This window comes from Companilactobacillus bobalius, assembly GCF_002179915.1.
Taxonomy (GTDB): Bacteria; Bacillota; Bacilli; order Lactobacillales; family Lactobacillaceae; genus Companilactobacillus; species Companilactobacillus bobalius.
This window is the reverse complement of sequence record NZ_MYFM01000002.1, coordinates 1-57,671: the sequence shown is the minus strand read 5'-3', so window position 1 is coordinate 57,671 and position 57,671 is coordinate 1. Positions and strand designations below refer to the sequence as shown.

Below are 57,671 nucleotides of genomic sequence, written 5' to 3'. Positions count from 1 at the left end.
GTACTAGTATCGCTGGTATCATCTTAGGTTGGATCGGTGAAAGTACAATTGAATACCTATTAGTAGAAGTATTGGGTGTCGCCCATATTTCTGCCGGTGGTAGTAGCGGTTTACATGCTGTTAGTTCCATTGTTGGTGTGCTTTTACTAACATATCTTGAAGTTGTTTTGACAGAAATTGTTCCTAAGAACATTTCAATCGATATGCCAATGACGATGTTAATGCTTGTCGTTACACCGTTGAGATTCTTCCACATTGCCGTTTATCCATTCGTTTGGTTATTAAACGTGTCTGCTTCAGGTATCGTTCGCTTGATGGGAATGAAACCAGCTGATTCTGAAAATGAAGTTTTCTCTCAATCAGAAATTCTCAGACTTTCTAAGTCATCTATTAAGGGTGGCGATATGGAGCCTGACGATGTTATCTTCATGCAACGTGCTTTCGAGCTAAATGATAAAGTTGCTAAAGACATTATGGTTGATAGAACTAGTCTTTACGTTGTCGACATTACCGATAAAGTTAAAGACGTTATCAAGGATTACTTACAACAAGGTTTCTCAAGATTCCCTGTTGTTGCCGACAATGATAAGGATAAAGTTTTAGGTTATGTATATGCCTACGATATTGTCCGCCAAAATCAAGTCGACGGTAATGTTGGCATCAGTCGTATTCTAAGATCTGTTAATACCGTTCCTGAAACAATGCCTATCCAAGATATCTTATCTAAGATGATCAAGAAACAAACACCTATCGTTATCGTCGTTGATGAGTACGGTGGAACAAGTGGTATCGTTACTGATAAAGATATCTACGAAGAATTGTTTGGTACTGTTAAAGATGAAATCGATGATGTTTCCGATGAATATATCGTTAAGAATCCTGATGGTTCTTACAATGTTTCTGGTAAAACAACACTTTACGATTTCGAACGTTACTTCAAGTCCGATATTCCTGAATTCCAAGATTCTGATATCATCACTGTTGGTGGTTATATCATTGAAAAGTATCCTAACATTCAAAAGGATTTTGAGTTCGAGATGGATAACTTTAAGTTTAAGGTTGCTGAATTCGATCACGGATTCGTTAACTGGTTTAAAGTTTCAGTTGATAAAACAGCCGTTACTAAACAAGATAATTTAGCATCACTTACAGATGTTGATGATTTAAAAGATTGAAACTAGACAAATAGCCAGTAACTCGATTATGAGTTACTGGCTATTTTTTTGAATAAAATGAAATGTATTTTATTTTTTCACAGAATAGCTAGCCCAAAATGTCGGAATATTGAAATCATGAAGTTTACCTTCACTATTAGTATCTTCATATAAATCAACAATTTGAAAACCAGCCTTAATTTGACCACGCAACTGTTCATCCAATGTATGTGAAAATTGAACTCCATCTTCTTCTAAAGGAAATTCCTCTTTAATTTTATCATCCTGTAAAGGATTGTAGGGTAAGGCATGATAGAGCTTGGTTTCCGTTTTATCAAAGATATAGTTGATACCATTATCCATACCTACCAATAGGCGACCACCCTTTTTCAAAATACGATGACTTTCTTCCCAAACATGTTGAACATCTTCAATGTAACAATTAGCAACTGGTTGAATAATCAAATCAAAACTATCATTGGCAAATGGCAAAAGCTTAGTCATATCACCACGAATAATTTCTATATCATATCCTTCACGTTTAGCAACTGTTTCTTCAGCATCTAATTGTTTTTGCGAATAATCAAAGACTGTACAGTCGGCACCCAAAGCAGCTAATATTGGCATTTGTTGTCCACCGCCCGAAGCTAAACCTAAAACCTTTTTACCAATCAACGATTCTGGGAACCAATCACGGGGAATTTCTCGATTAGGTGTCAAAACCATTCTAAATTCACCCTTTTGAGCCTTAACATATTCTTCGTGTGAAATAGGTTTGCCCCATTCCCAACCTTCTTCGACCCATTGGTCAATAATTTTAGAATTAAACTTTGTATAATCCATTAGCTTCCCCCCATTTGTAAAATTTCTATAATTATAGAATTAATATTCTTCCATAACAACAAAAAAACCGGTCAACTGAACATTGACCGGTTATTCTCTATCTAAAAATGTTTATTATTAGCCATTCAAAGGAATTGTTACATTATTATTAATTTCTTTACCGTTTAGATTTTTCTTTTTAGTAATTACCAAGGGAAACTCTTGTTTTGAATTTTCTAATTTAGTCTCAATAAAATCATAATTATTACTATTTGTCACAATCATCATAACGGTAGAATCATATCCTTCTTTTTTGATACTTTCTAAATCAAATTTAATAAGGCTCTCACCAGTAACAACCTTTTGTCCTTGTTCCACTAGTGTCTTAAAGAATTTTCCCTGTAATTTAACTGTATCAATACCAATATGTAACAGTAACTCTGTACCTTCTTCACTCGTTATTCCAATTGCATGTCCTGTAGGAAATACTGCACTTATCTTTCCATTAACTGGAGATACCAAATTACCATTCGTTGGTTCAATTGCTATTCCTTTACCCATAGCTTCACTTGAGAATACGGGATCATGAACTTCACTAAGTGAAATCAGATTTCCTTGAACGGGTTGATCAACAATTATATCTTTATCCTTTTCTACATTCTCTTCTTTTTGAGAATCATCATTTTTAACTCCAAATATATAAGTTAGTACAACAGCTCCGAAGAATGAAATTAACAATCCTATAATCTCGGATACAAACCCTTTACCCAAATACGTTGGTATTGCTAATAAACTAGGGAAAGTAAACGTTGATGCATGGACCTGTGCTGCCCCTATAACTGCTCCACCAATACCAGATGCAATCATTGCACAATAAAACGGTCTTTTTAATTTCAACGTCACACCATAGATAGCTGGTTCTGTAATTCCAAAAAGTCCTGTAATGAAGGCCGATCCGGCTAATGTTTTCATCTTTGAATTCTTTGTTTTTAAAAACACTCCTAAAGCGGCTCCGGCCTGAGATAATACAGCCCCACATATGATTGGAAGCCACTGATCATAACCTTGATTAGCAACATTGTTAATCATCAATGTAATTAGTGCCCAATGAACACCAAATATTACAATTGTTTGATGTAATGCTCCTAAAATTGCACCCGCTATCATTGGAGAAAAGTTATACATTACTGAAAGTAAAGTTGCTAATATTTGACTAATGCTAGAACCAACCGGTCCAATAACTACCATTGATAATGGTAACATTACTATTAGTATAACTAATGGAGTTAAAACATTTCTCACTGATTCTGGAAAAATCCGATCCAATAAAGGCTCTAAATAAGATAATCCCCATACAATTAACAAAATGGGAAATACCGAAGCGGTATATGTTACCGGTATTACAGGCAATCCAAAGAATCCTAAGGTTACTCCTTTTGTTGCGGCCGTAGCTAAATTGGGATAAATCATTGCTCCGGCCAAACTTACTGCAACAAACTTGTTCACTTTTAATCTTTGGGCTGCTGTAAATGCCAGAAATAATGGTAAAAAGTAAAAGATAGAATCACTTGCTGCATACCATAATTTATATGCCCCACTATTAGCTGACAACCAATTCATTGTTGTTGCAAGTGTAAGAAGGCCCTTTAGAATACCTGCCCCAGCCAATGCACCTAGAAATGGTGTAAAAACAGCAGAAACAAAACTCATCAATGAATTTATCGGGTTAATCTTTTCTTTTTTTTCTTCAGTTTTTTTCTTACTTTTGGAATTCAAATTTAATTGATCACTCAGAGTATCGAATACATCTCCTACAGTGTTACCAATTACAATCTGATATTGTCCCGCACTTTTCACAACTGTGATTACTCCGTTTAATGATTCAATATGATTAGTATCAGCCTTAGATTCATCTGAAAGCTTGAACCTCAACCTTGTTGCACAATGCCAAACATCATTAATATTTTCTTTTCCACCAACATCTTTAATAATATTAGTAGCCAAATTTGTATAATCCATGTTTATTCCCTCTAATATTAAATATTCTCTTTCATTACTCTTTGAATATGTATAGTTAAAAAGGTTAACTCATTTGCTGATACTGTGACTTTTAACTGCTTTTGAATATATAACTGAACTTTCTTCGCTATTTCAAAAGCATCTGGATATGTTGAAGATATCGTAGTTAACAATTCAATATTGTCGTCACTATTACCCGCCGATTTATCCAAATCATAAATCCTTACTAATAAGAAATTTAAATGAGTTATTAATCTTCTATAACTAATTGATTCACTATTAATTGTTTTTCCAACTTTATATTGAATTATATCGACAATATCTTTTGTAATTTTTAAATTCTCGTTTACATTGGTCTGTCTATCCGAACCACCTTCGACAAATTTCAATCCAATAAATCCTGCCTCATCTCTAGGTAAAAGTACTTCTGTTTCCCTTTTAATGATTTCAATTGCTTTTATTCCAATTTCGAATTCATTAGGATATATTTTTTCAATTTCCCATAAAAGATTATTCTGGATTGTAATCCCTTTTTCCTGACGTTTAACGGCAAAATGAATATGGTCGATTAATGCAATAAGCACAGAAGAATCAAATTTAGTATTCATTTTCTTCTCAGCCACAAGCATTATTTCTGCAGAAATATTGAAATAGACTTCCGGAATTGCATTAACTAAATCCAAAAATCCATTAAAGTGTGAGAACTTAGATGCGGTAAAAATTTTTTCAACTTTGGCTTGGTCTACTTCATCCCCTAAATGTTTCTGAAAAGCAATACCACTACCCAAAACAATAAATTCTTGCCCTTTTGATGTTGCCAACAAAGCATTATTATTAAATGTTTTCTTTATCCGCATCTTTATGTCCCCTTTCTGATCGATAATACTTAGTTTATCATTGATCCATTAGAATCAATCACATCCCTATACCAATAGAAACTATCCTTTGGGATGAGCGCACCATTTCCATTACCCTCATCATCGTAATTGACATATATAAAACCATATCTCTTTTTCATTTCCGCTGTACCTGCGCTAACAATATCAAACGGTGCCCATGAACAATAAGCAAAAATATCTGCTCCATCTTTAATTGCTCTAATCATTGCTTCAATATGTTGTTTGTGATAATCAATTCTATAATCGTCATGTACTTTTTGATCTACTGTTAACTCATCATTAAATCCTAATCCATTCTCCGCAATCATCATTGGAACTCTGTATCTGTCCCAATAATTGGACATACATATGTACAAACCATTTGCATTAATAGACCAACCCCAGTCATTCTTTTTAAGACTAGGATTATCTACGATTACTGGTTTTCCATCACCACTATCTCCTTTAACTGTATGTGACCAGTAATACGAAACGGCTAGGAAATCAGCGGTGTTTTCCTTTAGTATTTCTTTATCCCCATCTGTAATATCGATTGAAATACCATTATCTTTGAAATAGTTTAATGCATACTGAGGATAATATCCTCGCAATAACACATCGCTAAAGAAATATTGCATTCGATTATACTCAAAACTTGCATTCACATCTTTAGGATCACATGAATAAGGTACTGTTAAATTGTCAGCAAGCATCACCCCAATTTTTAACTTTGGATTAATCCCTTTCGCTATTTTCTTCACTTTAGCTGAAGCAACAAATTGATTATGTAAAGCTATATATTGTTGTCTTTGATATTTACCATCCTTTTCATCAATAATCCCTAGCGATGCGAAGCCCTCTCTATCAAACAAGTTTATTTGATTCATAACTATCCAATATTTAACTAATTTTTGATATCTTCTTAATACTATTTCACTATATTTTGCAAAAAAAGTAATAGTCTTTCTTTCCGACCATCCATTATATTTTTCAACTAAATGTAAAGGCATTTCATAATGAGATATTGTTACTATTGGTTCAATCCCTTTCTCCTTCATATACTCAAATAGATGGTCATAATAAATTAGTCCTTTTTCATTAGGTTCTTCTTCATCTCCGTTTGGAAAAATTCTAGTCCAAGCTATAGACAATCTCAATGTCTCTATGTGCATCTCTGCCAATTTATCAATATATTCTTTGTATCTCTCAAAAAAATGAACTCCACTTCTTTTTGGATAATGATAATTACCATTTTTATATTCATTAAAATGTTCTCTATCCAAATCGTTAAAATGTAACTCAGTTGGACGTGCATTTGGTAAATATGGCTGAATATCTGCTGTACTTAATCCCTTATTATCGCTATTAAAGCTTCCTTCAGCTTGATTTGCGGCAATCGCACCACCCCAAAGAAAATTATTTTTTATTTTATTCATACTAAACCTCCAATGGAACGCAAAAAAGACCTCTAGGGATGACGGCACACTTTCTCCATTTAATGAAAAAGCGTACGGTCATGCCCTAAAGGTCTATTAGGTAACATTCCGTATTAATATCTAGTTCTAATAATATAATGCGCTTACATAATTGTCAAATATACATTTTTGATAACAAAAAATAACCAGCCCACAAAAAGTTGACTGGTTATTTGCCGAATATTATTTTTCTTTATTACTCTTCAAGCCTTCAATTTTACTGAAGTCGATTAAATTCAATTTATTAATAAACAGTACTGCGATAATAACTAGTAATGATAAGAATGAAGTACGACGAGCTACCTTTTGTGTCGTTGTCTCAAAGTAATCAACTACTACCTTACCTTTGCCGTGGACTGTTACTTGGGCCAAGTTGTTATTAGTTTTATCTACACGTAACTTGGATACTTTACCCTTTGATTGCGTGCTTTGGAAACCGTAATAACCGATAATTGGCAAATCAACTTTGGCATGTTTAGCGTTTTTGAAATTAAAGCTTAAACGTGTGCCATACTGTTTAAAATTGGTAATCTTAGCTTTTCCTTTAGTTACTTGAGGTTTGTGCTTACTTCTTTGTAGTTTGCTCAAATTAGTTCCTATAGGAAGATACTCTTGACCTGCTCCAATACTATAAGGTTCCGACTTACTATAGGCCTCATAAGTATTTCTTTGAAGCGGCGAATCATTTACCAAACGATATTCCGAAGAGATTGCTAACAACATAACGAGTACTATCAATAAAGTCTTCATCGTTCTCTTCTTAAATATTCCCAACGGATCAGCGGCGACAAAGACTGCCAACAATAATGAAGCAATCATATAAAAGCGCCATGGGAATTGAATCATCTTGATTGGTGTCTTATTCAAGAGCTCCCAAGGGAACAATTTAGTACTGCAGAGCAACATTACTGCGCCAATCAATGAGAAATCACGAACAGCTTTATTCTCAATTTTACTCAAGGAAATAAACACGATTATTGCCGCAAAAAACATCAAAATCCCAGGATTAGATTGATTATAAGCATTATTTAAACTTGAATGAGCCATATCGGAAAAATCAGCTGCAGCCGCAACTAGATTAGAATTCGATTGTGTCAAAATAAATTTAGTATGCTTTACTTGCTCCAACATTGGTAAGAAATAGGCTGCCGTTAACAACAAAGAACAAATCGTAGCCCAACAAAGAGAAAGTAAACGAGTTGGTGTTTTCTTCAATTCACCAATTTGGCAAAGCGCTACCGCAACAATTAAAATAGCCATCAATATTGGTGTAATTGCATGTGAATAAATAATTCCAGTCATACCAAAAGTTAGATACAACCAATTTTTATGTTCACCGTAAAAAATTTCATAAATACCTAATAATGCTATCGGTAAGAAAATGAATGCTCCCACTTCACCCAAATCATGACGATATAGAACATCATACATTCGATATGTCGATAATGTATACACGAAACTGAAAACCAGACTACTCCAATATTCTTTCTTGATCTTATAGAAACAAAGGAAAGATACGCCCATCGTCAAGAATGTTAATAGAATATTTAATCCGACAATTGCTTGAGCACTTGAATAACCCATTAAACGTAAGAATGCAGCTGGATAAAGTAGAAAGTCAGAATAAAAAATATTAACAATGTAGCCGAAACCATTCATGAACGACATATTGATAAATGGGAAGTACTGGTGGCGCAGCAATGAATGATATAATCCTTCAATTCTCATATTGTGGAATCGATCATCACTCGTTCCTAAAAATGACCAAATCTTGCCTTGAAAAATCTGTGCTTGATAAACGGCCAAAATGCTGACCAGTAGGAAAAGTGCAATTGTAAATACGATGATTGCAACTTTTTTCCAATTCTTTTTATTCAAAAATGTTAATTGCATAACGAAAATACCTTTCTTAGTAATAAACACAATACGTTTATTATACTAACTAGCCTCTTGTAAAAGATACTTATTTTTTCATTCTTTTTTTCTAAAATAAAAAGTAACAAATAAGATCAATAAACTAGATATCGAAACAATTCTACTACATTTTTGAATCCATGTTTGAACATATTCAACCCTAACAACCCCTTGACCATTTAGAGTCACTTGACCTAAGCCCGTCCTCAAATTCATTTTCAAGGCTGACACATTGCCAAGTGACTTTTTAGATGAATAACCGTAATAACCGATAATTGGCAAGCTAATCTTAGCCTCTTTAGCGTTGGTAAAATTAAATTTTAATTGTGATCCCTCCTGTGCGAACTCGGTAATTTTTACAGTACCATCCTTAATCACAGGAACGTGAGGTGTTAAACGCAATTCAGTTAAACTGGTTTCTTTAGGTAAATATTCTTCACCGCTACCGATACTGTAAGAATCTAAATGATTAAAAGAAGTATAAGTATCATATTCATTAGGATAACTTCTGATTAGATTTGCTTCCGAAACCAAAGTAAGTAAAACTACCAGTCCAACGAAAACGAATTGCCATTTTCTTTTTTCAAATAAATGTAACGGATCAGCAACTAAAAATGTACTGAATAGAATCGTAATCAACATATTTAACCGCCAAGGAAACTGAATTATCTTCAATGGAGTATTTTCCAAAATTTTCCAAGGAAAGAAATTTGTCGTCATCACTAAAAATATTTCACCAATGATTGCAAAGTCACGTACTGCTGAATTCTTTTCTTTCCAAATGACAAATGGAATAGTTAAAGCAACGACGATACAGACTAGCCCGATTCCCTCTTGATAAAGATTATTCGTAAAACTCCAAGTCAAAATATCTTTAAACGAATTACTCCTCTGAGCAACGTCGACTAGTGGTGAAGTCAATTTAAATTTTGTCTGATGCAACTGTTCAAACATCGGTAAGAAATAGGCCAGACTCAATACTGCAGCAGTTAACCCCGCATAAATCAATTTCACAATCCGTTGAGGTTCTTTAATCAAAGTTTTGATTCTAAATAAAATCACGAAAAATATGAAGATTCCAATCAATATTGGTGATAGTGCATGGGCATAAATGACCATTGTCATTCCCAAAGCCAAGAACTTCCACTTATCAGCATCAGCATAAAAAAGCTCATAGACTCCCAGAATTACAATTGGCAGAAAAGTTAATGTCAGTGTCTCACCTACATCAAATCTACGTACCATATCAAAAATCCGATAAGCACTCAAAGTGTAGATAAAGCTAAATAATAAGCTTTTAGTATCGTTATGACTAACGTAACGATAAGTATAAAAAGCTATCAAAAAGGTAACAAAGTTCAGTATGACATAATATGTCACGAAAGCCTGTGCTGTTGTCAGACCAATCAATCTTAAAATGGCCGCTGGATAAAGCCAAAGGTCAGCATAAAAGATATTGGCAATATAACCGAAACCATTCATAAATGACATATTCACAGTTGGAAAGAATTGACCATGCTTTAAAGCTTGATATAGTCCTTCAATTCTCAACACATGAAATCTTCCGTCAGTATCAACATCCAAATAAGACCAAATATGACCGTTAGCTAAATCAGTTATATAAATAATGATGACGCTCATAACAAGAAATAATAACCAAATGAAAAGCATTTTGTGTTGTTCAAAAGTTTTTTTCATAATTTCTGCCTAAAGTAAAAAAGGAAGTCTGAAGACATACGTCTCCAAACTCCCTCAAGATATTTTCTATTCAATTTTAATGGTTGATAATGTTAACACTTTTATCAATTATTTCTCTAGAATTACTAAAGATCAACAGTTGTGTCTTAGGGTCAACCTTCAATTTCATATAATCATCCAAGAAATCTTTTGCACTATCTTTAAAATAAATCGTCCCCAAAGCACTGTCGAGATGAACTGTGTAATCAGACAAGTCCTCTGTTGGATCAACTATGATGATTCGGAACTTCGTTAAAAGTGCACAAGTTCCCTCATCTGAAAAACGACCGAAACCATCGTCCAGATCCAAAAGCAGTTTTTTACCTGCATCAATATATTTTTGTAATTTAGTTTGAGCCTCATTGCTTACTTCAATTTTCATTATCGACCTCAATACTTATATTTCATCGTACTACCCCAATCGATCAGACTGACGATAAATACCATAAATATAATTGTTATGTAACTCAGGAATATCCCATTGAGGACATTGTATAATACATCCCTAACATTGTAGTCGATATTGCTTACAATAATATCTTGCAGTGGATAGTAGACACACCCCAATACGATAGCCAACAGAATCGAAGTACAGATACCAACCGTTCCCAAATGGTGGAAGAACAACATATTAGAACCAACTTTAGAACGTAACCTGATTGCTAATAAAATAAAAATTCCAGCTGCCGCAACCATGACTATCTTAATTAATTTTTTAATAGTTTGAATTTTAACAATCACCGTTTCAATCGGTCCTAAATCATTATCCACAATTTGGTTCATCAAATCTTCATTACTTTTAATAACTGTATCAATTTCATTATCGATATTTAAACCATAATTTTGGGCCTCAGCTTTTAACTTAGTGCTGATGGTCGCTAGTATGGCGCTACCGATAGTTAATTGCGAGTCATCGCTATACACCTCATCCACGGAGGTATTAATTATCTTTTTGACATCTTTATTAGTTAAGTTAACAGATGATAAATTAGTCGAAATGGAGTAACTGTTGACCAATCTTCCCAATCTTTGATTAGTATAATTCTTGATCAAAGTTACATTTGCCTCGCTACTGACCACTTTTTTCACGTAATTACTATTTAAAACCGTAGACAGAGTGATTCCCAAAAAGACGATTACCATCAAACAAATTGATAACAAAATTAATGTAAAACCGTGTCTATTGTAAGACAATGACTTGCTCATAATTATTTCTCCATAGCTAGATTAACAACTTCTTGAGGCTTGTTGACGATCCATTCAGAGTTAGCGGCTTTTAATTCGTCATAGTCACCAAAACCATATGTAACACCAATAGCCTTCAAATTGTTTTTATGTGCCCCTACAATATCACTGCTACGATCCCCAACCATAACAAGATTCTTTGTATCTAATTCAACAGAAGTTTTGTCAATTCCATAAGAAATAACATCTTCTTTTAATGAACGAACTGACTCATCTTCAGCTGCACCAAAAACGTGTCTGACATATTCTTTCATATTTAATTGGTCAATAATTCTTTTGGCAAAAATTTCTGGCTTAGACGTGGCTATAAATAATTGCTTGTCGGCTTCCTTTAATTCTTGAAGCATCTCCAAAACGCCATCATAAACAGTGTACTCCATCCAACCTTCATCTTGATAATATTCCCTAAAGGCGTCTATACTTTGATTAATCAACGGATCATCTGGTGCTAAATGATCGTATTTTTGAAGTGAGGCACCTATAGTTGGTCCAATGAAAGTATGCAAAGTCGCATCATCATGAGGAATATATCCCAAGGTATGTTGGTACATATATCTCAAACTTTTCATAATTCCTGTTTCAGAATTAATAATGGTTCCGTCCAAATCAAAAAATAAATTGTTCAAATTAAATTCATCCTTTTATGTTAAATTTAAGTTATGTAAAGATTATATAGCATTCAATTAAAAATAACTAACAGTCGTAGGTAGAGTATGGCAAAAATAAAAAAGCCGAAAACATATACCAGCCTCGAAGATGGACTAACGAGTCAGCAAGTCGCTACTCAAGTTCAAAAAGGGCTGACAAATGTCCAAATCAAAAAATTATCTCGACCAATCCCAAAAATTTTGGCCGATAACTTATTCACATTATTCAATCTCTTAAACCTGATCATCGCCATCCTAATCTTCTGGACTGGTTCATATCGGAACTTGTTCTTCTTAGGACCCGTACTTGCTAACATTATTATCGGAAGTTATCAGGAAATTAGAGCTAAAATCACCGTCGATAAAATTAGTCTGGTCAATACTCAAAACTTTACCGTTATCCGTGATAAACGTAAACAAGAAATTCCAATTGACCAATTAGTCGAAGACGACATCGTTATGGTTAAACGTGGTGATACAATTCCCGCTGACGGAATCGTTCGTTATTCTAATGGCCTACAAATCAATGAATCCAGTATTACCGGTGAATCCGATACCATCACCAAACAAATTGACAATGAAGTCTTCTCGGGTAGTTTTGCCATCGCTGGACAAGCTAAAATTCAACTGACTCAAGTTGGTCATGAAAGTTTTGTCTCTAAATTGTCATCCGCTGTTGGTAAGGAAAAAAGATCTGTTAGCGTTTTAATGAAAATAATTAATAATATCATTAAGATTTTAACATACACTATCATTCCAATTGGACTTCTTTTATTTTTCCGCTCATTCTTAAAGAATGGAGACGTAGCTCAATCAATTTTGGGTACTTCCGCTTCCGTTATCGGAATGATTCCAGAAGGTTTGGTTCTATTGACTGCTGTGGCTTTAGCTACTGGTTCTTATAATCTATCCAAACGTAACATTCTGGTTCGTTCGTTGAGTGCAATTGAAACTTTAGCTCGAGTTGATACTTTGTGCCTTGATAAAACTGGTACAATCACCACTGGTAAGTTAACTGTTAAAAAGACACTTACTTATGACAATCTAGATGTCAAAAAAGTTCAAGCTATCGCTACTGAAATCGTCGACGTTACCCAAGAAACTAATGCCACTGCTTTAGCTATTAAAAATTTAAATGCTGAAGCTTTTCAAACTGAGGTTCAAAAAGTTATTCCGTTCTCATCTGAAACCAAATATTCTGGGTTTATAGATGAAGAAAACGTTCGTTACATTATGGGTGCCCCTGAATTTATTATCAAGAATCCTGCTTCCGAGGTAACTCAAACAATTGAGCATGCAGCCGAAAAAGGTTTCCGTGTCATTGCCATTCTTAAAGAAGATTCTCAACAAACTCTTCTAGGCTTATTATTGATTTCCGATGAAGTTAGACCGCAGGCTCCTTCTACTTTTTCATATCTAAAGAATCAAGGAATCGATTTAAAAATTATTTCTGGAGATAATCCAGTTACAGTCGCTAATGTTGCTGCACAAGCCGGTATCGCTACTGGCGATAGTTATATTGATATGAGCAGCGTTACAGATGACCAAGACTACCATGAATTAGTCAAAAAATATAAAGTCTTTGGTCGAGTTCGTCCTAGTCAAAAAGCCGATTTAATCAAGGCTATGCAAGATAATGGTCTAACTGTTGGTATGACTGGAGATGGTGTTAACGATGTTCTAGCCATGCGCCAATCTGACTGTAGTATCGCTATTGCTGGTGAAAGTGATGCTGCCGAAGCCTCAGCCGATTTCGTCCTTTTAAATCGTAACTTTGATTCAATGATTTTCATGCTCAATGAAGGTCGACGTGTTATCAATAATGTTGAAAGAGTGGCTTCCTTATTCCTAATCAAAACAATTTACTCCGTTGTTTTGTCGATCTTCTTCATTATTTTAGGAACAGGCTATCCTTTCCAACCATCTCAATTAACACCAATCAACGCTTTAACAGTTGGTATTCCAACATTCATTTTAGCTTTGGAACCAAACTATACGCCACCAGCTGGACGTTTCATGCGAAACGTTATGGAAATTGCCTTACCGTCAGCTATCTGCAATATCATCTTTATCGTAGCAATCTCAATTTTAGGTCGACACTTTAATTATAATTTTGCGACAACTTCAACTCTTTGCGTTTTCACCATCGGTATTATCGGTTACTGTGCTTTGATTTCCATCAGTAATCCGTTGATAGTCAGAAAACAAGTTATGATTGGTATTTCGTTTGTTTTATTCATTATTACCTTTATCTTTGGAAATAAAGCATTCGGATTACAGAGTATTTTGACATTACAGTACACATACCTCTTCGTTGCTATCTTCTTAACAGCTTGGCCTCTCTTCATGTTCATGCGTGAAGTCCTGGGTCGAAGAGTATTTTCTAAAATTAATTGGAAGTAAAAAACTCAATCCAAAAACGGATTGAGTTTTTTTCTAATGTTCCAAATGTACTTCACTGGCTTTAACCCACATATTAGTAGCTACCCGATACATTTTAGTTCCATTTATCTTAGCAATTCGATCGGTGTACCAAGGTGTATCCTTAGCTAACACCTTTTCAGTACTTACCTTGCCTTTACAATCATATACCGGTGTTTCTTTCGAAGTTGTAACTACATCACTAAATGGTACATACTTATAAGCCCTATCTTTCCTAATGTATTTATCAGTTGCAACTCGATAGTATTCAACTCCATTAATGGTTTTTAATTGATCAGTTACCCAATCACTTGCTTGGCCTAATTCAACATTTACAGCTTTTCCATTAATATCATAAACTTGGACGGAACCACCATCAGGATAAGTTGAAACCAATCCTAAATCATCACTGTCAGCTACTTTTTTCACGGAAATTTTAACATTCTTATTGCCACTATTAATCTGATAAATAGCATCGTTAGCGTTGACCAAAGCGTAACCCGTTGGCACTTTCAAATTGAGATTTGCACCGTCGGCTCCCCTACCTGTCTGAGTTCCTACTTCTTTGTTAGTGGACTCATCAATGTAAGAAATACTATAAGATGTATTAGCCTTAGTTACATAACTGGTAAAAGTCATATTCTCTTTATTGAGCAAAAAGCCATGTGAGGACAGATCGGCTAAACTATAACCATTGGGTACTTCAACGTTGATATAATCTCCTAAATTACCCTGTCCTGTCGTCTTATCAACTACTTCACTAGTAGCTGAATCCTTATATTGAATCGTATAATTCAATCTTTCAACTGGAATACTAGGAGCTGCCTTTTTCATTAAATAAATAGTCTTTTGAGATGCCTGACTGTCTAAGGTCAATATCATATCCGAAGTATCCGCAAAATCATATCCACTCGGTGCCTGCAAAACAATTGAACTGCCTTCGTTACCTACACCAGTTACATTTTTACCTACTTGTTGATTAGTATCCTTGTCTAAATATTTAACGTTATAATTAACATTCTTAGAAATTTCAATAGTCTTAGATGGATTCTTAGCATCTACTTTGAAGGTCTTTTGAGCGTCACTTAATGTATAACCACTAGGAAGCTTAGACGTATCAATCGTCACAGTCGAGCCATCCACTGCTTGTCCAGATTGAGTATCAATAACATTACCGGTCTTCTTATCCTTAATAATAAGATTGTAATTTACTTGTGTCTTATCACCAGAAACAGTTATTAATTGATCTCGTTTTGTATAAACAATATTATTACCAACAACGTGACTTCCCTCATCAATAACTGGTTTTCCACTATCATCAATACCGGTAGCTTCATATGTCACTTTATATTGACCAGGTTCAGTAATATTAATCGCATCGGAGTTCATAGTAACAGAGTACTTATTACCGTTAGAATCAGTAATCGTAACTGGTTTACTCAAACCATCTTTATCATTCAACTGTAAAGTTCGATTAGCTAATTGATTCCAATCCGGCTCTTGAAAAATCTTTACGTGTCGAATTAAAGAATCCCCTTTTACACCATAAGTTACATCAGTAGGAGTAAATTCAATCTCTCCACCTTTAGTATCTATATCGGAACTCATATGGGTTATTTCAGTTTCAACATCGTCCTTATGTCCATTTAAATCAGTTCTATTGTGTGATGATTTGGGCACGTTAGTACCAGCATTATTTAAATTCTTTCCACTAGTAATTGCATCCATAAAATTGCTTGGTAGACTGTCCCCTTTATAATTCATTGGATCCTGTCGTTCTGAACTCAATTCGGGTTTGAAATAATTATATTCTAAGTTAATGGCCTTAGTTTGCTTACCATCTTTATAACTAACCTTTGTAGCAAAATTTGTTTGCTTGTCACGCTGCTCAATTGTCATCGTCAATGAATTTCCTTTATCATCAACAATTCCCAGTTTATTTTGTAACAGAGTTGCATACCCTGCACGGCTATTATCTACATCCTCTTGAAAGATTGGTGAAATCTTTAATGTTTGGCCATCCTTCAAATCGGAAAATTTTTGTTTACCAACTACTGCCGCATCAGATGAAGTATTAGTTGCTTGTGTTAACTCATTTTTGACATGAATTTCTTTTGATTTGGTTGTTGCCTTAATAACTGAAGTATTAGCTCCCAAAATTGTGGTTGATAGCAATATTCCAGCTAAAGCTACCATTCTATATTTTTTCATAAAAACATATCTCCCTGATATTTTATATGAATCTACACCTCTAGAATAGCAGTTATAACAGTAAAAGGGAGACACATTTACAGAAAAGTGTCTCCCTTTTAATTTCATATTATTATTTGAATTTTTCCTCGCGTTTATGATGTTGCATAAAATCTTCATGATTTTTTTCCATACCAATCAAATAAACAATTGATAGTACTATCACAGCGAACATTGCCAAAATAGCATGTGGCTGTCTCATGATCAGCAACAAAATTGTTATCAATACTAAAACTAATATCGAAATTCTTAAAGTAACTTTGGGAACCTTATCTTTCATAACGACTACCTCTTTTTGAACTTCTAAGTCAATTATGAAAGCAAATCCCTCGTTACGCAATTAAGACGCTTATTAATTTTTCAAATCTTCACCATTTGATTCGATAACTTTCTTGTACCAGTAGTAACTCTTCTTAGGTGTACGGCTGAAATCTCCTTCTTGATTATCGTCACGATTAACATAAACGAAACCATAACGTTTTTCCATTTGACCAGTACCTGCTGATACTAAATCAATACAGCCCCAAGGAGTGTATCCAATCAAATCAACACCATCTTTGATGGCTTCTTTCATTTGTTCGATATGGCCTTGTAGATATTCAATACGATAATCATCATTGATTGATCCATCTTTTTCAACAGTATCACGAGCACCTAAGCCATTTTCAACGACCATAACAGGGATTCCATAACGTCCATAAACATCATTTAGATACCAACGGAGTCCTTTAGGATCCATTGCCCAGCCCCATTCGCTGTACTTAAGGTAAGGGTTCTTAACACCAGTTGAGAAGTTACCTGCGGCTTCGGCTTTACTTGGATCTGATGTCAAAGCATTTGATGAGTAGTAACTGAATGTGTAGTAATCAACAGTTCCTTCTTTAAGAACTTCAGCATCTTCAGCTGTGATGTTCAATTTAACATTGTGTTCATCCCAGAAACGTTGTGCAAAGTGTGGATATGCACCACGAACCTGAACGTCACCACAATAGTAGTTGTTAATTTCGTTAGCATGTTGAGCTTTCAAAATATCATCAGGGTTTGATGTCAATGGATAGTTAACATTACCAGCAATCATACAACCAATCATGTTTTTAGCATTGATCTTGTGACCAATTTTAACTGCTAAAGCACTGGCAACGAATTGGTGATGTAAACCTTGAAGATTGTTTTGAATATCTTCATCAGTCATTTCACCGTTGAATGGAGCGGCACCATCTTTAACTGGTAGTCCTAATGACATGTAGCCACCAAACATCATACCAATATTGATTTCGTTAAATGTTAACCAGTAGTGAACTAAATCTTTGTATTCTGTAAATAAAGTCTTGGCATATTTAACATAGAAATCGATAACTTTACGGTTGTCCCAGCCACCATAAGCTTCTGTTAAATGATAAGGCATTTCGTAATGTGAAATCGTAACTAATGGTTCAATTCCATATTTGCGACATTCTTCGAAAACATTACGATAGAAATCCAAACCTTTTTGGTTAGGTTCAGCGTCATCACCATTAGGGAAAATTCTTGTCCAAGCAACTGACATACGGTAAGTCTTGTAGCCCATACCAGCTAATAGCTTGATATCTTCTTTATAGTGATGATAGAAATCGCTCCCTTCGTGTGATGGATAATAGCCATCAGGTTGCAAATCTTTAGTAAATACACGTGGCTTCTCATAAGTTCCACCTAGCAAAAGGTCAGCTGTACTTGCTCCCTTGCCATCAACATCCCAGGCACCTTCATATTGATTGGCGGCAGTAGCTCCACCCCATAAAAAGTTCTTTGGAAATTCTGTCATAGTCTCTACTCCTTCAATTTCGTTATATTTATATGTTAACGCTTTCTGACATAAAAATTAAAGCTTATTTTAAATCAATAATACTGTCACCAGGTTCAACATGACCATCTGCTAACACACTAACATTGTTATAATTCTTTGAGTTAGTAACAATGACTGGCGTTGTAACGTCATAATCCTGACTGGTAATTCCGTCAACATCAAATTCCATTAATAGCTCACCTTGATGGACTTCTTGGCCTTGTTCAACGTGACTAGTGAAACCTTTACCTTCTAGTTGAACTGTATCCATACCAATATGAATCAACAATTCAGCGCCATCTTTAGAATTAATACCAATAGCATGTTTTGTTGGGAAGACAACTGTAATTGTCCCGTCAACTGGTGAATAAACTTTTCCTTCATCAGGAAGTATGGCAACTCCTTTACCAAGTGCTTCTGAAGCAAAGACTTCATCTTTAACGTCACTCAATGGAACGGTTGAACCTTTAACAGGACTGATAATTGTTTCTGGTGTAACTGCTTCTTTTTCAACTGTTTCTGGAGCAGCAGTTGTTGTAGCTGTTGCTGAACTAGCCATAGCTGTGGCTAATTGTGGTTCTGCATTATTTGAAGTTGGTTCCTCAACTGCATTTTCGTTCTTAATATCTTCTTTACTGAAACCAAAGACTAGTGAAAGTCCAAGCGCAACAGCAAAAGCAACAACCCATGAAATAAGAGCGCCGTAAACTGACATATCCATACCACTAGCACCAATGTAACTAGGGAATAAGAAGACACCAAGTCCTCCGACCATGTAAGCCTTAGTACCGAATAATCCCATTAAGGCACCACCGATACCAGCACCAACACAACTCATTGCGAAAACTTTTTTACGAGGTAAAGTAATACCATAAATAGCTGGTTCTGTAATTCCAAAAATACCGGATAAGAAGGCTGACCAACCAAGGCCTTGAACTTTCTTACTCTTAACTTTCATGATAACTGCTAGAACGGCACCAATTTGAGCAAAAGATGCGGCACCAGTTAAAACAAGAATTGGATCATAATGAAGATTTTGAATATTTAACATTGCCAATGGAACAAGTCCCCAGTGTAAACCGAAAATAACAAGAACTTGCCACAAACCACCAATAACGGCACCTGTAATAATTGGACTTAAGTTGTAAAGAGCTGAAGCACCAGCAGCTAATCCATCACTGATCCATGATGTAATTGGTCCTACAACCAAAAGTGTTAATGGGACAACAACTAATAAAGTAAAGAATGGAACTAGGAAGGTTTTAACAACACTTGGAATGACTTTCTTTAAGTATCGTTCAACCTTAGAGGCAATCCACATCGCCACAATGATAGGAATAACTGATGAAGTATAGTTCATCATAATTACTGGAATCTTCAAGAAGGTAATGTGAATTGGTGAAGATAACGCTGAACCAGCAAACAAAGTGAATAATGGTTTTCCAGTTACAGCAGTCGGATTCAAAGCAACGATTGTTGGATAAACTAACGCTGCACCAATTGATAATCCGATGAATTGATCAACGCCGAATTTCTTAGCAGCCGACAATCCTAAAATAATTGGTAGGAAGTAGAAGAAAGCATCCCCAATTGCGTAAAGTATAACGTATGTACCAGAAGTCTTAGTTACGGCTCCCGTTGTTACTAGAATAGTTGCCAAGCCTTTGATCATACCAGTTGCAGCCAAACAGCCTAGTGCTGGGGCAAAAATTCCAGAAATCAAATCAATAAATTTATCTAGTAAACTAGTTTTTTCATCATCTTCACCATAGTCATCAGGAACAGTTCCACCATCTGGGAAACCACCCACTTTAACAACGTGATCGTAAACGTCAGCGACTTCATTACCAATAACAACTTGATATTGGCCACCACTTTGAACAACAGTTACGACCCCTTCAGTATCTTTTAATTCTTCAGTATTAGCCTTTTTTTCATCTTTTAATTTGAAACGTAATCTTGTGGCACAATGAACAACGCTTTTAACGTTATCTTTGCCACCGACTAATTTAACAATTTTTTTAGCTAAACTATCATAGTCTTTCATAATAATTTCTCCTTTATCAGGTATCAGGCAAATAAAAAAGCTCAAGAGATCACACCACTATTCACCAATAGTAATGTAATTTTCTTGAGCTAATGCCTGCCAAACAGTAACACGCTAGTATTTAATTTTCTCGATGGGTTACTCGCCAAACATGTAAGATCAAATACATTTGATCATTTGACGACAATGCCCATCCTTTAGTATTTCGTAAAAATGTAGAAATCTTTTGAACAGTTTGATTCTCTTGAGGATATTTAGCAATCATTAATTTCAATAAACTAGGGTCCAATTGTTCACCAGCAGGCTTATTGGATTTGATTTTCTTAATTAAAAAATATCTCAAATGTGAAACCAAACGACTATAGCTGAATGATTCATCATCCAAAGTCTTATGGTAACTGATTTGAATAATATTGATGATATCGGAAATTATCTTGGAAACTTGGATCGTGTCCTGAAGGGATTCTTTTTCATTCTCCAAATTAACAAAATGATACGTCAAGAAAACTAATTCATCCTTAGCAAAATTAACTTTCAAATCCTTATTGATGATTTTAATTGCCCTTAATGATGCTTGATATTCTTTAGGAAATAACTTTTTTACTTCCCAATTAACTGCTCTATCCGTAAACTCAATGTGCTCTTTTGCCCGTTCGTAAGCAAAATTGATGTGATCAGCCAAAATTAAATATTGATAATCATTAAATTTAACCTTTAAAAAAGATTCGACATCGTTAACTATATCAGAAGTTACATCAATGATAGATTTATCATATTCCCCTAAATTATCAATGTTTGCTGTATTCTCCGACTTGAAACGTTGAGTGATTTTTGATGCGTCCACCAAATCACCCGTTTTCTTGCCAAATCCGATGCCTTTTCCAACAACTACCCATTCAACATGATGGTCATCAACTACAAGGGCTGCATTATTATTATAATTTCTTACAAATTTCAATGACTTACCCCCTAAAAAAAATACCCACTAATTGCACACTAAAATATGCACAATATTAGTAGGTTTATGCCTGATCGAATCAGTAACACACATCGTTTACAGGAACCATGATAGCGGTTTCTAAATAATACGTCAAGTATCTTTCCTAAATTAAACTACAAAAGTATCAATTTTTATTGTAGAAAGTGAATTTTTTAAGGTTCATTTATTGTCATTTTGGTTAGATAATCTTGATCAAAAAATCGATAAAATGTAATGTAAACGTTGTCAATTAAGAAGTATTAAATAAACGCTACAAATTGTCTATGTACTTCGTTATACTTGACCTAACAAGGTTTTGAACATTATATCTGTAAGCAGAAAAATCGTTTTTTATTAATATATTTTTTATCATGATATTATGCTAATAATTAAACTTGCTAAGGAGTCTTGCATATGCCAAAAAAAATTGCTGTCGTAGCCATGAATACCAAGAAGATTCCCTATGTCGGTGGTAACGAACTTATCATCACACTCGATAATCAAAAGGTTTGGTACACTGCTAATACTAAACAGATCAGAATCCCCTTCTTCACTAATGTTCTCAATTCAATGATGAATAATTTTTTCAGTACTTTTATGAAACGTTCCAATAAACAGGACGTTGTCAAAGCTAATTATTTCTCTAAACAAGTTGCCCGCTACTTAGCCAAAAATAACTACGATCAAGTTGTTTTTGAAAATGAACAACTCAGAAAGAATATTTCACGTCGTCTTGAAAAGAAAACTACTACTGTCCCAGAAACTTTACTTGCCTAAGGACATAAAAATAAGGTTCAGAAATCTTAATTGATTTCTGAACCTTATTTTTATTCTTTCTGACACTTCGATATTAATACTCCTAAAGCAAAACAAATATTCACTATCAGTAACGTTTTGACGGTGTTACTGTCAAAAGAAAATCCTGAAGGCCAAATGATCGATACTATCCAAGAAACTGAAAAAGTAACAATAATGGCTATACATATTCTAAAAAATTTCGATTTCATCATATTTTCTCACCTCAGAGAGGACAATCTACATCCCAATTTTTTAGTTCTAATTCCAGTATCTCATGAGGTTAATACTTTTTAAACAAAAAAACTGAATGCCTCTAATGACATTCAGTTTCTTATTTATCTTACAGCTTTAACAATGTCTTCATCACCAGTGACAAAGTTAATATCCTTCTTAATTGTAGAAGGTGTCTCCAAAGCTTGGGCAATAACCTTAGCTACATCAGCTCTTGGAACACTACCACCTTCATAATTGCTTTGAATATTGATTTTTCCTATAGCATCATCATTCGTCAACATTCCCGGATGTACAATTGTGTAATCCAAGTTTGTGCTGCGAAGATACTTATCAGCATAGTGCTTAGCAATATAGTATGGTCTGATTCCTGAAGCTTCCCACTTGCTACGATCATCACTATAAACAGCACTAACCATAATGTAGCGCTTAATACCTAATGTTTGGGCGATATCCATTGTCTTAATGGCACCATCTAAGTCAATTTCCATAGTCAAATCATAACCAGCACCACCGGCACCTGCTGTGAAAACTAATGTATCAGCTCCAGAGGCTTCAATTGAGTTCTTTATTTCAGCTATCGGTGCAGTCAAATCAATGTATTGTGTTGGAATATTTTCTGCTTGATAAGCCTTAATTTGTTCCTCACTACGTAATCCTGCAGCAAAATCAATCTGCTTGTTTTGAAGTTCATCAATCAACAAACGCCCTACTTTACCATGGGCGCCAATAATAAGTACTTTCATTAAAAAATACCTCCTTGAGTAACTTCACTTTAACAACAAGTATTTAATTTTTCCATTATTATGTATTCCACATAAAAACATCCAGAAATTAATAAAATAATTCCTGAATGTTTTTTTAATAACTAACTTCTTTATTAGCTTCTAACTGACATTCGTGGCCACACACTTTTATGACACATCCCTGATCAGCTTTAATTTTTATCGTATTATCTTCAAAATTCAGACGATACTTTACACCACAATATTGTTGTGTAAATGATAATCTTTGCCACTTACTTGGTAGCCGTGGATCAATGTTCAATATACCATCTACGAATTTTACACCAGCAAAATCACGCATAATAACGGTTAATACTGCACCCATAACACCAGTATGAATACCATCAGCGGTCGTTCCACCTTGAATATCATCATAATCAGAACGGATGGCTACTTGTAATTTTTCCCAAGCTTTATCGACGTCTCCTAAAGCGATATCGATACTAGCATAGACAGGTCTAGAAACAGTTGATCCATGTACAGTTCTGGCTAAGTAGTAATCGCGATTCTTTTTCAACCAATCTTTTGGCAAATTATTACCCAATTGCTCTAAGGTCTTTTGCATTACTTGTGGTCCCAAATTGTAAATCATCATCAATGAATCAGCTTGTTTGTCAACTTGATAGTCGTTAGCTGATTTATTCTCAGCTGTTAAAATGCGATCAATTCGATGGATATCGCCGTACTTCTTTTCATAATCAGCTAAATCCAAATCTTTCAGTTCAAAATAGTGATTATACTGTTCAACAATACCCTGATCATTGATATAAACTTTTAACTTATGAGCCATTTCATCAGCCTTACGAATTAATATTTCGTCAAAGTCTGATTCTTCACAGGCTTTAATAAAAATCTCTGGCATTTCTTTACGTAATTTCAACAGCCAGGACAATGACCAAGCTACCATTAAATTAGTATAGGCGTTATCTGACAAACCACCTTGATTTGTATTCGGATAAGCTTCATGGAATTCATCCGGGCCCATGACACCAGATATATGGTAGTTTTCACCATCATACTCGGCTTTTTCTATCCAAAACTTACTTGTCTGCAAAAGTACATTCAAGCCGCCTTCTTCTAACAGACTATTATCACCTGTCATCTGTGTATAATTCCAAATATCATACACAACAGCTAAAGACACATGACGTTGTAAACGTGAATTATCAGGATACCATTCATTAGTCATTGGATTCAAATGGATTAGCTGAGCCTGTTCATCACCAATACTAGCCGATTGCCAAGGATACATAGCGCCATGTTCTCGCTGCAACTCAGCGTTTTTCTTAGCAGCCGGTAATCGCTTGATCCGATATTTCATTAAGGCTTTAGCTGTTTGGGGTTCAATTGTTGTGTAGTAAGGAACGAAGAAAAGTGCATCCCAGAAAATATGTCCACGATAGCCTTCACCCGTCAATCCACGTGAACCAACTGATGCATCTAAGTCCGGATTAGCTAGTTTTTGTGCGGCTTGGTGTAATTGGAAAATATTCAAACGAATCAATTTTTGAATATCTTTATCATCACTGTTTATTTCAACGTCGGCATCTTTCCAAAAATCAGACCAATGTTGTAAATTGTTTTGATAAATTTTTTCAAAAGTACCTTTATCAAGGGCAGTTTTAACAATCTTCAAATAATCTGAACTCTCATAATCAGTCGCTACCGCCATAACCCGTTTAACATCAAAAACTTGTTTAGCAGCTAATTTAATCGTTGCACGGTCCACAATTGAATCTTGATTATAAGTCGTCTCAAAACTAACATCTGGACTAGTTGTCTTAGCACCTACAGCAAAGTTGATATTTGATTGCAAGGTCTTCCCTTGTAAAACGTGATTGGCTATTTGAGTTACTTTAAATTCCTGACTATTGAATTTACGATAGCGAGCGACATTCTGATTTTGAATTTTACCATCGATTATCATTTCAACACTGACCTGAGCTGAAAAATCTAAAGATAACTCTACCTTTAAAGCCAAACGATGATAAGATATTGGATCACAGATTTTAGTCGTTTTAATGAACAAGTGCCCTGCATCAACTGGGTAAACTAGCTCTTCTGTTAGCTTACCTTTGTGCATATCCAGAGTGGCTTTTCTTTGATCATAAGGAACCGTAATTTCAGTTTCGTTAATTTTAATCTTTAATAATTGAGGATTGGGAAAATTAACTGGATCCTCATTTATAATGTCTCGAGAATTAACTTTGGTCGTTGTTTGATTGAAAATTCCGGCAACATATAAGCCAGGATAATGATTAGCGTTATAACGACTCATCAACGGTGCGCCCCGCCAACCGAGGTATCCATTACCTAAAGTTAATAGAGCTTCTTGACTGTAGGATTTAACACCACTTGGCGTATCCCGATAAATTATTTGCCAATTTTCTGTCATAACGATCTCCTTATTTTACAGCATCTTTAAAAACGTTCTTCTGTTGAGCTGCTTTAACTTTAGTTAAGTCAGCATCACTGAAGCCCCATAGGTAAACACAAACGAATGAGATAACAATAGTTACAACACTAGCGATAACGAAGGCCCAAATATTATTAGGATTTGTCTTAGAGAAGAATGATGGGAAACCAATCAATGATCCTGTAAAACCAAACATATCGATTTTCATTAATCCAGCAAGGAAACCACCAACGGCACCACCGATATTAGACATCCAGAAAACACGTCCGTATTTCAAATTGATACCATACATAGCAGGTTCAGTAACTCCGGCATAACCCGATAAAGCACCGGCCAATGATAAGCCTTTAACACTAGCATTCTTCGTCTTAGCCCAAACTGCTAAAGCACCAGTACCTTGAGCAATCATTGTAAAGTTGATTAAAGCATTCAAAACTGAATGACCAGTCATAGCAATATCGTTTGAAACGATAGGAACAACCATCCAATGCAAACCGAAAATTACTAAAACTTGATACAAACCACCAATTACTAATCCAGCAATAGCTTCATTAGCTGTTACTAACATGTTGATTAAAGCAGCCAATCCACTTGAAATTAATGAAATAACTGGTCCCATGATAACTAAGACAGCAGCAGAAACGATAAATAGCGTAAATAATGGTTGGAAAATTGAACGTAAACTGAGTGGTAAAACTTTTTTAAGCCAATTACCGACTGGTCTTGCTAACCAAGCAGCAAAGATAATTGGGAAAATTGAATATGTGTACTGTGGAATATGGATAGGCATACCGAAAAATTCAGCGTTCATTGGAATACCTAAGAAAGTTGCCATGCCTTTAGTTGGTGCTGCCCACAAAGCAGCAATAGTTGGGTGAACTAAAACACCTGCAATAGCAGCTACAACAATCGGATCAGAACGTAATTGTTTGGCAGCCGTGTATCCAACTAAAATCGGTAAGAAGTAAAAGGCTGAATCGCCCATAGCGTTAATAATGATGTAAGTTGTTGATTTAGTATCAATTAAATTCAAATTAAATGTAAAGAGTGTTAAAAATCCCTTTAAAATACCAGAAGCAGCAAGTAATCCAATAATAGGAATCATTGAACCAGTAATAGTTCCAATTAATAATTGAAATCCTTTAGAGATCCAACCCCAAAGACTTGTAGGTCTTTGTTGAACTTTAGCCTGTTTATTAGTTTCTTCAACCGCTGATTCAGTGGCTTCCTCATCAGAAAAGCCTTCTCCTAATTGAGCAATCACTTGATCATAAACATCAGTAACTGCTGGTCCAATGACAACTTGGTATTGACCCAAACCGGCATTATATAAGGCGCCTGCAACACCATCTAGGTTAGTAATCTTTTCCGTTTGTGCTTTCTTTTCATCTTTTAAGTAAAATCTCAAACGTGAAATACAATGAATGACTTTATTAATATTTTCAGGTCCGCCGACATAAGAAATAATCTGCGATGCTAACTCTGAATAATCTTTACTCTTTGCCATTATTCTCAATCCCCCGTATTACTAATATTTATTTTTGGCATTTAATGATGGCGTCTAGCAAACTCGACACTACTGAATTTGTCTGCTCGATGTCGTGACTCGGTATATGATAAGATTCGGCTATCAGTGAGATGGGTTTCACTCCGCACAACAACCATTGGTACTGATGATGAAATTTCCAATTGATTGCAGTCCTCATATTCAGGATTTTCAATCGTCAAATGTTTAATAGCATAATCAATTGTTAATCCTAAATTATGTTCAAAATAGTGAAACAACGAATTCTCGGCCTCTTCCACAGGAATATCTTTGACAATATCTTCATTCACGTAATCATAATCTAAAATGGTTGGTATGCCATTAACGATTCTTTCTCGTACAATCAGTTGTGCGTAAATTTGATCAGATCCAAAAAGTAAATTTTCTGGCACTAAAACATGATCCTGAATCTTAATCACTTTATTTTTTGAATCCATGCCATTTTCTTTAACTATTTCTTTATAACTTTTTATTGATGAGACTGGGAACGAAAATCGTTTTGTACTTAAAACTAAGCTTCCCTTGCCTCGTATGGTTTGAATATATCCTTCATCTGCCAACAATTGCATTGACTTACGTACCGTTTCCCGGGATACGTGGTAACGCATCACCAACTGCTGATTGCTGGGAAGAAGTTCTCCTGATTGATATTTCTGTGTTTGAATACCACTTAATAAATCGTGGTAAATTACCAAGTACTTTTTCATATGACCTCCAACGACCTAAGATTAGCATAAATAAAAAGCGCTTACATCAACGTTTTAAAGGCATTATCGGAAAAACCTAGACAAGTTGATTACAAACACCGGAAGAATTACCAAACTAAAACTAGACAAGTTTTTTCACCTTTATTTATTCTTTTATGTCGATTATATTTATTTAATATTTAAATCATAATTTTTTATTTATTTAATAGCAATTCTATTCAAAAAAAAGCAGACCTAATCGTTCATCACGATTAAGTCTGTTTTTGATTTCGTATTAACTTATTTAATTTCTGTATAGCTATCACGAACGGTAAATAATGAATCAATTGATTCATTCAATTCTGTCATTTTAATAGCATCACCGACAAGGTCTGTTACAGAAAGAATTCTTAATTTATCAAACTTGCATTCATCGGGTACCACAATTGAATCTGAAACTAGAACTTGCATAAGATCTGAGGCTTCAAGTCTCTTAGCAGCATCTTTTGAAAAGATTGGATGTGTAGCAACAGCTGAAATTGTTTTGGCACCAGCAACTTTAACAGCTTCGGCACTATTGATCATTCTTGTACCAGTATCGATCAAATCATCAACAATAACACATTGTTTACCGTCAACATCACCAATAATGTCAGGAACGACATTACTATCTTCAGTTGATCTTTGATCAACGATAGCAATTTGTGAACCGAAGACTTCAGCTAAGGCACGAGCACGTTTAGTTGAGTTATGATCTGGAGCAACGAAGACAAAATCATCAGGATTCTTGATCTTCTTTTCAAAATAACTAGCGAAAATAGGCATAGCACGTAAGTGATCAACAGGAATATCAAAGAATCCTTGAATTTGGTCAGCATGCATATCAAGGGCGATCACACGATCAACCTTACCTAATTCCAACATGTTTGCAAACAACTTTGCAGAGATAGGTTCTCTTGAACGAGATTTTCTATCTGAACGAGTATATGCAAAGTAAGGCAATACACAATTAATGTTTTGTGCACTTGCACGTCTAAGAGCATCTACAGCAATCATTAATTCCATGAAATTATCATTTACAGGATCTGAAACTGAATGAATGATGTAAACATCTTTTCCACGAATACTTTCATTAATTTGAATGTTAATTTCACCATCACTAAAATGTGAAACACTTGCATCCAATAATGGAATACCCATGTAGTCAGAAATTCTCTTAGCTAATGGCTTATTACCATTTAAAGAAAGTAAAGCAACGTTATCTAATGTACTATTAGACATATTTGTCCTCCAAAAAATTATATAAGTACTGGTCTACCAACAGGTTTACTCTCATCGGCAATCACCAAGCCCATGTCGTTTTCCGACAATGATTTGTTTTTAGTTCTAACTCCCGATTGTGAAACTATTGTAAACTTATACTTTAATTTTACACTCAATTGTAGATAATTATCCAGTAAATATGAATCTATTTTTCCATTTAAATACAAATGATACTCCGGGTACTTTTTCATTACGTTTTCAACAATATTTACATTGTCCGGATTTTTTACTTGTGAAACGGTTAAAGCAATCGCTACCCTCTCAGCAAAGTTTCCCAAAAATTTATTTTTCTCATCAGGCTTTAACTGTGGCTTGCCAAAAATATTCTTCTTTATATAATCTTCAACGTTAGTCATATTAACCCTCCATATGTCATAGTATAGCTGAGAAAGTAATAATATAAAAGAATGATAATTGTTCCTTACCCTGCAAGTAAAATTGTATAATGTGGGTAAAGAAAGGATGTGTTACTTATGGATGAGATGGTATTTTTTAACCCCGGCGATGCCATTGCTAACTCTAAAGACTTTGGTGAGGCTGTCCGCGGAGCACAAATTTACAAAGCTAAAGATCCTTATGAATCATCCCTTATCGTTGCTGAGGATGTCAGCGATAAAAAATCTTTTGTCGTATACTTTGCAAAAGACGAAAAATCAGACGTTAAAGATTCTGATAAGAGTGTAGTTCCTTATCATTTGAAGAAAAAAATTTAATTATTAAAAAAATGACCTGAACTCATAATAAATTCGGGTCATTTTTTTTACGCCACCGTAAAATGCCATAATATGACATTCCCCTGATTAGAATAGAAGTATAAATTAATTGGAGGTCGTCATATGACAACTATTACAATTGGTAAAAAAATAATAATGAAACTGAATTATATAAAGCTATCGAAAATTCCAAATCAGGTGACACAATTAAATTATTGCCTGGAGTTTACTTTTCACAATCACAACCTTACATCTTCACTATCAAACATAACCTGACTATAGTTGGTCAAACGCACAATCCCGATGCTGTTCGATTAAACTGTGCTTTTCTTTTAGATGAAGGTGCAATTTTTATTGCTCAAAATCTTTCCCTTGCCTATGGTGAAAATCAATTTAACACGATTGCAATGTACAATAACACGCAATTATTCGGACGCAACATTCACATCTCCCACACTTCTCAAGACAAATGGGATTGTCTTTATGGTAAAAACGCGCAAATTTCACTAGTTAATTCAACAATAACTATCAATAATTTGAACGCTGCCAGTCTGGATTTGGAAGACAGCCAACTTTACCTTGAAAATACACATATTGCTGGCTTAGTCACTAAACTAACTGATTCTTCTGTCAAAAATTCCATCATTGATAGCACAATCTATTTAGATGATAATAGTCTGCTTGAATTTTCTGACCTCATGATTAATTCCAATGACAATCAATCCTTCTGTGAACTTTACGCCTTGAATAATTCAAATGTTGCTGGTCAAAATTTACAAACCACTAGCTCCTCGCCAACAATTGCCCTCGCTGAATCTAATCTTAACGTTAATGAATTTAAACCTGACCTTCAAAATATCACCTGGCATTTCGATGATAATTCCGAAGTTCTCGCTGATAGTATTAGACCTTACACATCAGGACTTTAAACATGCAAAAAGCCGAATCGTAATGATTCGACTTTTTTTATTTGTTTAATTTTTCTTGAAGCCAATTATCGAGAAAAGCCAACTGAGGTCTGGTATGGAAACGATGTTGGCCGTCTTTCATCACCGTTACATTAACGTTATGATTTTGCACAAAGCCTTTTAACACTGATTTTGAAGTGTGATCATCATGTTCACCATATGGAATTTCAGTTGGAACTTGCCAATCAAGCGGATTATCTCGAACATACTGTAATGCCTGCCAAGAGAATTTCTCTTGACCAATCACTATTTCACCTTTATCACGTAATTCAGCTTCAGTAATATTATTCTTCTTCATTGAAGTTAATAAATATTGTTCCATATTCAATAATGGAGAGATGAATAAAGCTTTAGTTATCGTTATATCCTTCGTCAACATTGAGAAATACGCTCCAATGCTGTTAGCTAATATCAATATCTGATCATATTGTGGACTTACTTGATCATATACATCCTTAATTTGTTTTTCTACAATCCAAGGCAAGTATTCTTTGTAATCAATCCCAACAATATCATACTCAGGACAAACTTTTTTAAACCGTTCAGCTTCTGCGGCACTGCCACCTTTTCCATGAACATACAGGATAACTTTTTTCAAAATCCCATCCTCCAACAAATAAAGACAAACAAAACCAGTGGATTATTTATTTTTATTTTAATTATTGCGATTACGATAATCTTTAACATTTGCAAAATTTTGTAACTCTTTTAAATTTCCCTCACTTTTCAAATGTTGACTATATTCTTTGTCTAGGTCTGAGATAACTTCATTTGTTCCTGGGACAAAATGAATCGTTTCTGTTCCTGCCTCAACAGCGGTTTGATAATACCATTCTTTGAATTTTAAATAACTCATAGTATCTTCTAAATCAGTAATCTGCTGTTGTAAATCTTTTCGGTGATCTTCTAACAATTGATATCTTTTTTCTAATGTACTATCACCTTGAAGACGATATTCAATGAATTTAGAAATATCAACTACTGAAACACCAGCATTTTTTAAACAAATAATCGTTCTCATTAAATGAATATCGTTGTCTGTAAATTCACGTCGTCCAATATCATTACGTTTAACAAACGGCAATAATCCTGATTTATCATAATAACGAATTGTATCAATCGTGACACCTAATTTCTTCGACACTTGTCCTATACTATAGCTCATATTTCTCTCCTAGCAATGAGTCGTCCGTAGATAATGAAATCTCCTGACGACTCTTTATTTCAGAAATTAAATTCTCCAAATTACCGAGTCCTCCTTCATAAGCAAATTGTCCCAAAGGTAAATGTTCAGGAATTACTTCATTATCTTCTATTTGATTATAAATCACTTCAGCTATCTTTTGAGGATTTCCGGGAGCACCAGTAACCGAATCAGATACATGTACTATTGAATTTCCAAATTCCTGATAATCAGAAATATTAGGAACAACTTTATTTGAAGAACGTCCGGACCAATTTGTCCTAGCACCACTAGGTTCTACATTCATAACATGAATGCCTAAATCAGCCACTTCTTGCCTTAAAGTATCGGCGTATCCTTCAACAGCATACTTTGTAGCACTATAGAATCCCATTGTAGGCAACGTTGTTAGGGCTAAGGCTGAAGAAAGATTTACAATAACACCCGACTTTTGTGTACGCATAATTGGTAATACAGCATTGGTCATATTAGCTAAACCAAAAACATTGACTTCAAACATATACCGAACTTGATCCATATCACTTTCTTCTATCGTCGAAAAATATCCTAATCCTGCATTATTCACTAAAACGTCAATTGTACCAAATTTTTCTTTTGCCTTTGAAACAGCATCCTTAATTTCAGATTGATTTGTTACATCGATAATTACCTTTTTAATCTTATTACTGTCAAATTGATCCAAATAGTTCAGATCTTCCATTTTTCGTGCAGCGGCCACCAAATTAGTATCTTGTTTACTAGCAACAATTTGTGCTAGTTCTTTGCCAAATCCACTAGAAGTACCTGTTATTAACCATGTCTTTGCCATTATTTCTATTCCTCCTTGCCACCATTCTTAGTAAACTTGACTAAACCATCCAACCACTTTTGATGACCATTGAGCATTGGATTTGGATCTTGTTGTGATAATTCTGCAGCGGGTTTACCAATTTGTGATTCTTGTGTCAGCAAGCGAATCCGTCCATCACTCAACTTCTCAATTAGAAAAGCATGATAAACGTCAAATTGTGTTTTCTCATCACCGTTTTGCCATCCATGCCAAGCTAAACGTGCAATTCTTCCGTCACTAGGTTCTACTAATTCCATAACCTGTGCATCTATAGGGAATCCAAATGTATTAAAATGAAATGTCTCTGCAAAATGTAATTTAGTATCATCCTTAATACTCAACTCGATATTCGTTGCATTATCATAATATTTTTCCCATTTAGAAGTGTCGACCAAATTATTCCAAATATCTTCAATGTTAGCTTTGTCAGTGATAACTTCATTAGAAACAGAATTATCTGTTTTTCCTGGTAAATAGTCTGTAGACCAATTAATTGTTTTCATGTTTTATGTCCTCTTTTTTAAAGAATAAAATCATCTTATATCCTGGAGCTGACTTCAGGACAAGGATTAATTTCAACTTTTTTGTAAAAAAAAGGCGAAGAATTTAATCCTCGCCTACATAAATCTACTTTTTACTAATATAGTCTAATAAATTGAATAGAATCTCAGGATTCTCAACTGGAACGGTCATTTGCAAAATATCATCAGCCGTTTGATTCAAAACTGAGCCTTCGATATATAGAAAATCATTTACCACCATCTCACGGACGTTATCTGCCTTCGGTTCAAAATGAAACTGTAAACCAATAATACGATGGTTCATTACAAAGCCTTGATTCTTAACCTTATCACTGGAGAATAATAATTCAGCTTCATCAGGAATTTCAAACATTTCTTCATGCCAATGTAAAACGTTCATCTGTTCAGGTAAATCAGGGATTACTTGTGATTGTAAATATACCGGTGCCCAACCAACTTCCTTAGCTGGTGCTTTGGTAATATTGTAGCCAAGTTGTTTGGCAATTTGTTGAGCTCCAAAACAAGCACCAAAAATTGGTTTATCCTGTTCAATCATTTTTGCAATCAATTCACGCTCTTGCTTAATCCAAGGTAAGTCATCATTAGGACTCATTGGACCTCCTAAAATAACCAACATGTCAGTTTCATCGGCGGTTGGTAAATAGCCAAACTGATATGGATGATAAATATACATCTCATGTCCATGTGCTTGTGACCAATCCTGAATCATCCCTGGACCTTCATTTGGAGTGTGTTGCAAAACATTTATTCGCATATAAATCCTTTCACTCAACGGCAATGTTTAACTGGGTATCGCCTGCAACTGCCCAAGATGGGAATATTATAGCATGATAAATTTTTTTAATAAAAATACATTTTATTTTCAAAATATAAGTAGTGACATATTATGACAACTGACGGTGTTATTCTATATTTATCAACGATTGTTGAAGCTTAAAAAATCACTTATAGGAGATATTAAATATGAGAAATCCAAAATTTAATTCTATGGATAGTTGGGCAATTTGGGATATCCCAGATACTGATCTTACAAATAAAACACCTGATGAGCGTCAAAAGCTTTTTGGGGATAACTATCAACCTAATCATTCTCCATCTGAAAAACTAAATAAAGATTTAGACGCCAAGCTTAAATCTTCAAAATATGTTATTGCTGGAATGAACCCTGGTAATGCAGCCTCTGAACAACCAGTTGAACCATTTTCAAATTTTCATGGTGCTAAAAAGAGTGCTGACTATCGCTTGGCCGCCGCTCTTTACGGAACCGAAATTTGGGGTTCATTCATGACCGATGTCTCCTCTACAATAGAAAGTAAAAGTGACAAAGTCAAAATAACTCAAAATGATGTTGAAAAGTTTGAAAATCATCTTGACGAATTAGGTATTCCTGACGATGTTACTATAATTGCATTAGGTACAAAAACATTTGATGCCCTTAATAAATTTGCTAAACGTGACGTAAAAAAAATCTACCATTATTCAAGATCAAACGGTTGGTGGAAGGCTGAAAGGGTTCATGGTCAGATTGAAGATATTCTAAATAAGTAAAAAAAATCGGTTGGATATTAATCCAAACGATTTTTTTATTTATCATATAATTCAACTGCTTTTTTCAAACGAGTTTTAACTTCTTTAACTAATGATTCTGGACCTAATACCTTTAGCCCATCTCCTTGACTTAAAATCCACAACAAGGCACCCTCTGAGAATATCTCGCCTTTGATGATCACACTACCATCATCTTTAGTTTCTACAATCTTTGATCCTGGTAATTTATCTAAAGCTGTTTGAGGATAATTCCAGTATTGAAATGTATAGTTTACGTCATTCCCCATTTTTAATAGATATGTTTTTTTCAGTACTTCGCCTTCATCGACTTTTTTACTAAATGGGATATTGTAAGATTTACGTTTTTCCTTAATCGGAAAATCAAATCTATCAATTCTAAAGACTCGTGGATTGTCCTTATCATCGCCGTCTTCCATTAAATAGATCATTACATAATAAAATGAAGTATCAAAATACAGATTAATTGGTGTACCCACAAATGTCTTATCAGAATTACTGCCATCTCTGCTGCTACGGTATGTAAACTCAATTATCTTATGTTTGAGAATCCAATTAGAAAATTCATCAATTCTTTCTACCAAATCATCCTGTGTTTTAACAGGATAATACTTACCTAATGTTGTTGATAACAAGGTTTTAACACTTGACTGTTCACTAAAGGAAACAAAATTCAGAACTTCTTCTTCGATTTTTTCCAATTCACTTTTACTAAAAGCACGCGTTCCAATAACCATTTTTAGAATTGTCAATGCTTCTGCTGAAGTAATCTGTCCTTCGTTCTCAACTCGATAAACTTGATCTCTCACGTCATAAACAATTTTTCGATCAGGCATATATCGATCCAATAGGAATCTCATATATTTTAAATCTAGTTGGATGGCCTTCTTCTTTACACCATAATGTTTCATCGATTCTTCAAGGTTAAACGTCTCACCAGAAAGCAACTGAAGGAGTAATTCTACAATTCGATAACGACTACCATATTCCTTAATACGTTTTTCTTCATCCTCTAATTCATCGTCCATTGAAATTGCCTCCTAAAATATTCTTACTTTTCCATTTTTACTTGTTTACCATGGTCCAATACCCATACTAGATCCTTAGCATAAATTATATTTCCTTCAATAATGACTCCATTTTCTTTATGACCGGATATATGAAAATCAGGCAACCGGTTTAAGGCATCTTGAGGATTTCCAAGGTATAGAAAACGATAATGGATTTCTTCACCACTATTAGAAACATAATTTTTATTGCCAATTTGACTTCTATCTTCTAGTTTTTCTCGAGGAACTTTAATTTCATTATTTAAGACTTTGATATTCTGAAACTGATCTATCCGATAAACAACATTCTTACTTAGTCCACTTCCTACGTAGGTCAATATATAATAATGATCTTCTTTTGAGAATATTGATATTGGTACACCTTTTAGTATTTGGGTTTGACCATTATATGTGAACTGAACCGTTTTTCGATTAATTATTGCATCTATAAATTGATGAATAAGTTTCAAAACATCTTTATTATTAGACTTTATCGAACCATTAGATTCGTACGAACTAGCTAGCAAAGTTCCTACAGCTTTCTTTTCATCGGTTGCCACTAAAGAAATTATGTTCTTCTGTATTCTATTAATTAACTTACTATCAGCCTTTAATTCACTGCCTAGTAAAGGTAAAAGTGTAATTATCGCTTCTGTACAAGATAATTTTCCATGGTCAAAAATACTATAGTTATTTTGCTTCTCATTATATTTGATTTGTAATTGATAGTTTCCTACTTCTTTGTCTATTAAAGTATGCTTAATCGTACTTAAATCGCGTAAAATCGTACGCCTAGAAACGCCGTATCTCTCAGCGTCATTATTGATATTAATCTTTTCTCCGAGCATCATTCTCCCCATGATAGTTAACACTCGTTCTTGACTGTTTTTGTCCTTGCTGTTAGTCAACAGTTGGCCCCCTCTCCTAACCTTTACAACAATTCAAATTTTAGCATTGAGGGTCGCCACATTATGACATTTGGAAGGTACCGTAAAAAAACATTTTATTTATTTTTTAATTGATATTCTAAAAACATGAAGTCCGAACCACCACGATTCGTCAAAATACTATTATCATTCATTTGCCATAAATCAGTATTAATACTCAAATTCTGTTTTTGACAGAAATTCTTTAGTTGTTCTAAACCTCGACAAACTTCATCGGTACCATTTTCAACTTTAACAGTTACATATTCACCAGCTGGTTTTTCAATTGCCGGCATGGCCTTGCCACTATTATTGGTAGAACATTCTTTAATAACTCTAAAAGAAGCATCTGGATACTCTTGTGCATTTGCATCAGGTAGATCAGTTAGGAAGCCTGATTGGTTACCGTCCATTAAGGCAAGCTCGTCTAATTCCTTATAAAATGAACCAAACAGTTCTGCAATCTCTTCATCAGTACAAGAAGCCGATTTTTGTGAACACCAAAATGAGATTTTAGGTCGTTTAACTATTACTGGTTGATAAGGTTGAACGGTTAGTTGCTCACCTTCTCCAACTTTCTTAGAAACTACCGATTGGATTTTAGATAATTCAGTAATCTTTCCATCTATTTTCTTTTGAATATTCAACAACTCGTCCATAACTTCAGCACTTGAATTATTTTGTAATTCTTTAATTTTTTCCAATGGTAAACCTAGATTTTTCATTCCCAAAATGAATAATAAATCATATATCTGGTCATAGTCATAATAGCGATATCCATTATCACTACGTTCTTTAGGATGAAATACACCTTGCTCATCGTAAAATATCAATGTTCTTCTTGTTGTATTCGCTAATTGAGCCATTTCACTAATTTTTAACATATAATTTTCCTCACATTATAAAATTATATGCTAAATTAACAAAAAAAATACACCCTTCACAGGATGTATAAATTTATTTTTAGTCTGTTGTAACAATAACTTGTCCCATTGGACGGTCATGTTTCATAACGTATTCTTGAGCTGCCTGAATATCATCAAGTTTGAAGACCTTAGAAACTGGAATCGTCAAATGATTATCGTTGATCAACTTGAACATTTCAGCGACTAATTCATTACTAATATCTACACCATCGAAGGCTGTAATGTACTTGCCACCAATATTTTCAAATGGATCGAAGTTCTTCCATAGCCATTCACCAGAAAGTAATCCGACAACTGTATAAATACCGTCACGGTTTACATGAGCTAATGAATCACTGACAACGGGAGCACCAACCATATCAAGTAAACCATCATAAGCTTTTTCAGTTTGAAGTTTACCATCTTGATCAATCACAACATCAGTTGCACCCATATCAAGTAACATTTGACGACGTTCTTCACGTCTAGTTGTTGCTGTAACCTTGATACCCATAGCGTTGGCCAAAACCATTGCGGCCATACCAACACCAGTCGTACCACCACGAACTAAGAGTGTTTGACCAGCTTGTAACTTAGTTGTCTTCAAAGCACCAAAGGCTGTATAGAATGTTTCAGGGTAAATTGCAAAATCAGCCCATGAACCATCAAATTCAACTGGACGAACAATGTCATCTGGTACTAAAGCATATTGTTGTTCACCACCATCAAATTCACGACCAAAGCCACCATTGATGATAACGATCTTTTGACCTTTCTTTAAATCACTATTCTTTGAAGGTTCGAAAACTTCACCAACAGCTTCAACCCCAATAACTCTTGGGAATTTAACTGAAGGAGAACCACCCTCACGAGTTAGAACCTCATAACGATGAACGGCAAAAGCACGAATGTGAATTACAGTCTCTTTATCAGTTGCTTTAGGAATAGGACGTTCTTCAATCTTTAAAACTTCTGGGCCACCGGCCTTACGAATAACTACTGCTTTCATATTTAATATCTCCTATATATTTAATGTATTTATCTCTCAACAATTAAATACTATAAACTGTCCCGCCACGTTACAGTCAAGGGATAGTTTCAAAGTTTTTTTGAAAGCAAATAAACCCATTAAAGTGCTATTCTTTAGTTGGTAATTCAGACACAAAAAAAGCCGAGCTAAGCCCGACTACTCCATTTGATCTTTTTCTTTTCGAGTGCTGTCTCGAATTGCTTTGTAAACTTTCATTCTAGCGACTCCAACGTCACGCACATTTTCCATGGCAAAACGTTTGGTTATACTGTCTTTTCTAGAAATGTAATGATATAAAGGAAGGTTATCTAAATAAAATTGACGTGCGACAGTCGCATATTCAACGTTAAAAACTTGATCTTCCATTAAATCTAAGTCTGTTTGGAATCTTAAATTATTATCAGTAATAATCGAACGAATGTAGGCCTTATTCCAGGTGTAACCCATCACAGTACCTGTCATTCTGATTATTTGCTTGATTGCTTCATCTCGACCAACGATTGAAGTTTGTCGACTTGAAACTTTATTTTTTACTTTGCCATTTTCGCCTTCATTAAAGAACCCACAAGTAACCATATCTACATCGTAATCTTCAAATTTGGAGAGAAAGTGTTCTACATAATCAGGTTCAACCCAATCATCTCCATCAATGAAAGTTACTAAGTCACCGTCGGCACTGGCTAATCCAGTATTGCGGGCAGCTGAAACACCTGCATTTTGTTTGTGGCAAACAACAGAGATCCAATCATACTTTTCTTCATAGGAACGAATTATCTTCTGAGTTTGATCTGTAGAGCAATCGTCCACAATGATTAAGTCAAAATTACGATTAGTCTGAGCGATTACCGATTCAATCGAGCTAGAAATGTAGCTAGCTACGTTATAAGCCGTCATAATAATTGAAAGTTTATTTTTCACCATAAGTCACCTTAAATATTATTTTACTTCTAATGACCCAAAATACGCAACAAGACAGGGGAGGATAAAAATGAAACGTATCTTAAATCTTGAAGGTGCCATAAATTTACGTGAACTTGGTGGATATCCCACTAAGGATGGTACGACAATTAAATATAATAAACTTCTTCGTTCAGGGGATATAAGTAATTTAACAACTAATTCTTTAAACTACCTTAAAAAGTATGGTTTAAAATATGTTATCGACTTTAGATCTAATCAGGAACAACAAACTTGGTCCGATGTTACTTCCGATTTCTATCGCATATATTCTGACCCCGTCTACCCTTTAACCGGAAACGGTGATAAATTGGCTGGAGCCATTAATCATGGTGATTATTCTTATTTAGGATTGATTTATCAAAGTGTAGTTCTGGACAAACACGGTCAAGAAGCTTATAGATTTCTTTTTGAACGTCTTCTCAACAACGACCAAGATCATCAGTCAGTACTCTTCCATTGTGCAGCTGGTAAGGATAGAACTGGTATTGGTGCCCTTTTGATTCTGAAAGCTTTAGGCGTTGATGACGAAATAATTACTAAAGACTACCTATTAACTAACCTAATGTATCAAGATAGTGACGAAATCGAAGCTACTTTGAATGATGAAAATGGTAATCAAGATATCAACAAAATGAATATGACCAAAGGTGATTTAGAAAGTATCACCTCAGTTTTCGAAGCCATTGAACACTATTATGGTAGTTTCGAGAACTATTTGGATAAAGCTTTAGGTATCGATCAAACTAAATTGGCAGAACTCAAACAAATTTATACTGAGTAAAAATTAATCTAATATTGTTTTATATCAAACTAGATTGGCAAGAAGTATTTTGCTTTCGTTATAATTATTAGTGGGAAGACGTAACCTCACTGATTTATCTGACTACAAATCCTACAGACTTCCCGTGAATAATCTATTTTTATTTGACTGATACAAAACCAAAACGTCGTTTTCCTCATACAATTACTTGTATGAGGTTTTTTTTATGTGCACTAAGTGACTCTGTCACTTAGTGCACATTATGCATGTGTTCTATGAACACATACGTTCCTTGATTTTTGAATCCACTATTAAGAACATATAAGGAATTCTAGGTGTCCGTTCCAATGGACATTCTCTTATAAGATAATTAAACTTATCGTCATATAATTATAGTTAAGAAGGAGGAATACCATGGATCCACTCGCAAAGAAAGTAATCATGTTTCTTTCTAAGAACACCGGCTATATTAAATCTACAGATTTAGCCAAAGAATTGAATGTTTCCACCAAAACAATTTATCGAACTGTTAAGAAGATAAATCATGATAAAGAAATCATCACTTCGCAACGTGGTTTGGGCTACACAATTGAACCTGGCAACGATTCTGAATTCACCGAGAATTTCGATGATTTAAACGAAAACAAAAAACGAACTTATGCCATCGGTGTTTACATTCTTTTCAATCAACCAACTGGACCCAAATTTTTTAAGACTGCCGACAAGTTTTATCTTTCTGAATCAGCTTTAAATAAAGAGATTCAAAAAATAAATTCAAGTATCGACAAATTTAAAATTAAAATCACCCGTAAAAATGGTCACTTAATTGTTATCGGCAATGAAATCGATATTCGTCAGGCATTAAATTTCTTCTTAATTCGTAAAGGAGCTGTTTCTGAAGGTTTTACTTCTATCTCGGAAATTTTTCCTTCTATTAATGATAATGATCGAAGTTTTCTGATTACTCAACTAACTTTGATTCAAGATGAACTTAATGTAGTACTAGTTGATCCCTATACTTTAAACATCTTTTCTCATTTATATATCTTGATGGGAAGAATTAGATCGGCCGCCCATGCAAATAAACCAAAAAAAATCGAAACAACCGATATCAAATACGATCAGTTTTACGAGACAGCTCGCCTAATCATTGAGAACATTTCTCGGTACACGAATCGCACAATTGATGCCAGTGAGATCATCTATTTGTCTCAATATCTGTTGTCACTGCGTTATATGCACAGCAATGATATTCAACAAATTAACAATGCCGCGCCTACCACTCAGTTTGAAAAGCCTGTGATTGACTTTGCTAACGAAATTATCAACCACTATCCTTTCCAAAAAATCATCAATAAACAGCATTTATTAACAGATTTATGTGCCCATATCAAACCAATGCTCAACCGCCTAAAATCAAATTTAGTCGTCGTCAATCCTCTAGTTGATGAAATAAAGGACAGCTACAGCCGAGAATTTCAACAGACAAAACAAATTGTTGATAACTATACAATGAAGAAATATCAATTAAAATTGTCGGAAGATGAAATTAGTTTTATTACTCTATACGTGGTTAAAGCGGTTGAAGAAAGCGCTAAAACAAATAAAATTTTACTAATGTGTACTACCGGCATCGGTACAGCACAACTACTTCGGACCAAATTATTGAATGCTATTCCTAATTTGAACATTACTGATGTAATTTCTTCTTACAGTTATCGTGAGGATATGTCTAAATATAATGCTGAAGCCGATCTTATTATCAGTACTGTCGCTATTCCTGAACAGAGTAAAGTCCCTATCGTCGTAGTCAGCCCACTATTAAATGAATTGGATTTACAAAGAGTTAAATCGTTTCTAAATGTTTAAATACAACTATTTCCAAATCGATAATGTTGATTCAAAACAGGAATTGAATCAATTCATCAGTAAAAAAGTTGAAGCACTTTACAATATTGGGGCTGAGAGTGTTTTATCCAAAATTACTGAACGAGAAAAATTGGGTTCCGTTGAAATTGGAACTAATTTTGATTTACCACATATCGAATATAGTGGTCAGGAACAAGGAATTATTTTAGTAAATTATAAAATAAATCATTATTATGCCACATCTTTGTTTATAATTTTAAATGTTGTCTATCTTGATAAGGATTTGGGAGAATTCTTAAATCGCATTCTAAATGACGCAGGATTAGATAAATTACGCAATTGTAGAAACATTAATGATCTACAGAGAATTGTAGAGGGGGGATAAAAAATGTTTGACGAAGAAATTGTTTTACTCGACATTACACCAAAAGATAGTACTGAAGCCTTATCAATGGTTTCTGACGAACTAATCAAAAAAGCTGTCGTTAAAGAAAGCTACAAAGACGCTGTTATCAAACGTGAAAAGGAATTTCCAACTGGCTTAAACGCGCCAAGTTGTGGCATTGCAATTCCACACACTGATGCTATTCACGTTAACAAGCCACAGATTGCCATTGCTCGTTTAGCTCAACCAGTTAAATTCTTACAAATGGGGGACGGAGCCGATGTCGAAGCTAAATTAATCTTTATGTTAGCTTTGAAAGAACCACATGCTCAACTTGAAACACTACAAAAACTGATGGCATTAATTCAAAACGAAACTGCCGTAACTGAATTAATTGCTGCCAAAGATTCAAAAACTGTCATTAACGTATTAAAAGAAAATGATCTTTAATTTTTAGGGTTTAAAAATTATGAGGAGATGTCATTATGGCTGTTATTAAATGGTTATTGAGTGCTGGTCCTACAGTATTCTTACCAATGTTATTATTCGTTTTCGCACTAATTCTTAGGATCAAACCGGGTCGTGCTTTCAAAGCTGCCATTACTGTTGGTATTGGTTTTATCGGTTTGAATTTAGTTATCGGATTATTGACTGATAATCTTGGTCCTGCAGCTCAAGCAATGGTTAAAAACTTTCATCTAAGTTTGAACACCATTGATGTTGGTTGGCCTGCCGCTTCTGCAATTTCATATGGTACTACTCTAGGCAGTTTAGCCATTCCTATCGGAGTTGCTTTAAACGTTGTTCTATTGATCTTTGGACTTACAAAAACATTGGATGTCGATTTATGGAACTATTGGCATATTGCTTTTACTGGTTCACTTGTTTTTGCCGCAACAAAGAATTTTGGTTTAGGTCTTGCTACAATGGTTGTTCACGCAATGTGGATCTACTTCTTAGCTGATCTTGCTGCTCCAACTATTCAAAAACATTATGGTCTTGCAGGTATTTCTTTCCCTCAAGGTGCTTCAGCCCCAGGATTTGTTTTAGCTTTACCTATTAACTGGTTACTAGATCGCATTCCTGGTGTTAAAAATATTCACTGGACTCCTGAAACAATTCAAAAAAGACTTGGTATTTTCGGTGATTCAGCAGTTATGGGTCTAATCATTGGTATCGTTATTGGTGCTCTTGCTCAATACAATGTTACAAAGATTCTAAACTTAGGTATGTCAACAGCTGCTGTTTTGATTTTAATGCCTAAGATGGTTGCCCTCTTAATGGAAGGTCTACAACCTATCTCTGAAGCAGCTAACACTTTGGTTCAAAAGAAATTCCCTGGACGCAGTCTTTATATCGGAATGGATTCAGCTTTGGCCGTTGGTCAAGAAGCCGTTCTATCTGCATCCTTAGTACTTGTTCCACTTTCACTATTAATCGCTGTTATCCTACCTGGTAACAGAGTTCTACCTTTCGGTGATTTAGCAACAATTCCATTTATGGTTGCCGTTATGGCTGCTGTCTTTGGTGGTAACGTCTTTAGAATCGTTATCGGTGGTATTATCGATATTGCTATTTCATTGTTAATTGCTTCATGGGCTGCTCCACTACTTACGATCACTGCTAAATCAGCTCACTTTGCAATGAAGGGTGCAACTTCTATCTCAATTCTTTCCGATGGTGGTACTTGGACAACATTAATGATCGTCGGACTTGGCAAATTGATGACTTGGACAGGTATAATAGGTTTAGGTATTGTCGTTCTTGCTCTAATGATCTGGCTCAACAAATTTCATGACAAGAAAGTCGCCGCAGAAAATAATTAAAAAGAAGGTTTAAAATATGGCAAAATCACTTATGGTCGTTTGTGGTACTGGTATCGCTACTTCTACTGTTGCTACAGGTAAAATTAAAAGCTACTTGGAAGAACAAGGATTAAGTTCTGAAGTTCATTTCCTACAATCAAAAATTGCTGACGAAGTTAGTGCTATTGGTAATGATGAATATGATATCGTTGTCTCAACAACAATGGTTCCAAGTTCAATCAAAGACAAAGTTATCAACGGTGTTCCTTTATTAACAGGAATCGGTGCTGACAAGGTTTTTGAAGAAATCAAATCTAAGATTGAAGCTTAATTAATCATAAAATAAAGCATCGAAATCCTATTCAGATTTCGATGCTTTTTATATATTTCCCTTATGTGAAAAACAAATATAATATTAGTGATAAGATATTTTTAAGCAAACTTTAACAATATTTTGTATAATTAAGTTTCGGATGTATATATACAACATGTGACCTTTTTGTGAACTTTTATCAAATGTCTTCATATACATAACAGTGTCTTGTATACTTATTTTGTCAACATAATGGAGGAATGCAAATAATGTTTTGTCCAAATTGTGGCCACAAAGTTGATCCAGATCAAAAATTTTGCGATAACTGTGGTTGGGCCCTAAAAAAGAAAAATACTGAAACAACAGAGACTAAAGACGATGACTCAATTCGTTCTTTGTCTGAAATTGAAAAAGAATTAAATCAAGAAGATCCTTCAACTAAGAAAACCGAAGAGAAACCTGTTTTACAACAAGCTCCTGCTCAACAACGCGAATACAGTAACACTAAATCTGAACCTGAAGTTGAGGCTCACAAACAAGAACCTGCTCACTCAGAACCAGAAATGAAAACTTTTAAACAAGCTGATCGTTCATCCTTCAAAAATACAGGTGCCGAAGAACCTTTGGATGATCGGACACAAGTTTATAACAAGAATGATTTCAATCCTATTTCTCAAAAACCATATAAGGCTAATACCTTTGAAGATCCAATTAAAGAACCATTAAGTGATCCTTTTAAGCCCACTGAAAGTGAATTACGTGCTGCTAGAGCTAAACAAGCAGCTGAACAAGAAGATCCAAACGATGGCTTTATTCACAATATGATCAAGTTCGCTAAGAATAATGCTTTTGTAAGTATCATTGCTGTTATTATCGTAGCAATCTTACTAGTATTCAAACGTAACTACGGATTCATTGCTTTAGCTATTGTCCTTATTGCCTGGTTCCTACTTTCTCAATTACGTCACGGTAACGAGACTGGTGCTAATAAAGCTTTAAAACGTGAAACATCCTTAAAGAAAAAAGATTCTGACGGTTCTGATGATAATTACACTGAGGAACATTATCAAAAGCCTGCTCATAACAAGAGAGATATTGCAGCTGAAAAACTTCATTCTAACAAGAAGACAACCGCCCAAAAAATAATTATTGTTTCTTCAATTATCGGTTTCATCGCTTCAATCGGTGGACCATTCTTAAATGGTGTTTCACTAACAAGTACTATTTCTACGGCTGCTAATTACACAGCTAACATTGGTGCTCAACCAATTTGGATCACTAATGGATTTTCAGCAATTCGTATTATCTGTTTCTTATCACCAATCATTACTCTAATCGCTGCTAACTTCAGAAGACGTGGCACAATTAGATTGGTTAGAATCTTTACAGTCTTACCTACTATCTTATATGCGGCACTTTATGGAGCTCTCTACGCCGGCTTGGTAAATTCAACTGCTATTACTGGACAAGTAGCTGTGACAACTAATGGATCATTTGGTACTAGTTTCTATGTTATTTTAATTACATCAGTTGTTTCTCTATTGATGTCATATTCATTACGTCCAAGAATAAAATAAACCCTTACGGGTTTATTTTTTTATGCCAAACTGTATATCAAATTAATAGAAAATATTTTGTAAAAAGTGAACTATTCCTCCACAATCTTTTTAATATAATTATTTTGAATAGTAAGTATATTGGAGGTGATTTCGTGAAATTTAATAAACATATAAATAAAAGTATAAAAATATTCTTCATTTTTATCATGTCTACTTTTATGATTAGTTTAGCAATTATCACGACGGAACATCTGAGTCAGGCCGAAGAAGAAACAGTCATATCACCTAAATATACTCCCACCAAAGACCCTACTAAATTTATCGGGATTTGGTTAACTAGTGGTTACTCTTTGCAGCCAAAAGAAAACTACTATACTACTGTCAATAATTCAGTGACTATTAAGACTAATACAGGACGCTCTGTTTGGACGTTATTAACCGGAATTTTCGATTCTGCAAGTTATCAATGGTGGGAATCGACCGATGGTAAAACTTGGTCAAAAATAAGTAAATCTAATGGCGGTCAAAGGAAAAATTTGGTAGTTACACCTAAAGAAACTGGTACCACTTGGTACCAATTAGACACACAATACGCCTTTTTTGGTATCAACAAGAAACATCTTTATTCTAAAGTCGGAGCCATTCATGCCCTACCCGAACCAGTCAACGCAACCAAAGTGGACGTCTCTGTTGACGATGATTATCTCTATAATACCAGCGACAATCTTTCCAACACAACTTATGCTCATGCTACACCTACACCTGCTAATTCTACTGGTACAGTTGATTGGTCCGTTGACGATGAGTCCCTGGCTACAGTCGATAGTGAAGGTCTCGTTACGGCTAACAATCAAGACAAAACTGGTACAGTTCATGTTATTGCTACAATGACGAATCCCAATGGAACTAAGATTCAAGGCTCCACTCCTGTTGAAATCGGTGGTGGTCTAGAAGATAAAACTGTTAAATCTGGTGAGACGGCCACTTTTACTTTGAAAGGTAATACCGGTGGCGATGGAGACGACGAAGAAAATAATGGATCTGTAACAATCGATTGGTATCGTTATGATCCAAACACTGGGCAAAGAACCAAAGTTGAGTCTAACGGTGGCACCAGCTATACTACTCCAGATACGACTTATGCTGATAACGATGCTTTCTATCAAGCCATTATAACTTTGAAAGTTAATCTGATTACTAAAACAATTACCACCAATAAAGCTAAACTAACAGTTATCCCCTCTGGCGATCCCGATATTGAAATCACTAACCAACTTACCAATCAGACTTTTACCACTGAGGATAATGACGATCACAATCTTTACGACGTAGTAAATGGTGACAATGTCGTTTACCATGACACCCTCAAAAATAATAGTAATGATAGCTTCTTGAAAAATGGCTTTTATGTTATCCCGATGCACACAGGTACAACAATCAATAGTGTCAAAGTAAATAATCAAGAGCTAGATGACGACAAGTATTCAACCATTCATAATGACGGAGATGATACCGACGATCTTGTAATTGATTTAGACACCTTAAACATGCAAGAAACAGCAACTATTGATGTTGATACAACAGTCAAAAATGCTATTCAAAAAGAATCTCGTTCCTACATTCCTTACGTTTACGGAACCAACAATGATGATAACGTCTATCGTAAAGACGGTGCCGTCGAAACCATCACTTACACTACTAATAGTTTAAATGCCAACATTAAGAATATCGACTTTGGCACTATCAAGGCCTTTAGCAAAGGTACTTTGCAGCATCGTCCTAGTGCAATGAACTCCCCTAACAATGTCATTGATATTAGTGACCAAAGACGTGATAAAGGTGGACTAAAAGTTTTCGTATCGCAAATGAATGAATTTACCGATGACAACTCCGAAGTGTTGCCAGTCAGTTTAAGATATTATGAGAATGGTAATTACATCGAAGTTTTGAATAATAAAGTTCAAATATCACAATCAGACGTTGGTCAAGAGTTATCCTCCATTGGCTGGAGCAAAGATGATGGCCTCTTACTACATGTAAATGATGATCATCTAAAGGCCGGAAAGTACAGCACTACACTAACTTGGTACTTCGAAAACAGTTTGTAAATATTGAATAATAAAAAAGCACGGAATAAATTCCGTGCTTTTTTTATATTAAAATATAAATTTTTTTAATCACTTTTTAGTTCTAAAAACTTGCAAAATTTGCAAAAATGTCTTTATTAAAAATCAAACATTATATACAATGAGTTGTGGTCTAAAAATATTAAGGAGAAAAAGTGTGATACTTTATACGAACTTGAAAATCAAATTATTCATCAGTTTCATTATAATTTTCACAACTGCCTTTTTCCTAATTACAAATGAGCAAACTATAATAGCCGAAACTGAAGAATCGAATCCCCCATATAAATTCAAACCTAGCCCTGACGCTAAAAGATTTTTGGGAATTGGTCCAATCACAACCAGCGGCTACACTGAACAGCCTAAAGAACATTACTATATTATATTGGGTGAGAAACTCCATATAGAAACCAACGTTGAGCGAACTCCTTTGTCTAATTTTCTCTTAGTAGCACGATATCATTGGTGGCAATCAACTGACAGTATTACTTGGAACGAGGTTGACAAAAAATCAAATGGTAATTCCTCACTTGATTTGATTCCCACTACAGTAGGTAAAACATATTATCAGTTAAGCACTTCCTATGTTATTCCTCACGCTTTTATTGGAAGTATTTTTTATTCCAAGGTAGCTACTGTCGATGTCGAACGAGAACCCATATCTGCTAAAAATGTCAAAGTTCATACTAAAGCGGATTACCTCTTTAATATCGATAGTAATATTACTCGTGGCACAACCTTTGCCTATTCAACTTCCAATCCTTTTAATGCTACTGAATCGACAAAATGGTCTGTTGATAAACCAGATTTGGCAACTGTTAATGGTGATGGACACATTTCTGCTAATACAAATGGTAAATCAGGTATCGTTAAAGTAACTGGAACTATTAATAACAAGGATAATACCATCGTTTCCGATTCTAAAGAAATCACTGTTGGAAATGGATTGATAGACCGTACGGCTCATGAGGGTAAGAAAGCTCGTTTCGAAATTCAAGGATTAGACGGTAACGAGCGCGATGATGAATTAGGAGATGTCACTATTAATTGGTATAAGCAAGTTAATTCACAACAAATGGAATTAGTTAAATCAGAAACGAATCCTGCTTCTAATGATATTTTTTATGAAACTCATCGAGTTCATCCTGAAGACAATAACAGTAAATATTATGCTGAAATTGTTGTCAAACAAGCAAAGAGTAATGATAATAGTGTTCTTATCGGACCAGCTACTTTAACCGTCCTGCCACCAAATGATCCTAAAGTTGAGATTTCATCAACTATAACTAACAAAACGCTTAATACTGATTATTCTGGAACTCAATTAAATGAAGTAATTGATGGTGATGAATTAAATTACAATATTGATTTATACAATAATAGTAAAAGAGATATCCACGACGCCTACATCACTCTGCCACTTCACTTATACACTCAAATTGAACATATTAAAGTCGACGATGCCGAAATTGATAATTCTGATTACTTACTGACTACAAACGAAAAGAATCAGATATTGCGAATCAATTTGAATGATTTTATTGCGCACCATGAAAAGAATATTTTCATTGAAATAAAAGTTAAAAATATCCATGAACGTGAATCCTTTGATTCTCAAATTGACTTTCATGGATTAGATCCAGATTCTGATGAATATACTAGTCAGGGCAATAAATTAAATATTAATTACATAAATAATCAATTAACAGCATCTGTCAAAGACCTACATTTTGAACCAATCACTCTTTTTACTCATAATAATCTAAAGTATCGTATCTCCGCTAATAACGATCCAAATGAGGTAATTTCAATAGATGATCAACGTCGTAAAAGACGTCCTTTAAAACTCTTTTTGAAACAAGAAAGTGACTTCGAAAATAAGGATAACAAATCGATTAAATTACCCGCTGATTTACGTTATTACAACGGTGATTCTTTTACATCACTAACTAATAAAACTCTTATTAATGAAACAACATACGGGCAAATATTCAATTCCATCAAGTGGCATAAGAATCAAGGGCCACTTTTACACATAAATAATAGTAACCCTATCCCTGGAGATTATTCTTCAAAACTTACTTGGCAATTCGAAGATAGTATCACTTAGAGGATTATACGAAGGGTATGAAATACATTACTTATCTTGGATTAGTTTACATTCTGTTTATACTTAACAGTAAGAGAAATACAAATGAAGAAGCGGTATTTATATTTCTCGAAGCCTCACAATGTGAGCTTGCACTTACCAAAACATCACCGATTTAAAGACATCGTAGTCAAGGTAAATGTAATCGAATGGGATAGTATCAAAAAAATGGGTTGAAATGGAGATGACACAAAATCAAACATATAGGAGATTTTGTAGTATCAGAAAATGATATTGAATAAACCACGTGTTTTAAGCAAGTTCTTTACCCTTCTAAGAACTGCAGAATTGTCATTTATCATGATGAATCCTCCAAAACAAAAATTTAGCCTAGACAAAAAGGTCTCGTAGAAGTTAAAAGCACTAACTTCTACGAGACTATTTTTGTTTTATTCTTCTAAAAAGCTCATTCTATCTGCAATATTAGTAATTATTCCATCAACACCCCACTTGAGTAGTGTTTGCGCACGATTAATATCGTCGATTGTCCAAGCGTTAATCTCATAACCATAATCCTTCATTTGTTTAACTTTAGCTTCAGTTAATGAAGAACCATCTGGATGAACAATTTTAGCATGGCAAGCTTGCATAACTAAATTCCAATCATCCCCAAGTGTTGCTCGGCTGAATAGAACAGCATATTTTAAGTCCGGTCTTAACTTATACATTTTTTCCAACATAATTGGATTAAAACTAGAAATAATTAATTCAACATGTTCATCTAATCGGTCTAATGATTCAACAAATTTTTCAACTAACTTATCAGCTAAATAATTAGCGTTGTCCCCTACAACACCTTTTAATTCAATATTGGCGTTAATCTTGTGAATATTAAGAAAATCAATCAGTTGGTCCAAAGTTGGTATCTTTTCACCGCGAAATTTCTCAGCAAACCAATATCCGGCATCGGCATTAGCTACTGTTTCACTATCAATAGTTTCAATTGAACCAGATTGATTTGTCGTTCTGTTCAATTTGTCATCATGAATGACAAAGATTTTTTCATCTTTAGTGATACTTAAATCAGTCTCGATCCATTTAACATCATGATTTACTACCTCATTGAATGAGGCCATAGTATTTTCAGGTGCTAATGTTGGTATTCCTCTATGAGCAACAATTTTTTTATTCATAGTAATCCTCCCGATATGTAGAGTATACAACAGCCATGCAAGGGACTAAAAAACCGAGGTATCTTATTGGTTTGCCTCGGTTTTTTGTTGTGGTTCTATTATCTGGTTTTTCCTGTTTGGAATAACCAATGTTTTAATCTTTATAGTGAAAACGAGCTACACAGGCCAATTTCTTCCAGTTTGCTACAGCACTGAAATTGCCCGCCAAGTACGCGTGCGATTCCAGTACTTACGCAAATCCTCGGGAGCTGACCGTCCTTGTTTCGCTCTCTATTTTTAGGCCTTATATCTTGATACACCATCAAGATATGTTTCTGATAATGTCATATCATCATCAAGCACGATGAAATCAGCATCTCTACCATCAGCGATAATACCACACTTGTCAGCAACTTTTGAACTCTTAGCAGCTGTGTAACTTGCCATTTCTACAGCTTCTTCATCTGTAGCAATGTTCCAGTCAACAACGTTCTTGATAGCTTCATTCAACATCAAAATTGAACCAGCTAAGTTATGTGTTTCATCTTTTAATCTGGCTGTTCCGTTAGCAACAACAACTGGTAGTTCACCAAGTACGTAGTCACCATCTGGCATTAAACCAGCACGCATACAATCAGTAATTAGGGCAACGTGTTCTGCACCTTTCTTTTCGATAACGATTCTTGCTGCAAATGGGTTAACGTGGTGTCCATCACAAATCAATTCATCATCAACTAAGTGCATTGAAAGTGCTGCACCAACCATACCTGGTAATCTGTGGTTCAATCCACTCATACCATTATATGTATGTGTGAATCCTGTAGCACCTGCTTCAACACAAGCCTTAGCTTGTTCAAATGTAGCATCACTGTGTCCAAGGTATACGGCAACGTTATCTGAAGCAACAGCTTTAGTAAATTCAACCGAACCTTTTCTTTCAGGAGCAATAGAAATCTTCTTGATCATGCCGTGAGCAGCTTCTTGCCAGTCTTCAAATTCTTCGGCATCTGGATCTCTGAAGTACTTAGGATTTTGTGCACCCTTGTGTTTTTCTGTGTAGAAAGGTCCTTCAAAGTGAATACCTTGAATCTTAGCACCAGTAGCCTTCTTGTAGTTATCACCAATTGTTTGGCAAATGTGTTTTAGTTGGTCATGTGATGCTGTCAAAGTTGTTGGCAACCATGATGTAACACCGGCCTTCAATAGACCTTCTGACATTTCATTTAATTTTTCAAAATCGTCATCCATAACATCATGACCTACAAGACCATGAATATGTGTATCAACTAGACCTGGGGCAATAAATTTGTCTGAGTAATCAACAACTTTACCTTCAGGTTTTTCTTCGTCAGCATGATAGAATTTACCAAACTTACCATCGTCAGTAACTTCTAGGTAGCCGCCATTTTCAGTAGTGTTTTTTAAAAAGAACTTCTTAGCATGAATATAATATGACATTATCGAGTCTCCTTACTAATTTTAACGTTTTCATTATACCATTATTTACTGGTCTATACCACAAGAGAAAAGTAAATAAATCTCCCATTCGTCTAGTGATAATAGTGGCGATACTTCTTATAATGTCTGTAATTTTTGTGCCTATTATTATAATGCTTATTTTGATAATTATTAGCAACTCCGGGTACTGTGAAAGTTGTATCCACGGTTGACCGTCCTGTCGCATAATCAAAGACAATATTATTTTGAACATTCCACAAATATCGGTTAAATTTGAAACTTCCATCAGTTGATAACGCCTGTACCCAAACGCCTCGAGCCATTAATTCATTACCTCGAAAAATTGGTGTTACTTGATAAATAACTTTTTTATTTTGCGCCAACTCATTACGAACCATTTGCTCTGTTTCAGTCATTGTTTTTTGATTTGAAAACTCTGTTTGTGTAAAAAGGTTATACGGATTATCAATACTACCCAACTGGCCTTGTTGTGTTTGACCAGACTTATTCAAATTGAAAGTCATTGTATAAGCAATCAAATGTCCTCTATTTTGTGGAATAACACGTGTCCCATTGACGATTTTAGGCTCGTTATGCCAACCAGTCGGACGCCACGTCTGTTCAGTTCTCGTATTAGATTTACCCAAATTATTACGAGTTAAGTATGCTGTCGCCGTTTTAGTTCGATTTAGATTGTCCAACCCACCATAATCAATATGAGCCTGAGCAAAATCATTAGCTTGAATAGTCGTTGGTTGATCATTATTCAATACTTTAACTGCTTTATCACCAGATTTGTAAGTCCAATTACTCATTTCCTCTGCTGTAACATTTTCAGTGGAATCGGATTTGGATTTATCTATATTGGAATTCTTGTTAGTCGTTGTTTCTTGATTATCAGCTTGTTTAGAACCAGTATCCGCATTCGTCGAACAGCCAGTCAAAAGTAGTGGTAGAAGTAACAGCAATAAGGCCTTTTTCATAATTTGTCCCCTTAATAATTTTTAGCAAGTTCCATTATATCAATATATGTGAATTATCCTGCCAAAACAAAAAGAGTGCGACATTTTGTCTACACTCTTCATACATAATTTATTTTAAATTTTTCTTGATATAGTCGGCAGAATATTGAAGTTTATCTAACTCATCTTGTGGCAAGTCCAATTGCAATTGCTTTTCAATTCCGTCACGTCCAACAATAGCTGGATATGATAGGTAAACACCATATTCTTCACGATAATTTGATACTGGCAATTCAATATTAGCATCATTTAGAATAGCTAACGAAAGTCTAACTGCTGCAGTCGATACACCATAGTTGGTATATCCTTTGCCATCAAAAACTGTGAAACCACCCATTCTTACATCTTCATTAATTTGATCCAGATCAAGTCCATTTTTCTCAGCTAATTCTTTAACTGGTTGATCCATGACTTTTACTGTTGACCAAGCCGTAAATTGAGAGTTACCGTGTTCTCCTAAGTTATATCCCGATACAGATCTAGGATCAACATCAAAGGCTTTACCAACAGCACGTTTCATTCTAGCTGAATCAAGTAATGTACCAGTACCAATTACACGCTCTTTAGGAAAATCAAGAATTTGTTGATACATTGATGTCATAACATCATTAGGATTACTAATTACGACCATGATGCCATGGAATTTAGTTTGTTTAATCTTATTGGCTACATCTGTTACAGAATCACCAGTTGGCTTTAATTCTCCAAATCGATTTGGATGTTCTCCACCGATTAATTTGATGTGTCCAACAGCTGAAATAATAATATCGGCATCATCCAATTGAGAATAATCATTTACATAAATATTAGTATGCGCTGGCAAATTGGCCATGGCATCTTCAAAGTCTAAAGCATCGGCCTTAACCTTTTTCTCATTCTTATCGATCAATACCAAGTCATCGACAAATCCACCGGCTACAATATAATGTGCACATGCGGCACCAACATTTCCCATTCCAATAATTCCAATTTTTCTTGTCATGAAACATACCTCGCAATCAAATTTTTAAAGAATAGTTCACACGACAATTATACCTTAATATTAGTAACCGCTTTAACAAGTCTACAAATCTATTTAACAACAGAAAAAGACTACCTCCAAATTCAGGAGATAGTCTTTAGTTTAAAATTCGTTATTATTTTCTTTCTTCGTAGTACTTAACTTTACTCTTAATGATTCTCTCACAAAGATCAGCATATGAAATACCGGCAGCTTCAGCTTCTCTTGGCATTAATGACAATGGTGTCATACCTGGCAAAGTATTAGCTTCCATGACATATAATTGACCGTCACGTAATAAGAAGTCAACACGACCGTAGTTACTCATACCTAGAGCTTCAAAAGTCTTCTTAGTTAATGCTTGCATCTTTTCGTGAATCTTATCATCCAAATTGTCTGGAGGAGTAATAAAGTGAGTTACATTGTTAGCTTGGAATTTATGTTGGAAATCATACCAACCTGTATCAACAGTAACTTCGACAGCTGGAAGAACCAAACCATCAACGATAGCAACTGAGAATTCACGTCCCTTGATATACTCTTCAATTAAAACTTCATCATCAAATCTCAAAGCATCAGCAACTGATTCTCTTAATTCAGTAGCGTTATTTACAATATGTGTACCAACACTTGAACCACCATTAGAAGGTTTTACTACCATTGGATAGTTGAAAGGAATATCCTCTGATAAAATCTTAGCAGTCTTAGTTGTTGTATATTGAGCAGTTGGAATACCATCTTGTACAAAAATTTCTTTAGAATATTTCTTATCCATAGCAAGTCCAGAAGCTAATGAACCACTACCTGTATACTTGATATCAAAGACATCAAAGACAGCTTGCATCTTACCATTTTCGCCATCTTCACCGTGAAGTCCCATGTAGACAATATCGGCATGACGACAAATGTTAAGAACATTTCTACCTAATAGACCTTTAGTTCCATCGGTTCTCAAAGCATTGATCTTTTCATCCGTAAGAACTTCATCATCAATAACTAATTTACTTTCATTTTCAGGTTCTGTTGTGAAGAGATCATCAATTTTATCTTCTTCGATATCCTTACCTAAAAATGAATCAACGTAAGCTACTTCATAACCTTTACTACGTAGTGCGTTGGTGATTTTAATTCCGGAAGATAAAGAAACATTTCTTTCTGTACTTCTTCCACCTGAAAGAACGACAATTTTCATTGTGTTTCACCTAATCCTTTTTATTTAATTATACTTACTTAAGCGTAATCCTAGAACCTACAGAATAGCATAAACCAGCGGTAAAAGCCATTTTAATTATCAAATAAATAGGAAAAAAATTCATCGGTTTGTGAAAGCTTTTTTCTTTAACGAATGCACTTTTTCAGTAACTATTATAAATATGATAATACTAGTTGACATGTTATTACTTTATAGTTGTTTTAGACGTCTTATCTTGTTAATATATTAGTGAAACAAGGCAAAAAAAAGACCACTTAAAAAGTGGCCTTAATCAGTGTCCTTGTCTAATAACAATATTACATATTATTTAGAGTCGGACACGGCAATGTCCGACTTTTTTGTTTGAATTATTTCTTCAATTCTTTGATAATTTCTAGTAAAACTACTAGAATCAAAAAAATGGAAATTAATTCCAACGCCAAAGCCTCCCGTCATGATAGGAAGACTGAGAATATGATTTTTAACCATAAGCACCAGCTCCTTTCAATATAAGGCAAGGACACTACAGTAAGTATAGCAAAAGATAATTCTTATCAGTTAGCATTTACATGCAAAAGTGCAAAGCCCTATTAAAAATAATAAATAGACTATAAAATTACTAATCAATTAAAAAAATCTATTAATGATAGACATGTCCTTAGCTCAGAAGCGTTAAAAAAGCGTGCGAAAAAACAAGCAATTCTCACGCTTTTTAAAAATAAGAATTAAATAGCAGAAAAGAACGATAATCAGTCAGAAGAGGCTGATTATCGTTCTTTTTAATTTGATGACATATACAAATTATTTTTCAACAACCCTTTAGTCTGTGGAAGTCTTTTCTTTAGCAAGCATACCCTTTTCAGCAACTTTGAAGAATGGGTAATACATTGCTCCAGCTAAAACTAACGGCTCTTTGTCAAATCGTATTGATGAATAGTTTTTGTATAGAAGGCAACCTCATGTAGGTTGTCTTTTTTTATGCGCAAATGAGTCTTATTCTCTTAAGAAAATGGTCAAGATTTCTGAAGCCATAA

General features: G+C 34.7%; 51 protein-coding genes (1 of these 51 running past the window's edge). 15 read left to right on the top strand and 36 right to left on the bottom strand.

The annotated features are described in order from the left end of the window. Nucleotides 1–1,175, top strand: the 3' portion of a protein-coding gene (locus LKACC16343_RS03295) for a hemolysin family protein (protein ID WP_056954149.1). Its footprint begins 214 nt before the window's first position; 1,175 of the gene's 1,389 nt are visible here — the last part of the coding sequence; its start codon lies beyond the left edge, outside the window; the stop codon is at nucleotides 1,173–1,175. A 69-nt stretch (nucleotides 1,176–1,244) separates the two neighbouring features. Here LKACC16343_RS03295 and LKACC16343_RS03290 read toward each other — a convergent pair whose 3' ends face one another. The 9 genes from LKACC16343_RS03290 to LKACC16343_RS03250 all read right to left on the bottom strand — a co-directional run bounded on the left by LKACC16343_RS03290 (nucleotide 1,245) and on the right by LKACC16343_RS03250 (nucleotide 11,870). Next, a complete protein-coding gene (locus LKACC16343_RS03290) occupies nucleotides 1,245–1,997 on the bottom strand; it encodes a class I SAM-dependent methyltransferase (RefSeq protein ID WP_056954147.1) in 753 nt (250 codons plus the stop codon). A 117-nt stretch (nucleotides 1,998–2,114) separates the two neighbouring features. Next, nucleotides 2,115–3,995, bottom strand: a complete 1,881-nt coding sequence (locus LKACC16343_RS03285; RefSeq protein WP_056954145.1) for a beta-glucoside-specific PTS transporter subunit IIABC — start codon at nucleotides 3,993–3,995, stop codon at nucleotides 2,115–2,117. 17 nt (nucleotides 3,996–4,012) lie between these two features. Beyond that, nucleotides 4,013–4,852 (bottom strand): PRD domain-containing protein, encoded by an 840-nt coding sequence (locus tag LKACC16343_RS03280; protein ID WP_056954143.1) that lies wholly within the window; start codon nucleotides 4,850–4,852, stop codon nucleotides 4,013–4,015. Between the two features lie 29 nt (nucleotides 4,853–4,881). Further along, nucleotides 4,882–6,309, bottom strand: a complete 1,428-nt coding sequence (locus tag LKACC16343_RS03275) for a glycoside hydrolase family 1 protein (protein ID WP_056954141.1) — start codon at nucleotides 6,307–6,309, stop codon at nucleotides 4,882–4,884. Nucleotides 6,310–6,531: 222 nt separating this feature from the next. Beyond that, nucleotides 6,532–8,241 (bottom strand): glycosyltransferase family protein, encoded by a 1,710-nt coding sequence (locus LKACC16343_RS03270; protein ID WP_143444168.1) that lies wholly within the window; start codon nucleotides 8,239–8,241, stop codon nucleotides 6,532–6,534. Between the two features lie 78 nt (nucleotides 8,242–8,319). Continuing rightward, nucleotides 8,320–9,960 carry a hypothetical protein gene (locus LKACC16343_RS03265; protein ID WP_056954137.1) on the bottom strand — a complete coding sequence of 547 codons (1,641 nt, stop codon included), beginning with the start codon at nucleotides 9,958–9,960 and terminating at the stop codon, nucleotides 8,320–8,322. A gap of 76 nt (nucleotides 9,961–10,036) precedes the next feature. Continuing rightward, nucleotides 10,037–10,381, bottom strand: coding sequence for an iron-sulfur cluster biosynthesis family protein (locus tag LKACC16343_RS03260; RefSeq protein ID WP_056954135.1), 345 nt, complete (start codon nucleotides 10,379–10,381; stop codon nucleotides 10,037–10,039). A gap of 8 nt (nucleotides 10,382–10,389) precedes the next feature. Further along, nucleotides 10,390–11,205 (bottom strand): hypothetical protein, encoded by an 816-nt coding sequence (locus LKACC16343_RS03255; RefSeq protein ID WP_056954133.1) that lies wholly within the window; start codon nucleotides 11,203–11,205, stop codon nucleotides 10,390–10,392. A gap of 2 nt (nucleotides 11,206–11,207) precedes the next feature. Next, nucleotides 11,208–11,870 (bottom strand): HAD hydrolase-like protein, encoded by a 663-nt coding sequence (locus LKACC16343_RS03250; protein WP_056954131.1) that lies wholly within the window; start codon nucleotides 11,868–11,870, stop codon nucleotides 11,208–11,210. 87 nt (nucleotides 11,871–11,957) lie between these two features. On the opposite strand from LKACC16343_RS03250, the gene LKACC16343_RS03245 reads away from it, so the two are divergent. Beyond that, on the top strand, nucleotides 11,958–14,294 hold the full coding sequence (locus tag LKACC16343_RS03245; protein ID WP_056954129.1) for an HAD-IC family P-type ATPase: 2,337 nt from the start codon (nucleotides 11,958–11,960) through the stop codon (nucleotides 14,292–14,294). A gap of 33 nt (nucleotides 14,295–14,327) precedes the next feature. Here the strand turns inward: LKACC16343_RS03245 and LKACC16343_RS03240 are convergent, their stop codons facing one another. From LKACC16343_RS03240 to LKACC16343_RS03220, 5 genes are all read right to left on the bottom strand, one after another. Next, entirely contained in the window at nucleotides 14,328–16,523 is a 2,196-nt protein-coding gene (locus LKACC16343_RS03240) for an SLAP domain-containing protein (protein WP_056954127.1), read from the bottom strand. Nucleotides 16,524–16,635: 112 nt separating this feature from the next. Continuing rightward, nucleotides 16,636–16,842, bottom strand: coding sequence for a hypothetical protein (locus LKACC16343_RS03235; RefSeq protein ID WP_056954124.1), 207 nt, complete (start codon nucleotides 16,840–16,842; stop codon nucleotides 16,636–16,638). 72 nt (nucleotides 16,843–16,914) lie between these two features. Beyond that, nucleotides 16,915–18,363, bottom strand: a complete 1,449-nt coding sequence (locus tag LKACC16343_RS03230; protein ID WP_056954121.1) for a glycoside hydrolase family 1 protein — start codon at nucleotides 18,361–18,363, stop codon at nucleotides 16,915–16,917. Nucleotides 18,364–18,427: 64 nt separating this feature from the next. Further along, complete coding sequence (locus LKACC16343_RS03225) at nucleotides 18,428–20,431, bottom strand: beta-glucoside-specific PTS transporter subunit IIABC (protein ID WP_056954119.1); 2,004 nt, start codon at nucleotides 20,429–20,431, stop codon at nucleotides 18,428–18,430. A gap of 121 nt (nucleotides 20,432–20,552) precedes the next feature. Next, the gene (locus tag LKACC16343_RS03220) at nucleotides 20,553–21,389 is read right to left on the bottom strand and encodes a PRD domain-containing protein (RefSeq protein ID WP_056954117.1); all 837 of its coding nucleotides are present in this window, start codon (nucleotides 21,387–21,389) and stop codon (nucleotides 20,553–20,555) included. A 435-nt stretch (nucleotides 21,390–21,824) separates the two neighbouring features. Here LKACC16343_RS03220 and LKACC16343_RS03215 point away from each other — a divergent pair, with 435 nt between their 5' ends. After that, nucleotides 21,825–22,187, top strand: a complete 363-nt coding sequence (locus LKACC16343_RS03215) for a hypothetical protein (protein WP_056954115.1) — start codon at nucleotides 21,825–21,827, stop codon at nucleotides 22,185–22,187. 356 nt (nucleotides 22,188–22,543) lie between these two features. On the opposite strand, the gene LKACC16343_RS03210 is transcribed toward LKACC16343_RS03215, so the two are convergent. The 6 genes from LKACC16343_RS03210 to LKACC16343_RS03185 form a co-directional block, all read right to left on the bottom strand. Next, nucleotides 22,544–23,185: an SDR family oxidoreductase gene (locus LKACC16343_RS03210; protein WP_056954113.1), complete on the bottom strand. Its 642-nt coding sequence runs from the start codon at nucleotides 23,183–23,185 to the stop codon at nucleotides 22,544–22,546. A 115-nt stretch (nucleotides 23,186–23,300) separates the two neighbouring features. Further along, the gene (locus LKACC16343_RS03205) at nucleotides 23,301–25,619 is read right to left on the bottom strand and encodes a glycosyl hydrolase family 65 domain-containing protein (protein ID WP_056954111.1); all 2,319 of its coding nucleotides are present in this window, start codon (nucleotides 25,617–25,619) and stop codon (nucleotides 23,301–23,303) included. Between the two features lie 10 nt (nucleotides 25,620–25,629). Continuing rightward, nucleotides 25,630–27,147 (bottom strand): PTS transporter subunit EIIC, encoded by a 1,518-nt coding sequence (locus tag LKACC16343_RS03200; RefSeq protein WP_056954109.1) that lies wholly within the window; start codon nucleotides 27,145–27,147, stop codon nucleotides 25,630–25,632. A 41-nt stretch (nucleotides 27,148–27,188) separates the two neighbouring features. Beyond that, nucleotides 27,189–27,893 (bottom strand): trehalose operon repressor, encoded by a 705-nt coding sequence (treR, locus tag LKACC16343_RS03195; protein WP_056954107.1) that lies wholly within the window; start codon nucleotides 27,891–27,893, stop codon nucleotides 27,189–27,191. Nucleotides 27,894–28,172: 279 nt separating this feature from the next. Then, the gene (locus LKACC16343_RS03190; protein ID WP_054642828.1) at nucleotides 28,173–29,153 is read right to left on the bottom strand and encodes a ribose-phosphate diphosphokinase; all 981 of its coding nucleotides are present in this window, start codon (nucleotides 29,151–29,153) and stop codon (nucleotides 28,173–28,175) included. Between the two features lie 17 nt (nucleotides 29,154–29,170). After that, nucleotides 29,171–29,551 (bottom strand): YueI family protein, encoded by a 381-nt coding sequence (locus LKACC16343_RS03185; RefSeq protein WP_056954104.1) that lies wholly within the window; start codon nucleotides 29,549–29,551, stop codon nucleotides 29,171–29,173. Between the two features lie 117 nt (nucleotides 29,552–29,668). Here LKACC16343_RS03185 and LKACC16343_RS03180 point away from each other — a divergent pair, with 117 nt between their 5' ends. Beyond that, the gene (locus LKACC16343_RS03180; protein WP_025086317.1) at nucleotides 29,669–29,908 is read left to right on the top strand and encodes a hypothetical protein; all 240 of its coding nucleotides are present in this window, start codon (nucleotides 29,669–29,671) and stop codon (nucleotides 29,906–29,908) included. A gap of 215 nt (nucleotides 29,909–30,123) precedes the next feature. Further along, nucleotides 30,124–30,837: a hypothetical protein gene (locus tag LKACC16343_RS03175; RefSeq protein ID WP_056954102.1), complete on the top strand. Its 714-nt coding sequence runs from the start codon at nucleotides 30,124–30,126 to the stop codon at nucleotides 30,835–30,837. Between the two features lie 37 nt (nucleotides 30,838–30,874). Here LKACC16343_RS03175 and LKACC16343_RS03170 read toward each other — a convergent pair whose 3' ends face one another. From LKACC16343_RS03170 to LKACC16343_RS03150, 5 genes are all read right to left on the bottom strand, one after another. Continuing rightward, on the bottom strand, nucleotides 30,875–31,474 hold the full coding sequence (locus LKACC16343_RS03170) for an alpha/beta hydrolase (protein ID WP_056954100.1): 600 nt from the start codon (nucleotides 31,472–31,474) through the stop codon (nucleotides 30,875–30,877). Between the two features lie 57 nt (nucleotides 31,475–31,531). Further along, nucleotides 31,532–32,041 carry a MerR family transcriptional regulator gene (locus tag LKACC16343_RS03165; protein ID WP_056954098.1) on the bottom strand — a complete coding sequence of 170 codons (510 nt, stop codon included), beginning with the start codon at nucleotides 32,039–32,041 and terminating at the stop codon, nucleotides 31,532–31,534. Further along, a complete protein-coding gene (locus LKACC16343_RS03160) occupies nucleotides 32,031–32,888 on the bottom strand; it encodes an SDR family NAD(P)-dependent oxidoreductase (RefSeq protein ID WP_056954095.1) in 858 nt (285 codons plus the stop codon). The genes LKACC16343_RS03165 and LKACC16343_RS03160 overlap by 11 nt, the downstream gene beginning before the upstream one ends. A 5-nt stretch (nucleotides 32,889–32,893) precedes the next feature. Then, on the bottom strand, nucleotides 32,894–33,412 hold the full coding sequence (locus LKACC16343_RS03155; RefSeq protein ID WP_056954093.1) for an SRPBCC family protein: 519 nt from the start codon (nucleotides 33,410–33,412) through the stop codon (nucleotides 32,894–32,896). 124 nt (nucleotides 33,413–33,536) lie between these two features. Then, a complete protein-coding gene (locus LKACC16343_RS03150; RefSeq protein ID WP_056954091.1) occupies nucleotides 33,537–34,205 on the bottom strand; it encodes a type 1 glutamine amidotransferase in 669 nt (222 codons plus the stop codon). 209 nt (nucleotides 34,206–34,414) lie between these two features. Between LKACC16343_RS03150 and LKACC16343_RS03145 the strand changes: the two genes are divergently transcribed. After that, a complete protein-coding gene (locus LKACC16343_RS03145) occupies nucleotides 34,415–34,999 on the top strand; it encodes a hypothetical protein (protein ID WP_056954089.1) in 585 nt (194 codons plus the stop codon). A gap of 35 nt (nucleotides 35,000–35,034) precedes the next feature. Here the strand turns inward: LKACC16343_RS03145 and LKACC16343_RS03140 are convergent, their stop codons facing one another. The 5 genes from LKACC16343_RS03140 to LKACC16343_RS03120 all read right to left on the bottom strand — a co-directional run bounded on the left by LKACC16343_RS03140 (nucleotide 35,035) and on the right by LKACC16343_RS03120 (nucleotide 39,848). Continuing rightward, a complete protein-coding gene (locus LKACC16343_RS03140; protein ID WP_056954087.1) occupies nucleotides 35,035–36,045 on the bottom strand; it encodes a helix-turn-helix transcriptional regulator in 1,011 nt (336 codons plus the stop codon). Nucleotides 36,046–36,068: 23 nt separating this feature from the next. Continuing rightward, nucleotides 36,069–36,974 carry a WYL domain-containing protein gene (locus LKACC16343_RS03135; RefSeq protein ID WP_056954085.1) on the bottom strand — a complete coding sequence of 302 codons (906 nt, stop codon included), beginning with the start codon at nucleotides 36,972–36,974 and terminating at the stop codon, nucleotides 36,069–36,071. Between the two features lie 95 nt (nucleotides 36,975–37,069). Continuing rightward, the gene (locus LKACC16343_RS03130; RefSeq protein WP_082604583.1) at nucleotides 37,070–37,876 is read right to left on the bottom strand and encodes a MerR family transcriptional regulator; all 807 of its coding nucleotides are present in this window, start codon (nucleotides 37,874–37,876) and stop codon (nucleotides 37,070–37,072) included. Nucleotides 37,877–37,955: 79 nt separating this feature from the next. Further along, nucleotides 37,956–38,906, bottom strand: coding sequence for a zinc-binding dehydrogenase (locus tag LKACC16343_RS03125; protein WP_056954083.1), 951 nt, complete (start codon nucleotides 38,904–38,906; stop codon nucleotides 37,956–37,958). A 177-nt stretch (nucleotides 38,907–39,083) separates the two neighbouring features. Next, nucleotides 39,084–39,848 (bottom strand): glycosyltransferase family 2 protein, encoded by a 765-nt coding sequence (locus tag LKACC16343_RS03120; protein WP_034544396.1) that lies wholly within the window; start codon nucleotides 39,846–39,848, stop codon nucleotides 39,084–39,086. A 67-nt stretch (nucleotides 39,849–39,915) separates the two neighbouring features. Here LKACC16343_RS03120 and LKACC16343_RS03115 point away from each other — a divergent pair, with 67 nt between their 5' ends. The 9 genes from LKACC16343_RS03115 to LKACC16343_RS03075 all read left to right on the top strand — a co-directional run bounded on the left by LKACC16343_RS03115 (nucleotide 39,916) and on the right by LKACC16343_RS03075 (nucleotide 50,814). After that, entirely contained in the window at nucleotides 39,916–40,668 is a 753-nt protein-coding gene (locus LKACC16343_RS03115; RefSeq protein WP_056954080.1) for a tyrosine-protein phosphatase, read from the top strand. Between the two features lie 393 nt (nucleotides 40,669–41,061). Further along, nucleotides 41,062–42,516, top strand: coding sequence for a BglG family transcription antiterminator (locus tag LKACC16343_RS03110; RefSeq protein ID WP_056954078.1), 1,455 nt, complete (start codon nucleotides 41,062–41,064; stop codon nucleotides 42,514–42,516). After that, on the top strand, nucleotides 42,509–42,901 hold the full coding sequence (locus tag LKACC16343_RS03105) for a PTS sugar transporter subunit IIA (protein WP_056954076.1): 393 nt from the start codon (nucleotides 42,509–42,511) through the stop codon (nucleotides 42,899–42,901). Before LKACC16343_RS03110 ends, LKACC16343_RS03105 begins: the two co-directional genes overlap by 8 nt. A gap of 3 nt (nucleotides 42,902–42,904) precedes the next feature. Then, nucleotides 42,905–43,351: a PTS sugar transporter subunit IIA gene (locus LKACC16343_RS03100; protein WP_056954074.1), complete on the top strand. Its 447-nt coding sequence runs from the start codon at nucleotides 42,905–42,907 to the stop codon at nucleotides 43,349–43,351. A 35-nt stretch (nucleotides 43,352–43,386) separates the two neighbouring features. Continuing rightward, on the top strand, nucleotides 43,387–44,727 hold the full coding sequence (locus tag LKACC16343_RS03095) for a PTS galactitol transporter subunit IIC (protein ID WP_025086089.1): 1,341 nt from the start codon (nucleotides 43,387–43,389) through the stop codon (nucleotides 44,725–44,727). A 16-nt stretch (nucleotides 44,728–44,743) separates the two neighbouring features. Next, nucleotides 44,744–45,037, top strand: coding sequence for a PTS sugar transporter subunit IIB (locus LKACC16343_RS03090; protein WP_056954072.1), 294 nt, complete (start codon nucleotides 44,744–44,746; stop codon nucleotides 45,035–45,037). A gap of 251 nt (nucleotides 45,038–45,288) precedes the next feature. Next, nucleotides 45,289–46,596: a zinc ribbon domain-containing protein gene (locus LKACC16343_RS03085; RefSeq protein WP_056954070.1), complete on the top strand. Its 1,308-nt coding sequence runs from the start codon at nucleotides 45,289–45,291 to the stop codon at nucleotides 46,594–46,596. Between the two features lie 134 nt (nucleotides 46,597–46,730). Beyond that, a complete protein-coding gene (locus LKACC16343_RS03080; RefSeq protein WP_056954068.1) occupies nucleotides 46,731–48,686 on the top strand; it encodes an Ig-like domain-containing protein in 1,956 nt (651 codons plus the stop codon). Nucleotides 48,687–48,861: 175 nt separating this feature from the next. After that, nucleotides 48,862–50,814 (top strand): Ig-like domain-containing protein, encoded by a 1,953-nt coding sequence (locus LKACC16343_RS03075; protein ID WP_056954066.1) that lies wholly within the window; start codon nucleotides 48,862–48,864, stop codon nucleotides 50,812–50,814. 428 nt (nucleotides 50,815–51,242) lie between these two features. Here the strand turns inward: LKACC16343_RS03075 and LKACC16343_RS03070 are convergent, their stop codons facing one another. From LKACC16343_RS03070 to LKACC16343_RS14280, 6 genes are all read right to left on the bottom strand, one after another. Next, nucleotides 51,243–51,986: a glycerophosphodiester phosphodiesterase family protein gene (locus tag LKACC16343_RS03070; RefSeq protein ID WP_054642808.1), complete on the bottom strand. Its 744-nt coding sequence runs from the start codon at nucleotides 51,984–51,986 to the stop codon at nucleotides 51,243–51,245. 276 nt (nucleotides 51,987–52,262) lie between these two features. Further along, on the bottom strand, nucleotides 52,263–53,423 hold the full coding sequence (gene nagA / locus LKACC16343_RS03065) for an N-acetylglucosamine-6-phosphate deacetylase (protein WP_025085849.1): 1,161 nt from the start codon (nucleotides 53,421–53,423) through the stop codon (nucleotides 52,263–52,265). 92 nt (nucleotides 53,424–53,515) lie between these two features. After that, nucleotides 53,516–54,406, bottom strand: coding sequence for a DNA/RNA non-specific endonuclease (locus tag LKACC16343_RS03060; RefSeq protein ID WP_056954064.1), 891 nt, complete (start codon nucleotides 54,404–54,406; stop codon nucleotides 53,516–53,518). Nucleotides 54,407–54,515: 109 nt separating this feature from the next. Next, nucleotides 54,516–55,427, bottom strand: a complete 912-nt coding sequence (locus tag LKACC16343_RS03055; protein WP_054642805.1) for an L-lactate dehydrogenase — start codon at nucleotides 55,425–55,427, stop codon at nucleotides 54,516–54,518. Between the two features lie 154 nt (nucleotides 55,428–55,581). Next, the gene (locus tag LKACC16343_RS03050; RefSeq protein WP_056954062.1) at nucleotides 55,582–56,637 is read right to left on the bottom strand and encodes a D-alanine--D-alanine ligase family protein; all 1,056 of its coding nucleotides are present in this window, start codon (nucleotides 56,635–56,637) and stop codon (nucleotides 55,582–55,584) included. Between the two features lie 324 nt (nucleotides 56,638–56,961). Then, nucleotides 56,962–57,126, bottom strand: coding sequence for a hypothetical protein (locus tag LKACC16343_RS14280; RefSeq protein WP_156638771.1), 165 nt, complete (start codon nucleotides 57,124–57,126; stop codon nucleotides 56,962–56,964). Nucleotides 57,127–57,671: the final 545 nt, after the last annotated feature.

Coding starts and splice junctions, on each gene's coding strand:
- LKACC16343_RS03290 (WP_056954147.1), bottom strand. CDS start 1,997: ATGGATTATACAAAGTTTAATTCTAAAATTATTGACCAATGGGTCGAA.
- LKACC16343_RS03285 (WP_056954145.1), bottom strand. CDS start 3,995: ATGGATTATACAAATTTGGCTACTAATATTATTAAAGATGTTGGTGGA.
- LKACC16343_RS03280 (WP_056954143.1), bottom strand. CDS start 4,852: ATGCGGATAAAGAAAACATTTAATAATAATGCTTTGTTGGCAACATCA.
- LKACC16343_RS03275 (WP_056954141.1), bottom strand. CDS start 6,309: ATGAATAAAATAAAAAATAATTTTCTTTGGGGTGGTGCGATTGCCGCA.
- LKACC16343_RS03270 (WP_143444168.1), bottom strand. CDS start 8,241: ATGCAATTAACATTTTTGAATAAAAAGAATTGGAAAAAAGTTGCAATC.
- LKACC16343_RS03265 (WP_056954137.1), bottom strand. CDS start 9,960: ATGAAAAAAACTTTTGAACAACACAAAATGCTTTTCATTTGGTTATTA.
- LKACC16343_RS03260 (WP_056954135.1), bottom strand. CDS start 10,381: ATGAAAATTGAAGTAAGCAATGAGGCTCAAACTAAATTACAAAAATAT.
- LKACC16343_RS03255 (WP_056954133.1), bottom strand. CDS start 11,205: ATGAGCAAGTCATTGTCTTACAATAGACACGGTTTTACATTAATTTTG.
- LKACC16343_RS03245 (WP_056954129.1), top strand. CDS start 11,958: ATGGCAAAAATAAAAAAGCCGAAAACATATACCAGCCTCGAAGATGGA.
- LKACC16343_RS03240 (WP_056954127.1), bottom strand. CDS start 16,523: ATGAAAAAATATAGAATGGTAGCTTTAGCTGGAATATTGCTATCAACC.
- LKACC16343_RS03235 (WP_056954124.1), bottom strand. CDS start 16,842: ATGAAAGATAAGGTTCCCAAAGTTACTTTAAGAATTTCGATATTAGTT.
- LKACC16343_RS03230 (WP_056954121.1), bottom strand. CDS start 18,363: ATGACAGAATTTCCAAAGAACTTTTTATGGGGTGGAGCTACTGCCGCC.
- LKACC16343_RS03225 (WP_056954119.1), bottom strand. CDS start 20,431: ATGAAAGACTATGATAGTTTAGCTAAAAAAATTGTTAAATTAGTCGGT.
- LKACC16343_RS03215 (WP_056954115.1), top strand. CDS start 21,825: ATGCCAAAAAAAATTGCTGTCGTAGCCATGAATACCAAGAAGATTCCC.
- LKACC16343_RS03210 (WP_056954113.1), bottom strand. CDS start 23,185: ATGAAAGTACTTATTATTGGCGCCCATGGTAAAGTAGGGCGTTTGTTG.
- LKACC16343_RS03205 (WP_056954111.1), bottom strand. CDS start 25,619: ATGACAGAAAATTGGCAAATAATTTATCGGGATACGCCAAGTGGTGTT.
- LKACC16343_RS03200 (WP_056954109.1), bottom strand. CDS start 27,147: ATGGCAAAGAGTAAAGATTATTCAGAGTTAGCATCGCAGATTATTTCT.
- treR (WP_056954107.1), bottom strand. CDS start 27,893: ATGAAAAAGTACTTGGTAATTTACCACGATTTATTAAGTGGTATTCAA.
- LKACC16343_RS03190 (WP_054642828.1), bottom strand. CDS start 29,153: ATGTCTAATAGTACATTAGATAACGTTGCTTTACTTTCTTTAAATGGT.
- LKACC16343_RS03185 (WP_056954104.1), bottom strand. CDS start 29,551: ATGACTAACGTTGAAGATTATATAAAGAAGAATATTTTTGGCAAGCCA.
- LKACC16343_RS03180 (WP_025086317.1), top strand. CDS start 29,669: ATGGATGAGATGGTATTTTTTAACCCCGGCGATGCCATTGCTAACTCT.
- LKACC16343_RS03165 (WP_056954098.1), bottom strand. CDS start 32,041: ATGAGCTATAGTATAGGACAAGTGTCGAAGAAATTAGGTGTCACGATT.
- LKACC16343_RS03160 (WP_056954095.1), bottom strand. CDS start 32,888: ATGGCAAAGACATGGTTAATAACAGGTACTTCTAGTGGATTTGGCAAA.
- LKACC16343_RS03155 (WP_056954093.1), bottom strand. CDS start 33,412: ATGAAAACAATTAATTGGTCTACAGACTATTTACCAGGAAAAACAGAT.
- LKACC16343_RS03150 (WP_056954091.1), bottom strand. CDS start 34,205: ATGCGAATAAATGTTTTGCAACACACTCCAAATGAAGGTCCAGGGATG.
- LKACC16343_RS03145 (WP_056954089.1), top strand. CDS start 34,415: ATGAGAAATCCAAAATTTAATTCTATGGATAGTTGGGCAATTTGGGAT.
- LKACC16343_RS03140 (WP_056954087.1), bottom strand. CDS start 36,045: ATGGACGATGAATTAGAGGATGAAGAAAAACGTATTAAGGAATATGGT.
- LKACC16343_RS03130 (WP_082604583.1), bottom strand. CDS start 37,876: ATGTTAAAAATTAGTGAAATGGCTCAATTAGCGAATACAACAAGAAGA.
- LKACC16343_RS03125 (WP_056954083.1), bottom strand. CDS start 38,906: ATGAAAGCAGTAGTTATTCGTAAGGCCGGTGGCCCAGAAGTTTTAAAG.
- LKACC16343_RS03120 (WP_034544396.1), bottom strand. CDS start 39,848: ATGGTGAAAAATAAACTTTCAATTATTATGACGGCTTATAACGTAGCT.
- LKACC16343_RS03115 (WP_056954080.1), top strand. CDS start 39,916: ATGAAACGTATCTTAAATCTTGAAGGTGCCATAAATTTACGTGAACTT.
- LKACC16343_RS03110 (WP_056954078.1), top strand. CDS start 41,062: ATGGATCCACTCGCAAAGAAAGTAATCATGTTTCTTTCTAAGAACACC.
- LKACC16343_RS03105 (WP_056954076.1), top strand. CDS start 42,509: ATGTTTAAATACAACTATTTCCAAATCGATAATGTTGATTCAAAACAG.
- LKACC16343_RS03100 (WP_056954074.1), top strand. CDS start 42,905: ATGTTTGACGAAGAAATTGTTTTACTCGACATTACACCAAAAGATAGT.
- LKACC16343_RS03095 (WP_025086089.1), top strand. CDS start 43,387: ATGGCTGTTATTAAATGGTTATTGAGTGCTGGTCCTACAGTATTCTTA.
- LKACC16343_RS03090 (WP_056954072.1), top strand. CDS start 44,744: ATGGCAAAATCACTTATGGTCGTTTGTGGTACTGGTATCGCTACTTCT.
- LKACC16343_RS03085 (WP_056954070.1), top strand. CDS start 45,289: ATGTTTTGTCCAAATTGTGGCCACAAAGTTGATCCAGATCAAAAATTT.
- LKACC16343_RS03070 (WP_054642808.1), bottom strand. CDS start 51,986: ATGAATAAAAAAATTGTTGCTCATAGAGGAATACCAACATTAGCACCT.
- nagA (WP_025085849.1), bottom strand. CDS start 53,423: ATGTCATATTATATTCATGCTAAGAAGTTCTTTTTAAAAAACACTACT.
- LKACC16343_RS03060 (WP_056954064.1), bottom strand. CDS start 54,406: ATGAAAAAGGCCTTATTGCTGTTACTTCTACCACTACTTTTGACTGGC.
- LKACC16343_RS03055 (WP_054642805.1), bottom strand. CDS start 55,427: ATGACAAGAAAAATTGGAATTATTGGAATGGGAAATGTTGGTGCCGCA.
- LKACC16343_RS03050 (WP_056954062.1), bottom strand. CDS start 56,637: ATGAAAATTGTCGTTCTTTCAGGTGGAAGAAGTACAGAAAGAAATGTT.
- LKACC16343_RS14280 (WP_156638771.1), bottom strand. CDS start 57,126: ATGGTTAAAAATCATATTCTCAGTCTTCCTATCATGACGGGAGGCTTT.